General features: G+C 66.0%; 56 protein-coding genes (2 of these 56 only partly in view). 10 read left to right on the plus strand and 46 right to left on the minus strand.

The window, feature by feature from the left end:
* Positions 1-22, plus strand: partial view of a serine/threonine-protein kinase gene (locus ArtHe_RS08725; protein WP_248319617.1) — the 3' portion only. The gene continues 923 nt to the left of window position 1, outside the view; 22 of the gene's 945 nt are visible here — the last part of the coding sequence; its start codon lies beyond the left edge, outside the window; its stop codon occupies positions 20-22.
* Between the two features lie 6 nt (positions 23-28).
* On the opposite strand, the gene ArtHe_RS08730 is transcribed toward ArtHe_RS08725, so the two are convergent.
* The 9 genes from ArtHe_RS08730 to ArtHe_RS08770 form a co-directional block, all read right to left on the minus strand.
* Positions 29-226, minus strand: coding sequence for a hypothetical protein (locus tag ArtHe_RS08730; protein ID WP_248319618.1), 198 nt, complete (start codon positions 224-226; stop codon positions 29-31).
* Between the two features lie 171 nt (positions 227-397).
* Positions 398-1,303, minus strand: coding sequence for an ABC transporter ATP-binding protein (locus ArtHe_RS08735; RefSeq protein ID WP_248319619.1), 906 nt, complete (start codon positions 1,301-1,303; stop codon positions 398-400).
* Complete coding sequence (locus tag ArtHe_RS08740) at positions 1,293-2,066, minus strand: ABC transporter permease (protein WP_066295415.1); 774 nt, start codon at positions 2,064-2,066, stop codon at positions 1,293-1,295. Before ArtHe_RS08740 ends, ArtHe_RS08735 begins: the two co-directional genes overlap by 11 nt.
* The gene (locus ArtHe_RS08745) at positions 2,063-2,851 is read right to left on the minus strand and encodes an ABC transporter permease (protein ID WP_248316438.1); all 789 of its coding nucleotides are present in this window, start codon (positions 2,849-2,851) and stop codon (positions 2,063-2,065) included. Before ArtHe_RS08745 ends, ArtHe_RS08740 begins: the two co-directional genes overlap by 4 nt.
* Positions 2,852-2,884: 33 nt before the next feature.
* The gene (locus ArtHe_RS08750; RefSeq protein ID WP_248316439.1) at positions 2,885-3,871 is read right to left on the minus strand and encodes an ABC transporter substrate-binding protein; all 987 of its coding nucleotides are present in this window, start codon (positions 3,869-3,871) and stop codon (positions 2,885-2,887) included.
* A gap of 224 nt (positions 3,872-4,095) precedes the next feature.
* A complete protein-coding gene (locus ArtHe_RS08755; protein WP_248316441.1) occupies positions 4,096-5,502 on the minus strand; it encodes an MFS transporter in 1,407 nt (468 codons plus the stop codon).
* Between the two features lie 102 nt (positions 5,503-5,604).
* Complete coding sequence (locus ArtHe_RS08760) at positions 5,605-8,745, minus strand: SMC family ATPase (RefSeq protein ID WP_248316442.1); 3,141 nt, start codon at positions 8,743-8,745, stop codon at positions 5,605-5,607.
* Positions 8,742-9,908 carry an exonuclease SbcCD subunit D gene (locus ArtHe_RS08765; RefSeq protein WP_248316443.1) on the minus strand — a complete coding sequence of 389 codons (1,167 nt, stop codon included), beginning with the start codon at positions 9,906-9,908 and terminating at the stop codon, positions 8,742-8,744. The genes ArtHe_RS08760 and ArtHe_RS08765 overlap by 4 nt, the downstream gene beginning before the upstream one ends.
* Before the next feature lie 92 nt (positions 9,909-10,000).
* Positions 10,001-11,065: an aquaporin gene (locus ArtHe_RS08770; protein ID WP_248316445.1), complete on the minus strand. Its 1,065-nt coding sequence runs from the start codon at positions 11,063-11,065 to the stop codon at positions 10,001-10,003.
* A 192-nt stretch (positions 11,066-11,257) separates the two neighbouring features.
* Here ArtHe_RS08770 and ArtHe_RS08775 point away from each other — a divergent pair, with 192 nt between their 5' ends.
* On the plus strand, positions 11,258-12,352 hold the full coding sequence (locus tag ArtHe_RS08775) for an ADP-ribosylglycohydrolase family protein (protein ID WP_349238345.1): 1,095 nt from the start codon (positions 11,258-11,260) through the stop codon (positions 12,350-12,352).
* A 42-nt stretch (positions 12,353-12,394) separates the two neighbouring features.
* Here the strand turns inward: ArtHe_RS08775 and ArtHe_RS08780 are convergent, their stop codons facing one another.
* The 8 genes from ArtHe_RS08780 to clpS all read right to left on the minus strand — a co-directional run bounded on the left by ArtHe_RS08780 (position 12,395) and on the right by clpS (position 18,430).
* The gene (locus ArtHe_RS08780) at positions 12,395-13,399 is read right to left on the minus strand and encodes an exonuclease domain-containing protein (protein ID WP_066295431.1); all 1,005 of its coding nucleotides are present in this window, start codon (positions 13,397-13,399) and stop codon (positions 12,395-12,397) included.
* A gap of 1 nt (position 13,400) precedes the next feature.
* Entirely contained in the window at positions 13,401-14,087 is a 687-nt protein-coding gene (locus ArtHe_RS08785) for a DedA family protein (RefSeq protein WP_066295433.1), read from the minus strand.
* Between the two features lie 101 nt (positions 14,088-14,188).
* The gene (rdgB, locus tag ArtHe_RS08790) at positions 14,189-14,833 is read right to left on the minus strand and encodes an RdgB/HAM1 family non-canonical purine NTP pyrophosphatase (protein WP_248316446.1); all 645 of its coding nucleotides are present in this window, start codon (positions 14,831-14,833) and stop codon (positions 14,189-14,191) included.
* Positions 14,830-15,597, minus strand: coding sequence for a ribonuclease PH (rph, locus tag ArtHe_RS08795; RefSeq protein ID WP_281352974.1), 768 nt, complete (start codon positions 15,595-15,597; stop codon positions 14,830-14,832). The genes rdgB and rph overlap by 4 nt, the downstream gene beginning before the upstream one ends.
* A gap of 47 nt (positions 15,598-15,644) precedes the next feature.
* Positions 15,645-16,490, minus strand: a complete 846-nt coding sequence (locus tag ArtHe_RS08800) for an MBL fold metallo-hydrolase (protein ID WP_248316447.1) — start codon at positions 16,488-16,490, stop codon at positions 15,645-15,647.
* Entirely contained in the window at positions 16,487-17,461 is a 975-nt protein-coding gene (gene murI, locus ArtHe_RS08805) for a glutamate racemase (RefSeq protein ID WP_248316448.1), read from the minus strand. The genes ArtHe_RS08800 and murI overlap by 4 nt, the downstream gene beginning before the upstream one ends.
* Positions 17,462-17,526: 65 nt before the next feature.
* Positions 17,527-18,090, minus strand: a complete 564-nt coding sequence (locus ArtHe_RS08810) for a DUF2017 domain-containing protein (protein WP_248316450.1) — start codon at positions 18,088-18,090, stop codon at positions 17,527-17,529.
* Positions 18,091-18,121: 31 nt separating this feature from the next.
* Positions 18,122-18,430 carry an ATP-dependent Clp protease adapter ClpS gene (clpS, locus tag ArtHe_RS08815; RefSeq protein ID WP_066295441.1) on the minus strand — a complete coding sequence of 103 codons (309 nt, stop codon included), beginning with the start codon at positions 18,428-18,430 and terminating at the stop codon, positions 18,122-18,124.
* A 100-nt stretch (positions 18,431-18,530) separates the two neighbouring features.
* Between clpS and ArtHe_RS08820 the strand changes: the two genes are divergently transcribed.
* Together ArtHe_RS08820 and ArtHe_RS08825 are read left to right on the plus strand one after the other, a co-directional pair.
* A complete protein-coding gene (locus tag ArtHe_RS08820; protein ID WP_248316452.1) occupies positions 18,531-19,865 on the plus strand; it encodes a nicotinate phosphoribosyltransferase in 1,335 nt (444 codons plus the stop codon).
* Complete coding sequence (locus ArtHe_RS08825) at positions 19,862-20,479, plus strand: nicotinamidase (protein WP_066295442.1); 618 nt, start codon at positions 19,862-19,864, stop codon at positions 20,477-20,479. Before ArtHe_RS08820 ends, ArtHe_RS08825 begins: the two co-directional genes overlap by 4 nt.
* 128 nt (positions 20,480-20,607) lie before the next feature.
* Here the strand turns inward: ArtHe_RS08825 and ArtHe_RS08830 are convergent, their stop codons facing one another.
* From ArtHe_RS08830 to ArtHe_RS08860, 7 genes are all read right to left on the minus strand, one after another.
* The gene (locus tag ArtHe_RS08830; protein WP_248316454.1) at positions 20,608-22,398 is read right to left on the minus strand and encodes a DEAD/DEAH box helicase; all 1,791 of its coding nucleotides are present in this window, start codon (positions 22,396-22,398) and stop codon (positions 20,608-20,610) included.
* The gene (locus tag ArtHe_RS08835) at positions 22,395-23,810 is read right to left on the minus strand and encodes an MFS transporter (protein WP_248316455.1); all 1,416 of its coding nucleotides are present in this window, start codon (positions 23,808-23,810) and stop codon (positions 22,395-22,397) included. The genes ArtHe_RS08830 and ArtHe_RS08835 overlap by 4 nt, the downstream gene beginning before the upstream one ends.
* Before the next feature lie 69 nt (positions 23,811-23,879).
* On the minus strand, positions 23,880-24,182 hold the full coding sequence (locus tag ArtHe_RS08840) for a DUF3039 domain-containing protein (RefSeq protein WP_174522102.1): 303 nt from the start codon (positions 24,180-24,182) through the stop codon (positions 23,880-23,882).
* 29 nt (positions 24,183-24,211) lie between these two features.
* On the minus strand, positions 24,212-25,786 hold the full coding sequence (locus ArtHe_RS08845) for a transporter (RefSeq protein ID WP_248316456.1): 1,575 nt from the start codon (positions 25,784-25,786) through the stop codon (positions 24,212-24,214).
* On the minus strand, positions 25,768-26,637 hold the full coding sequence (locus ArtHe_RS08850) for an ABC transporter ATP-binding protein (RefSeq protein WP_248316457.1): 870 nt from the start codon (positions 26,635-26,637) through the stop codon (positions 25,768-25,770). Before ArtHe_RS08850 ends, ArtHe_RS08845 begins: the two co-directional genes overlap by 19 nt.
* 172 nt (positions 26,638-26,809) lie before the next feature.
* Entirely contained in the window at positions 26,810-27,748 is a 939-nt protein-coding gene (locus ArtHe_RS08855) for a tetratricopeptide repeat protein (protein WP_248316459.1), read from the minus strand.
* 54 nt (positions 27,749-27,802) lie between these two features.
* Positions 27,803-29,518: a hypothetical protein gene (locus ArtHe_RS08860; protein ID WP_248316460.1), complete on the minus strand. Its 1,716-nt coding sequence runs from the start codon at positions 29,516-29,518 to the stop codon at positions 27,803-27,805.
* A gap of 268 nt (positions 29,519-29,786) precedes the next feature.
* Between ArtHe_RS08860 and ArtHe_RS08865 the strand changes: the two genes are divergently transcribed.
* Entirely contained in the window at positions 29,787-31,097 is a 1,311-nt protein-coding gene (locus tag ArtHe_RS08865; protein WP_248316461.1) for an AI-2E family transporter, read from the plus strand.
* Between the two features lie 13 nt (positions 31,098-31,110).
* On the opposite strand, the gene ArtHe_RS08870 is transcribed toward ArtHe_RS08865, so the two are convergent.
* Entirely contained in the window at positions 31,111-31,470 is a 360-nt protein-coding gene (locus tag ArtHe_RS08870; protein WP_248316462.1) for a hypothetical protein, read from the minus strand.
* Positions 31,471-31,509: 39 nt separating this feature from the next.
* On the opposite strand from ArtHe_RS08870, the gene nucS reads away from it, so the two are divergent.
* Positions 31,510-32,205, plus strand: coding sequence for an endonuclease NucS (gene nucS / locus ArtHe_RS08875; RefSeq protein WP_066295454.1), 696 nt, complete (start codon positions 31,510-31,512; stop codon positions 32,203-32,205).
* 343 nt (positions 32,206-32,548) lie between these two features.
* Entirely contained in the window at positions 32,549-32,752 is a 204-nt protein-coding gene (locus tag ArtHe_RS08880) for a cold-shock protein (protein ID WP_066295455.1), read from the plus strand.
* 159 nt (positions 32,753-32,911) lie between these two features.
* On the opposite strand, the gene murA is transcribed toward ArtHe_RS08880, so the two are convergent.
* From murA to ArtHe_RS08950, 14 genes are all read right to left on the minus strand, one after another.
* Complete coding sequence (gene murA, locus ArtHe_RS08885) at positions 32,912-34,177, minus strand: UDP-N-acetylglucosamine 1-carboxyvinyltransferase (RefSeq protein WP_066295457.1); 1,266 nt, start codon at positions 34,175-34,177, stop codon at positions 32,912-32,914.
* Between the two features lie 106 nt (positions 34,178-34,283).
* A complete protein-coding gene (locus ArtHe_RS08890; RefSeq protein ID WP_066295458.1) occupies positions 34,284-34,712 on the minus strand; it encodes a DUF2550 domain-containing protein in 429 nt (142 codons plus the stop codon).
* A gap of 9 nt (positions 34,713-34,721) precedes the next feature.
* The gene (locus ArtHe_RS08895) at positions 34,722-35,015 is read right to left on the minus strand and encodes a F0F1 ATP synthase subunit epsilon (RefSeq protein WP_066295459.1); all 294 of its coding nucleotides are present in this window, start codon (positions 35,013-35,015) and stop codon (positions 34,722-34,724) included.
* Between the two features lie 5 nt (positions 35,016-35,020).
* Positions 35,021-36,484: a F0F1 ATP synthase subunit beta gene (atpD, locus tag ArtHe_RS08900; protein ID WP_066295463.1), complete on the minus strand. Its 1,464-nt coding sequence runs from the start codon at positions 36,482-36,484 to the stop codon at positions 35,021-35,023.
* A 76-nt stretch (positions 36,485-36,560) separates the two neighbouring features.
* On the minus strand, positions 36,561-37,454 hold the full coding sequence (locus ArtHe_RS08905) for a F0F1 ATP synthase subunit gamma (protein WP_066295465.1): 894 nt from the start codon (positions 37,452-37,454) through the stop codon (positions 36,561-36,563).
* Positions 37,455-37,551: 97 nt separating this feature from the next.
* Positions 37,552-39,189, minus strand: coding sequence for a F0F1 ATP synthase subunit alpha (gene atpA, locus ArtHe_RS08910; protein WP_066295466.1), 1,638 nt, complete (start codon positions 39,187-39,189; stop codon positions 37,552-37,554).
* A 102-nt stretch (positions 39,190-39,291) separates the two neighbouring features.
* Positions 39,292-40,107: a F0F1 ATP synthase subunit delta gene (locus ArtHe_RS08915; protein WP_248316463.1), complete on the minus strand. Its 816-nt coding sequence runs from the start codon at positions 40,105-40,107 to the stop codon at positions 39,292-39,294.
* Positions 40,107-40,655, minus strand: coding sequence for a F0F1 ATP synthase subunit B (locus tag ArtHe_RS08920; RefSeq protein WP_248316465.1), 549 nt, complete (start codon positions 40,653-40,655; stop codon positions 40,107-40,109). Before ArtHe_RS08920 ends, ArtHe_RS08915 begins: the two co-directional genes overlap by 1 nt.
* A gap of 45 nt (positions 40,656-40,700) precedes the next feature.
* On the minus strand, positions 40,701-40,916 hold the full coding sequence (gene atpE / locus ArtHe_RS08925; RefSeq protein ID WP_191807777.1) for an ATP synthase F0 subunit C: 216 nt from the start codon (positions 40,914-40,916) through the stop codon (positions 40,701-40,703).
* Positions 40,917-40,988: 72 nt separating this feature from the next.
* A complete protein-coding gene (gene atpB, locus ArtHe_RS08930; protein ID WP_248316467.1) occupies positions 40,989-41,795 on the minus strand; it encodes a F0F1 ATP synthase subunit A in 807 nt (268 codons plus the stop codon).
* 93 nt (positions 41,796-41,888) lie between these two features.
* Complete coding sequence (locus ArtHe_RS08935) at positions 41,889-42,167, minus strand: AtpZ/AtpI family protein (protein WP_248316468.1); 279 nt, start codon at positions 42,165-42,167, stop codon at positions 41,889-41,891.
* The gene (locus ArtHe_RS08940) at positions 42,157-42,648 is read right to left on the minus strand and encodes a hypothetical protein (protein WP_248316469.1); all 492 of its coding nucleotides are present in this window, start codon (positions 42,646-42,648) and stop codon (positions 42,157-42,159) included. The genes ArtHe_RS08935 and ArtHe_RS08940 overlap by 11 nt, the downstream gene beginning before the upstream one ends.
* Positions 42,649-42,774: 126 nt before the next feature.
* Positions 42,775-43,779: a UDP-phosphate glycosyltransferase gene (locus ArtHe_RS08945; protein WP_248316471.1), complete on the minus strand. Its 1,005-nt coding sequence runs from the start codon at positions 43,777-43,779 to the stop codon at positions 42,775-42,777.
* Positions 43,779-45,722, minus strand: a complete 1,944-nt coding sequence (locus ArtHe_RS08950; RefSeq protein ID WP_248316473.1) for a nucleoside-diphosphate sugar epimerase/dehydratase — start codon at positions 45,720-45,722, stop codon at positions 43,779-43,781. Before ArtHe_RS08950 ends, ArtHe_RS08945 begins: the two co-directional genes overlap by 1 nt.
* 179 nt (positions 45,723-45,901) lie before the next feature.
* On the opposite strand from ArtHe_RS08950, the gene ArtHe_RS08955 reads away from it, so the two are divergent.
* Genes ArtHe_RS08955 through ArtHe_RS08965 form a run of 3 tightly spaced genes read left to right on the plus strand, consistent with a single transcriptional unit; the run spans position 45,902 to position 48,784 of the window.
* On the plus strand, positions 45,902-46,801 hold the full coding sequence (locus tag ArtHe_RS08955) for a glycosyltransferase (RefSeq protein WP_066295480.1): 900 nt from the start codon (positions 45,902-45,904) through the stop codon (positions 46,799-46,801).
* Between the two features lies 1 nt (position 46,802).
* On the plus strand, positions 46,803-47,810 hold the full coding sequence (locus tag ArtHe_RS08960) for a glycosyltransferase (protein ID WP_248316474.1): 1,008 nt from the start codon (positions 46,803-46,805) through the stop codon (positions 47,808-47,810).
* On the plus strand, positions 47,807-48,784 hold the full coding sequence (locus ArtHe_RS08965) for an NAD-dependent epimerase/dehydratase family protein (RefSeq protein WP_248316475.1): 978 nt from the start codon (positions 47,807-47,809) through the stop codon (positions 48,782-48,784). The genes ArtHe_RS08960 and ArtHe_RS08965 overlap by 4 nt, the downstream gene beginning before the upstream one ends.
* Here the strand turns inward: ArtHe_RS08965 and ArtHe_RS08970 are convergent.
* The 7 genes from ArtHe_RS08970 to ArtHe_RS09000 all read right to left on the minus strand — a co-directional run.
* Positions 48,781-49,503 carry an L-threonylcarbamoyladenylate synthase gene (locus tag ArtHe_RS08970; protein ID WP_248316476.1) on the minus strand — a complete coding sequence of 241 codons (723 nt, stop codon included), beginning with the start codon at positions 49,501-49,503 and terminating at the stop codon, positions 48,781-48,783. The genes ArtHe_RS08965 and ArtHe_RS08970 overlap by 4 nt on opposite strands.
* Before the next feature lie 22 nt (positions 49,504-49,525).
* Entirely contained in the window at positions 49,526-50,392 is an 867-nt protein-coding gene (prmC, locus tag ArtHe_RS08975; protein WP_248316478.1) for a peptide chain release factor N(5)-glutamine methyltransferase, read from the minus strand.
* Between the two features lie 8 nt (positions 50,393-50,400).
* A complete protein-coding gene (gene prfA, locus ArtHe_RS08980; RefSeq protein WP_066295485.1) occupies positions 50,401-51,480 on the minus strand; it encodes a peptide chain release factor 1 in 1,080 nt (359 codons plus the stop codon).
* A 168-nt stretch (positions 51,481-51,648) separates the two neighbouring features.
* A complete protein-coding gene (gene rho, locus ArtHe_RS08985) occupies positions 51,649-53,856 on the minus strand; it encodes a transcription termination factor Rho (RefSeq protein WP_248316479.1) in 2,208 nt (735 codons plus the stop codon).
* 420 nt (positions 53,857-54,276) lie between these two features.
* The gene (gene thrB / locus ArtHe_RS08990; RefSeq protein WP_248316480.1) at positions 54,277-55,266 is read right to left on the minus strand and encodes a homoserine kinase; all 990 of its coding nucleotides are present in this window, start codon (positions 55,264-55,266) and stop codon (positions 54,277-54,279) included.
* A gap of 15 nt (positions 55,267-55,281) precedes the next feature.
* Positions 55,282-56,406, minus strand: coding sequence for a threonine synthase (thrC, locus tag ArtHe_RS08995; protein WP_248316481.1), 1,125 nt, complete (start codon positions 56,404-56,406; stop codon positions 55,282-55,284).
* A 4-nt stretch (positions 56,407-56,410) separates the two neighbouring features.
* On the minus strand, positions 56,411-56,754 hold the end of the coding sequence (locus ArtHe_RS09000; RefSeq protein WP_066295489.1) for a homoserine dehydrogenase. 955 nt of this gene lie beyond the right edge of the window; the window shows 344 of its 1,299 coding nt (coding positions 956-1,299); the start codon falls outside the window, past its right edge — the gene reads right to left on this strand; the stop codon is at positions 56,411-56,413.

Consider the following 56,754-nt stretch of genomic DNA (forward strand, 5'->3'; position numbering starts at 1 on the left):
CCACGCACCCAGCCTGGGTTAGGCAGTGTCAGGACCCGCCGTCCCCGGCGGCGTCAGTGTCCTCTTCCGGTTCAAAGTTCGAGGCTTCGTCGCCGCTTCCAGCCGCAACGCCGTCGTCCGACGCCGGGATAGTACCTTCCGGCCCAGCTCCGCCCTTCGCGTCCGAGCGCTCCTCCGGTTCCTGCCCGTCCTGCTCCCGGGGCTGGTGCTTGCCTGATTCAGCCATGACTGTCTCCCTTTGGCTGGTACCTCGGCCGCGCTGCCTGCCGTGACCGCTGACTTCCGATACTAGGCCACCATCCTTTAACTGGACAGGGACCTGGCTTCCCCGCCGAAGCGGTGGAAGCCAGGTCCCTGTAAAGTTCCGGACGGCTGTCCGGAGGCGTTTCCCGGCCCGCTAGGAAGCGTTCACTTCCCCGGCCGAAGACAGTCCGTTCCCCGCATCTGCGGCGTGCGGCACCGTGACCCGCGGGTCCACGGGCGCCGCCGTGGCTGCACCCTTGTTCTTTTTCGCGATCTGGATCTGCTCGTACACATGGTTGCGCAGTTCCACGAAACGCGGCAGCGAACGCGTGGTGAGCTGGTCGCGCTTTTCGGGCAGATCGATGATGATGTCTTCCTGGACGACGGTAGGTGAGCTGGACAGCACCACCACCCGCTCCCCCAGATAGACGGACTCGTCAATGTCGTGCGTGACGAAGAGGATGGTGACGCCCAGCTTCTCCCACACGTCACGGACCAGGTCCTCGAGGTCGGCCCGGGTCTGCGCGTCGACGGCGGCGAACGGCTCATCCATCAGCAGCACCTTGGGCTGGTAGGCGACGGCGCGGGCGATGGCCACACGCTGCTGCATACCGCCGGAAAGCTGCCAGGGGTAGCTGGTGGGCACGTGGGACAGGCCCACGGCCTCCAGCGCGTTGTCCACCAGCTGGTTCCGCTCGGCCTTGGCAATTCCGGCGTTCTTCAGGGGAAGCTCGACGTTGCCCCGGACCGTCATCCAGGGAAACAGGCTGCGCCCGTATTCCTGGAAGACCACTGCCATGTCCTTTGGCGGTTCGGTGACCTTCTTACCGGCCAGGACAACTTCGCCCGAGGTCGGCGCCATCAGGCCGGCGATGATCTTCAGCAGAGTCGTCTTGCCGCTGCCGGAGGGGCCCACCAGGCAGACCAGTTCCCCCGGACGCAGGTCGAAGGTCAGGTTCCGGACGGCTTCGATTTCGCCGGCGTCAACCTTGTAGATCTTCTGGATGCCCCGGACCGAAAGCAGCGGCTGGCCCTGGCCATCCGTGGGGTTACTCTGCATGTTCTACCTCTCTCAAACCGTGGTACCAGCCGAGAATGCGGCGTTCGGCCCACTGGAACATAAATGACATGGCCACACCGATCAGCCCAAGGACCACGATGCCGCTCCACATCTCCGGGATAGCGAAGGAGCGCTGGAACTGGACGATGGTGAAGCCGAGACCTTCGGAAGATGCGAACATCTCCGAAATCACCATCAGGATCAGACCGATGGACAGGCACTGCCGCACACCCGCCATGATCTGCGGGCTGGCGCTGGGCAGGACCAGGTAGCGCAGCCGGGCGACTCCGCTGATCCGGAACGTGCGGGCGGAATCGCTGAGCACGCCGTCGACCGCGCGGACGCCTTCGATGGTGTTCAGCAGCACCGGCCAGATGCAGCCCGAGACGATAACCGCGATCTTCATCTGGTCATTGACGCCGATGAGCAGCATCAGGACCGGAATAAGCACCGGCGGCGGAATGGCCCGGAAGAACTCCAGGACCGGTTCCAGCAGGTTCCGGAGCCAGCGCGTGGTGCCGACCAGGATGCCGAGCCCCGTGCCCAGGACGATTGCCAGCAGGATGCCGATGACCAGCCTGGTGAGGCTGGGCAGCACGTCCTCGACCAGCCGCTCCCCCGTCCAGACCGTAACGAGCTTGTCCACCAGCATGCCGGGCTTGGGGACAAAGAAGTTGGTGCTTCCCAGCGTGCTGATCCACCAGATGAAAATCAGCAGCGCTGGCAGTGCGACCAGGTAGCCGGCTTTCTTGAGCGTGTTCATACAACGACCTCCCCGCGGACCGAGCTGTGCCAGGACAGGGTGCGGCGTTCAATGAAGCGCATGCCCATGTTGATCAGGATGCCCAGCACGCCGGTGGTCAGCACGAGCGCGTACATCTGGGAAATCGCACCGCCGGACTGGGCGTTGGCGATCTCCTTGCCCAGCCCCGGAGAACCGATGATCAGGCTGGCGGTGATCGCCAGGATCAGGGCCACGGCTGCGGCCAGCCGGATGCCGGTCATCAGGTACGGAAGCGTGGTGGGCCACACGACGTACCGGATCCGGGCCAGCGGGCCCAGACCGAAGCTCTTGGCCGTGTTGCTGGCAACCGGGTCGACGTCCGCCACCCCGTACAGGACCTGGATCAGGACCTGCCAGAAGGACGCGTAGATCACCAGCAGAAGAGTCGATTCGAGCCTGAGTCCGAAGAGCAGCACTGCCAGCGGAATCAGGGCGACCGAAGGAATCGGCCGCAGGAACTCGATCGTGGAGTTGGTGGCCTTCCGCAGGAAGTCGCTGGAGCCGATCACCAGTCCCAGTACGATTGCTGCGGCAGTGGCGATGAGCAGGCCCAGGAACCAGCCTGTCATGGTATCCAGGACCGCGGTCCAGAAAGCTCCCAGGCCCAGATTGCTGAAAAAGACTCCCAGGACTTCACTGGCGGGCGGAAGGAAACGGGGATTGACCACGCCCAGCCGGGGAATCAGTTCCCAGGTCAGCAGGAATCCGAGGATTCCCGCCAAACCCAGCAACGGCCCCGTGGGGAGTCGTTTGGAGGTGTTCATAAGGTCTCGATCTGTCGAGGACGAAGTCCGGTGTTAGTCCTGTGCGGGCAGCATGGCGGCCAGGTCCGGCGCCTTGGAAAGCGTTCCGTAGCTTGCGGCAGCCTCGCCCAGGACGGTCAGGCCGTCACGGTCAAACTCTGCCCGGAAGGTCGGCAGGATCATCTTGGCGCGCATCTCCTCGTCGATCTTGGTGTAGGTGCCGACGATGTCGCGGACAGCGTCCGGATTCTCCTGCGCGTAGTCCAGTGACTTCTTCATTGCAGCCGTGAACTTTTCGACGAGTTCCGGGTTTTCCTGGGCGTACTGGCTTGAGGTGAAGTAGCCGGAGATGTCCAGGTTCTCGTGGGTCTCGGCGAAGTTGTAGGCAATCACACGGGCGCCGTTATCCACCGACTGGGTCAGGAACGGGTCCAGGATCCAGGCTGCGTCGACCTGGCCGCCTTCAATTGCGGCCGGAGCATCGGGGAAGGGGATCTCCACGAACTTGATGCTCTCCTGGTCGCCGCCGGCGTTCTCGACGACCTTGCGGATAGTGGTGTCACCGATGTTGGAGAGGTTGTTGACCGAGACGGTCTTGCCGGAGAGGTCCGCTGCAGTCTGGATGTCGGAGCCGGCCGGAACAACGACGGCGCCGAAGTCGGAGGAGGTGTCACCGGTGGTTGAGTTGCCGTTCGACACGAACTCCAGGTTCAGGCCCTTGTCATTGGCAACCATTACCGACACCACGTTGCCGAAGGCAAACTGGAAGTCGCCGCTGACGACGCCGGGAACAGCTGCTGCGCCGCCGGTGGTGGTCTGGATGTCGAGGTCGATCCCTTCCGCTTCGAAGAAACCCTGCTCCTTGCCAAGCCAGATAGGTGCGGTGTCGACGATCGGGATAACACCAACGGACAGCGCGGTCAGCCCGGCGGAGGCCTCAGCCTCCCCGGTGCTCTCGTCACCGGAAAGGGAACCGCCGCCACAGGCGCTGAGAGCGAGAGCCACCGTGGCAGCGAGGATGACGGGGACAGTACGTTTCACGAAAAGAGCTCCTTGTGCGTGGGGGACCCCGGTTGGACGGAGACGGGGCCGAGAACATCCTGCGGCAGCGAGTGTTCGCATGCTGAACAAGAGTTCTACAGGTAGACGCTATGAAATACGTCACTCTTCGTCAAGGAAAAAACGTGATTGGAGCCACATTCGATACCCGCACGTAATGTATCCGGACCGCCCGCAAAGAATGCGCGCAATGATGCGGAGCTCGGTTAGGCTGGAGGCTTTTTTAGCCCGTGCACCGCGGCGGCCGAGGCAACACCCAGGATCAGCAGGGCTCCGGCGGCCCCGGCGCTTACCCAGAAGGCTGCGGTGTGTCCGAACTCCTGTGCAAGCGGACCCGCGAGCCCGGAACCGAGCGCGCTCCCGGCGACCGTCCCGCTGGCGAGGAGGGTCATCACCGTACCCATCAGGTTCGGGGGTGCCAGTTGGGCGCCGATGCCGAAGATGCTGACCATGGTCGGTCCCACCGGGATGCCAAGGATGAAAAGGACCACGAGCATCTGCGGAATTCCGGCGGGCAGAAGCAGCAGCAGGGAGGCACCGGTCATGGCCAGTGCGGAGAGGGCCCAGCGCGCGGACTGGCTCAGCCGTTCCGGCCAGAAAGCAACCGACAGTGCTGCCACCGCGGAGCTGATGCCCATCACTGCGTAGAGCAGCCCCGCCGCATCGGAGATGCCGAAGGTGCCGCCAAAGGCGGTGAGGCTTGCCTGCGTGGCCCCAAAGAATGTCCCCATGGCCACCATTCCCAGGATCGGAAGGGCCAGCAGTGCCCACGTGCGCCAGACGCCGGCGGCTGACGGGCGCTCCGCGCCGGCGGCGCGGGCCTTCGCCCGGCCCCGGTTCGGACGCCGCCTTCCGGCAGGAGCCACCGTCTCGGCGGAGCGGTGCAGGGCAAAGGCCGCGACCATGGTTCCGGAGATCACCGCGGCCAGCGCCAGCGGAAGCCACGGCGCCACCGCCGCCGCAAGCAGGCCCACCAGGGCCGGGCCAAGGACAAAGCTCAGTTCATCCGCCATGCTCTCGTAGGACAGCGCCGTGCCGAGTTCCCGGCCGCTGCGGTCCCTGGCGGTCATGGCCATCCAGCGCACGCGCGCCAGCGGGCCTACCTGGGCCCCGGTGGCTCCCATGGCAAAGGCTGCTGCGAGCACAGCAGCCAGGGACCCGCCCGCAGGCAGCTGCGCTGCGGTAAAGAGGACGGCGAGGATCATCAGCGGGTTCACGACGGCGGCGCCAAGCAGCAGCGGACGCTGGCCGATGCGGTCCGCCAGGTATCCGAGCAGGGGACCTCCCACTGCTGAGCCCAGGCCTACAGCCCCGGCGGCGAACCCGCCCTGGGCATAGGAGCCGGTGATGCTGGTCACGAGGGTCAGCGCGCCGATCGTCAGCATCGCCAGGGGCAGCCGGGCAAGGAAGGCGACCGGGAAGAATGCTCTACCCGCGATGTCGAAGATCCGCGCGTAGCGGTTCCTGGGCTGCTGCTGCGGGGAAGGGGAAGCTGTGCCGGCCTCCGGGACTGGCTGCGCAGGCGGCACAGCGGACCGGGCACCGGGCCCGGCGGTTTGAGGCCCGGCGGGAGGCGATGGGGGCTGTTCAGGCTGCAGGGGATCTCGGGTCATTTTTCTGGCTCTGTTCACGCAAAACTGCGCATCGTCCCTCCTCCCGATGCGCCCGACCCGGTTACACCGTGATTCTACTACTCTCCCCTGTTCTTCCGCTGGTCAGGCCGGCAATGCTTCCGCGGCCCGGAACCGGATGCTGGACCCGTTGCGGCCCCGGGTAATCTGCAGCTGAGCACCAATGCGCTGCTTCATCTCCGCCACATGGCTGACCAGGCCCACCACTCTGCCTCCGTCTCGGAGCCCTTCCAAGGCATCCATCACCTGTTCCAGCGCTTCGTCGTCCAGGCTGCCGAACCCTTCATCGACAAAGAGCGTCTCCATGCTGGTGCCGCCCGATTCCTGCTGTACGACGTCGGCCAGCCCCAGTGCCAGCGCCAGCGATGCCATAAACGATTCCCCTCCGGAAAGGGTGGAAGTATCCCTGCGGACCCCGGTCCAGGCATCAATCACGTGCAGCCCGAGCCCGGCCTTGCGGTTTCCGGAACGGGAATCGTCGTGCACCAGCGAATACCGTCCAGCGGTCATTGCCGCCAGCCGTTCCGTTGCTGCGGCGGCGACCTGTTCCAGGCGGGCAGCCAGCACATAGGTACTCAGCGCCATGCGGTAATTGTTCTCACCGTTGCCCCGCGCGGTATCGGTCACCGATTGCAGCAGTTCAAACCGGCTGCGCAGGGGACGCATCGCTTCGGCTGCAGAGGCAAGCTCCCCGGCCAGTTCCTGGAGCGTTGCCGCGGACCCCTCCAGGAGGCCGACCTGGATGCCTCCGTCGGCGACAGCCTGGCGCGCGGAGTCTGCCGCCTCGGCGGCCTCGGCAATGTCCTCCTCATCCGGCATGGGCGCCGGTGCGCCGCCGTCGTCCTGCGCAGCTGCCGCGTCCTCGCTTTCGCGCCGCATGGCAAGGCGTGCTGTGTCGGCGTCGAGGGTATCGAGGGTGCTGCGGATCTGCTCTGCCTCGTGCGTCGGAAGCAGGGCGTTCCGGGCTTCATCCGCGTTGAGGAACCCGGTTCCTTCAAGGGCTTCGTCCAGCGCCTGCCGGCTGGTGGCCTGCGAATTCTCCGCGTAGGCAACGGCCTGCAGGGCCGAGCGCGCAGAGCCGCACAGCCTGCGGAGCGTGCGGAGCGAGGCGACCCGGTCCTGTAGCGTCGCCTCCCCCTTGCGCAGGTCCGCGCTGCGGCTGCGCAGTGCGGCGATGTCCTCGGCCGCCGAGCGGACCCGGGCCTCCGCCAGGGCTGCCTCCTGCAGCAGCTTGGACTCCGCTCCGCCCAGGCTTTCGATCTCCTCTTCCAGCGTCTGCAGGCGCGCCTCGGCTGCAGCCAGTTCCGCGGCGGCTGCTTCGGCCCGGTGCAGCTCGGCCGCCGCTGCTCCGCGTGCCCGCAGCGCGTCCTCGGAATCGGCGTCGCCGCCCTGTGACTGCAGTGCTGCGGCGGCGGCGGTGTCCGCTTCGGCTGCTGCCCTGGCTTCCTCCCACAGTTTTTCCGCCGCCTCGCTGCTGGCCCGGGCCGCAGTTTCCTCTTCCCGCGCCACAAACTTCCCGTTTTCGGGAAGCGGCGCGGGGTCTGGATGTTCGCAGCTGCCGCAGACGGGGCAGGCCTCCCCTGCCGCCAGCGAAGCCGCAAGTTCGGCAGCTGCCTGGTCGAGCCTGAGCTGCAGCAGGTCCTGCCAGCGACCGCGCCGGTCCTGGTACTCCTGCCGGGCGGCGGCAGCAGCTTCTGCTGAAACGGCTGCCGCTGCCTGGGCCTTGGCGTATCCGGCAATAACAGCCATCAGGTGGTCGGCCTGGTCCATCCGGTCCCGGGCGGATGCCGCTCCGGCAGCCGTGCTCCGCAGGTCCGGCAAGGCCCTACGCAGGCTGGACTGTTCAGTGCGCAGCTGGGCTGCGGCCGCGTGCCGCTGGGCAGCTTCTGCCCGGAGCTCACCTTCGAGGGCACGGTCCTTGTCCACCCCGCGCTCAAGGCCGGCGAGGCGCTCCGCGTCTGCCAGAGCCCCTTCGGCAGCGCCCAGCTCCGACGCCGTGGCTGTCTCCAAGCCATCCAGCTCCTGGGCACCGGGCCAGGTGCCGGCGACCGGCTCCCGGCAGCTGGCCGGCACCAGTGGCGCCATGCCTGCCGTGCCGGCGGCCTCGGCCAGTGCGGCCAGCGCGGAACCGGCATCCGCAGCTGCCTTCTCCACACTGCGCCCGGCGGAATCGCAGGCGGCCAGGTAACCGGCCAGGCCTTCAGCGCGCGCATGCGCTGCCAGGGCTCCGCGCAGCGGAACGCTGGCAGCCTGGCGGATCGAGAGCTCCCGCTCATCCGTTTCCAGCTGCAGCAGCGCCAGGCCCCGGGCCCGGCGCGATTGGAGCCGGTGCAGGCTGGCCTCAGCCTGGGACAGTTCGTTCCGCCGCTGTTCCTGTCCCGTGCGGAAGGCCGCGAGCCGGTCCGCCACTGCCGTTCGGATGGCCTCGAGCCAGGCAGCCGGGTCGCCGTCCGGCTCTGCGGAAAACGCCGCCCCGGACGCGTCGCCGGCACTCTGCTCTCCGGCACCGGGCAGGACCGCGTCTTCGTCCGCCAGGAGCCGCAGGGACCGGGACGCTTCGCTGCGCACCTGGGCCAGGATCAGATCCGTGGCGGATTGTGCCGCCGCCAGTTCCGACTGTGCAGCGGCCGTCTGGTCCCTGAGCTGCCGTTCAATCTCCTCAAAACGCCAGGTGCCAAACAGGCGCTGGAGCAGCTCGGCGCGCGAGGTGGCGTCGGCGCGCAGGAAGGCCGCGAAGTCACCCTGGGGCAGCATGACCACGCGGGTGAACTGTTCGCAGCTCATGCCCAGGAGGTCCTGGATTTCTGCTGCTGCTTCGTCGTTGCGGGTGGTTTTCTGCACCCATTCGCCGTGGACCAGTTCACGCAGCAGCGTGCGGGCCTGCTCCGTCACGGTCCCGGTGGCGCTTCCGGCCCGTTTGGCCGGACGCTCCCACTGCGGGCTGCGCACCACTTCGAAGCGCCGCGGCCCGGCACTGAAGTCCAGCACTACTTCGGGTGCTGTTCCGGGAGCAGCATGGTCGCTGCGGAGCTTCCGGGCAGCCTGCCGGGCGCCCGGGACGGAACCGTAGAGCGCGAAGCAGACCGCGTCCAGCACGCTGGTTTTCCCAGCACCGGTGGGGCCGTTCAGCAGGAACAGGCCCTGTGCCCCCAGCTCGTCGAAGTCGACAATCTGGCGCTCGGCGAAGGGGCCGAACGCCTGCATTTCCAGCCGGTGAATCCTCATTTGGCCACCTCCGCCGCGTTGACCTTCTCCAGGACTTCCACAAAGAGGTCTCTCTCCTCCGGGGCCGCTTCGCGGGAACGAACGTGATCCAGGAACCCGCAGCAGATATCCAGGTCATCGGTGGCCCGGGCCAGGCGCCGGCTGTAGCTCTCGTTAACGCCCCGGGTCCCCGAAGCAGGTTCGAACGCCAGCACAAGAGTCCCCGGGAACCGGGACCGGATGCGTTCCATGGCCTTGGCCGGACGGTCGTTGTCTGTCAATGTGACCTGGCACCAGGCGTCTTCCGAGGCGTTCAGGGCAGGGTCGGCCAGCAGCCCGTCCAGGGTTCCGCGGAGCACTTCGAGGCGTTTGGGGGCGTCCCAGGGCACGGGCGTGACGCTGACCAGGCCAGCGGATCCGATCTCAACCAGCAGCCCGCCCTTGGACTGGCGGGCCTCGGAGAATGAATATGGCAGCGGTGATCCGCTGTACCAGACGTTGGGGGCAAGCTCCTGCCGGCCGTGAAGGTGGCCCAGGGCAGCGTAGGTGAACCCGGTAAAGAGGTCCAGCGGGACCGCGCCGACACCGCCCACGGAGAGGTCCCGTTCGCTGTCCGAGGTGATCCCGCCGCTGGCGAAGGTATGGGCCATCACCAGGGGATGGACGGGCGTGCCCTCCGCTTCCCGGCGGGCGGTGTCCGCCCGGATCCGGCGGAGCGCCTCGCCCAGGACTCCGGCGTGGCTGGGTTGGATGTCCGCGCCGAGTTCGGGTGCCGCCAGCCGGGGCTCCAGATAGGGAATGCCGTAGACGGCCACGGTGGCCGGGCCGTCCTGCAGCAGCACCGGTGAGGTGATCGATTCGATTCCGGTGCGAAGGTGTACGCCGCCCTGCTCGAAGATCCGTCCGCCGAATCCCAGGCGGGCCGCTGAGTCGTGGTTGCCGCTGGTCAGGATGACGCGGGCGCCGGCTGCGGTGATGCCTGCCAGTGCCTCGTCCAGGAGCCGGACCACGTCGACCCCGGGAAGGGCGCGGTCGTACACGTCACCGGAGATCAGGACAGCGTCTACCCGGGAGCTCCGGACAGTCTCCAGCAGCTGGCTGAGGAACGCCCGCTGGGCTTCCAGCATGCCGACGCCGTGGAAGGAACGGCCTAGGTGCCAGTCTGAGGTGTGCAGGATTCGCATACCTTCAAACTACCGTCCAACGGTGACACCTCCGTTCCGCGGGGCGTGCCTGCGGAACGGAGGTGTCACTCGGAACGTAGGGTGTGCCGCCGCTATGGCCGCTTGGGTTCGGTGGTTCCGCCGGGGGCGTCCCCGTCTGCCGGACCTTCTGTGCTTTCGCTCTCAGGCTTGGCCGAGGCAGGCTTGGTTCCCGAGGCCGGGGCCGATTCTTCCTGGTCGAAGAATCCCCGGGCATCCTCCCGCTCCTGCGTACGGGCATCCTCAGCCCGCGTTCGCGCTCCGGTGTCCGGAGCGCCGGCAGCAACCGCGCCGGATGCAACAGTCGTGTCTGCGGCGGGTTCGTCAGCTGCCTCAACCTCGTCGAGGTACTCCTCCTCGGAGATTTCCGCTGCCGTGCTGCCGGCAAGATCCAGGCTGCGGTAGATCAGGCCGGTGATGGCAGCACCGAGCAGGGGTGCCAGCCAGAACAGCCAGAGCTGGCCCACGGCCCAGTTTTCGGCGAAGATCGCCGTCGCCGTCGAACGCGCGGGGTTAATGGATCCGCCCGTGATGGGAACCAGGAAGGTGAGCAGTGCGGCGTAGGTGACGCCGACGGCGAAGGCACCGGCAGCTGCGGAAAGCCGGCTTCCGGAACCCAGGAAGACGGCAGTGAGCAGCGCCGCGGCAATAACCTCGGTCAGCAGGGCACCGGCCAGCGGGAACTGGGTGGCGGAGTTTTCAGCAAAGCCGTTGGCAACGGCGGAGAAGAAGGGCTGCGTCTCGGGGATCTGGGGATGTCCGGTCATGGACACCCAGAGAATCACCGCAGCGAGGACCGCTCCGACCACCTGGGCCACGATGTAGGGAAGAACCGACTTCCAGTCCGTCCGTCCCGCCATGGCGCTGGCCACCGTGATGGTGGGAATGAAGTGGCCGCCGGAAATGTAGCCGAAGGCGACCATTGCCGCGGCAAGGACCAGACCGAAGGCCAGGGGCGCGGACAGGCCGCCGGTGGGGTTGAAGAAGGCGACGCCCAGGCCCACCAACACCACCAGGAAGGAGCCGGCCGCTTCGGCAACGCTGCGCCCAAGGAGCCCATACCCGCGAAGGTGCGTCAGGGATACGCTCTCGGTTTGTGTCCCAGCCCGGGCGGCTGGGAAGTGTGGCTCTGCAGTCATGGAGGAGGTGTTCCTAACGGTTGGAGACATGTGATTGCCGCGGACGGCAGGTGGCACCCGGCCGGAACGGGCCGGCGGCGTGCAAACCACCCAAGACTTCCATCGCTACCTGAGAGTCTGCTGGGTGCGCACTGAGCATACACTCGCGGACTTCCGGGCGGCAGTGACCCGGGGGCCACCTATGCTTGAGATGTGAAAGAATCCCCCGAATCAAGCCCTGGTTCCAAGGCTGAAGAGTCCGTAGACGCCGCTCATTTCCGGAACAAAGTCCACGGCTGCCTGCTCGGCGGAGCCCTCGGGGACGCCCTCGGCTACGCGGTGGAATTCGACTCGCTGGAGGGCATCAGGGACCGTTTCGGCGACACCGGGCTGACGGGCTTCAGCCAGCTGGCCGCTCCGGCTCCTGTTTCAGACGACACGCAGATGACCCTCTACACCGTGGACGGTCTAGTCGATGTGCTGCAGTGGGCCAACGATGGTGTGGGCGCCGATGAGACAGCCTGCCTGTGGCTCGCCTACCTGCGCTGGATGAAGACGCAGGGGCTGCAGCTTCCGGGCAATGCTCCCTACCAGTCCGACCGCTGGATCGACGGCCAGGAGGTCCTCCGCCACCGCCGGGACCCCGCCAATGGCTGCATCTCTGCCCTGATGACCGGAGAGATGGGAACCCGGTTCCGCCCGCTCAACCCGGATTCCAAGGAGAGCGGGGCCGTCACCCGCTCGGCACCTTTTGGCCTGCTGCCCTACGTCGCCGATGATGTCCTCTACCGGTTCAGCGCCGACGGCGCGGCGCTCACCCACGGACACGCTTCTGCCCTCCACAGTGCTGCTGTCTTCAGCACCCTCATCCATGACCTGCTGCCCGAAGGTGCCACTCTGCAGGCTGCGGCGGAACAGGCGGTGGAGCGCGCCGCTGCCGGCGATGTTCCGGAACTGACCGGCAGGCTCAGGGCCGCCGTCGCCCTCGCCGCTGAGCAGGACGTTGCGGCCGAACGCATGACCGAGGTTCTCGGTGAGGGCTGGGTCGCTGAAGAGGCGCTGGCCATCGGACTCTTCGCGGCCCTGTCCGCACGGCGTGCAGGCACACCGGAGGCGCAGTTCCGGAAGGCGATGGCGGTGGCCGTGAACCACGACGGCGACAGCGATGCGACAGCGTCGGTTGCCGGAAACATCCTCGGCGCACTGTACGGCCGGGAAGCCCTGCCCCAGGAATGGATCCAGGCCATCGATGCTGCCGACACCGTGGAAAAAATGGCCCAGGCGCTGATCCGCGTCACTGTGGGCTGACTCCGTACCGGCTGGCCGGGGCTGCTGGCTCCCGGGAACCGGCTACTGGCTGCCGAGCGGCCAGGTCCCGCCGATCATCTGCAGGAATTCGGCCTCGGAGAGCACTTCGATCCGCTGGCCGCGTTCGTGCAGGTCCAGCACCCGGCGGGCCTTGCCGGTCACCCGGCCGTTACGCAGGTCCCCCGCTTCGAACCCGTCGCCAACCACCAGCACCGTCGTCGAGCGGGTCACGGCACTGGCGGGGCGTGCCCCCAGTTCCGCTGCGCGGTCCTTCGCCTGCTGGCGCGGCATCCCCAGGTTGCCGGTAAACACCACGGTCTGGCCGAAGAGCGGGTGCCCCGGCTGGGCGGCTGGATTCGGTGGCGGATTGACCCCTTCGGACGGCCAGCTGTTCCAGCTCCCGGCAGTCTTCGCGGTTCCGGTCCCTCGTTCCAGCGCATCCCTCGTCGCCTTGGAGAGCGGGTCGATGCCGGGGCGGTAGGCCGGGGCATGGTTCGGCAACATGTTCTGGAGGGCGAAAAACTCCGCCAGCTCCGTGGCACCGGAGCGGCGGATAACGTCAATCATGATCCCGGCGCAGGCCCGTGCATCAGCGGTCGCGTCGTGGTGGTTTTCCAGCGGTACGCCGGCGGCCTCTGCCACGAAAGGCAGGGAGTGGGAGGGCAGCGAATAGGTCCGCCGGGAGAGCATAACGGTGCAGGCATAGTCATAGGCCGGACCGGGCAGCCCGGAGACTTCCAGAGCCGAGCGGATGACCCCCAGGTCGAAGGCCGCATTGTGCGCCACGAGCAGGTCCTGCCCGATGAACGCGCCGATTTCCGGGAACAGCTCACCGAACCGCGGCTTGCCCGCAACCATCGCGTCCTCGATGCCGTGGATGCCGGTGTTGCGCCGGTCAAAGAAGTCGTGGCCTTCCGGCGGCCGCATCAGCCAGGACGCTTCCTCGACGATCCTGCCGTCCCGGACCTTGCTCAGTCCCACCGAGCAGGGAGAACCCCGGAAACCGTTCGCCGTTTCAAAGTCGATGGAGGTGAAATCCACGCCCACGTCAGGACTCGTCGGCCGTGCGCTGGGCCTTCCTCCGGCGGTAGGAACGGATTTTCACTGTGATGTACCAGATGGCGGCCACCAGGACGGCAACGATCACGATCTTCTGGAAGACCCCGGCGTACTCTTCGACGATGTGCCAGCTCTCGCCGAGGAAGTAACCGGCGAACACAAAGATGCTGTTCCAGATCAGGCTGCCGGCCGTGGTCAGGGCCATGAACTTTAGCACCGGCATTCTCTCGATGCCGGCCGGGATGGAGATGAGGGACCGGAAGATCGGGATCATCCGGCCGAAGAACACGGCCTTGTACCCATGCCGGTCGAACCAGGCCTCAACCTTGTCCACGTCCTCGATATCAACCAGCGGGACCTTGGCGACGATGGCGCGCATCCGGTCCCGGCCCAGCCAGGCACCCAGCCCATACAGGGCCAGTGCACCGACCATGGAACCCAGGGTGGTCCAGATCAGGGCCGCCACGATCGAGAAGTTGCCCTGGCTGGCGGCGAAGCCGGCGAGGGGAAGGATAACTTCGCTGGGGAGTGGCGGAAAAAGGTTTTCCAGCGCGATGGCCAAGCCGGCACCAGGGGCGCCGATGGCCTCCATGATGTCCACGGCCCACTGGGCGACCCCTCCCAGGGCCGATCCGGAACTGGAGGGGTCAACTGAGGCGCTGATCAGGATACTCATATCGGAACCAATTGTGCCCTACTCCCCTGCCGGGCAAGAACGCGGCGGCGCGCCCCGGGTGCGGCCACCCGCAGATCACACCGCCGCGTCCGTGGCGCGAATCACTTTTCAGGGAGGGGCTGGCCTTCCAGAACCCGGACAATCGACGGCAGCAGTTCGCGGAACGCCTGACCGCGGTGGCTGATGGCGTTTTTCTCCGCATTGGTCAATTCAGCACAGCTCCGCTCCTCACCCAGCGGCTGCAGGACCGGGTCGTAGCCAAACCCGCCGGCTCCGCGCGGGGAAGCCAGCAGGGTGCCGCGCAGCTCGCCGCGCTCCACTGTCTCTCCCGCCCCGGGAACCGCCAGCGCGGCCGCACAGATAAAAGCCGCACCGCGGTGCTCAGGGCCAATATCCGCCAGCTGGGCCAGCAGCAGCTCCAGATTGGCGGCGTCGTCACCGTGGGCGCCTGCCCAGCGGGCGGAGAAAATCCCAGGCGCTCCACCTAGGACATCCACGGCCAGCCCGGAATCGTCCGCGATGGCCGGCAGCCCGGTCGCCTCGGCCACGGCCCGGGCCTTCAGCAGCGAGTTGGCTTCGAACGTCACACCCGTCTCCGGCACGTCTGGAGCTCCGGCGGCCGCAGCGTCGATCACCTGGGTGTCGACGTCGAGGCCTGCAATCCGGCCACGCAGCAGTTCGCGCAGCTCCCGCAGTTTTCCCTCGTTCCGGGTGGCGAGCACCAGCCGGGGTTCGACGGCGCTCACTGGCCTTCGAGGGTACGCCGCTGGATTTCGGCGAGCTGGGAGGTGCCGTGCAGGGCGAGGTCAAGCAGGGCATCGAGTTCAGCGCGGTCGAAGGGTGCGCCTTCTGCGGTGCCCTGGACTTCCACGAATTTGCCGCTGCCGGTCACCACAACGTTCATGTCGGTTTCGGCGCGGACGTCTTCAACGTAGGGCAGGTCCAGCATGGGGACACCGTCGATGATGCCGACGCTGACTGCGGCCACCGTGTCCAGCAGTGGCTGGGAGCTGCGGGCAATCAGTTTGTTGTCCTTGGCCCAGGTAAGTGCGTCTGCCAGCGCCACATAGGCTCCGGTGATTGCCGCGGTGCGGGTGCCGCCGTCGGCCTGCAGGACATCGCAGTCCAGCACGATGGTGTTTTCGCCGAGCGCCTTGGTGTCGATGATCGAACGCAGTGAGCGGCCGATCAGGCGGGAGATTTCGTGGGTCCGCCCGCCGAGCTTGCCCTTGACCGACTCGCGGGCGTTGCGGGTGTTTGTGGCCCGGGGCAGCATCGCGTATTCAGCCGTGACCCAGCCCTTGCCTTCGCCCTTCAGCCAGCGCGGCACCCCGGCGGTCAGGGACGCGGTGCAGAGCACCTTGGTGCCGCCGAATTCGATCAGCGCCGATCCTTCGGCCTGGGTGGACCAGCCGCGCGTAATGGTGATGCTGCGGAGCTCGTCGGGGGCGCGGCCGTCGGCACGCAGCGGGGCTGCTGCGGACAGGGAGGAATTCGGGGCTGTAGTCATGTGCCCAGTCTATCGCCGCACCAGGGGCGCCCCGGCGTAGCCGGTTTTCAGAGCGGCTGGGCCCGTTCAGCGGCCAGCGGCGGCGTGAAGGCGGATCCAACGTCGTAGGACACACCGGCGACGGCGACGGCGAGGTCGCCCTCGTAGGTTTCGCGGGCTTCCATCACGGCAGTGCGAACATCGTTCCAGACCGGAAGATGGGTCAGCAGCAGGCGCCGGGCGCGGGCAGCGGTTGCGGCTGCGCCGGCGCGCTTGCCGGTCAGGTGCACGCCCTTGATGGCGTCGTCGCGGCCTTCCTGGAAGGCCGCTTCGCACAGGAACACGTCGCTGTCCCGGGCAGCTTCCTCCAGTCCGGGGCAGCTGTCCGTGTCCCCGGAGTACGCCAGCGAGCGGGTGACTTCGGTTCCGTCCTCCGTTTTCACGGTGGCTTCCACCCGCAGGGCGTAGGCCTCGTCAGCCGGGTGGCTGACCGGGTACGGAGTCACGGTGAAGGGTCCTATCTGCACCGGTTCCCCGGCCGTCCAGGTGTGGAACTCGAAGTCTTCGTGCATCCCGGGATCGGGGTCGAGGCCGTAGGCCACCGCGATCCGGTCCGCTGTGGCGGAAGGCCCGAACACCTTGACCCGGTCCCGGTTCCAGCCGGTCGGGTCCCAGTGAACGGCGACGTGCAGCCCGCACAGGTCCATGAAATGGTCCGGATGCAGGTGGGTGATCAGCACCGCGTCGATGTCGCGGAGATCCATATAGCGCTGCAGGGTGCCCAGCGAGCCGTTGCCCAGGTCCAGCAGGATGCGCCAGGTGCGTTCGCCGTCGTCTGCGGTCACCAGGTAACAGGACGCCGGGGACGCCGGGCCGGGAAAGGAGCCGGAGCAGCCCACGATTGTCAGTTTCATCGCGTTCCGTTCCGCAGGGTGCCGGGCGCTGTGCGTTTCCGGGCCTGTTGACGCGCTGCGGCAATCATTTCCGGCGTAATCCGGGCCAGGACGCCGGTGGGATACCGGGCGGCCACGGAATCGGCATGCTCGACGCGCAGGACTTCGGGTCCGAGGAAACGCCGGGCAAGGAGTTCAAACGAAGCTGCGTCGCCGGTGGCCACGAAGCGGTGGTTTGGCGGCGTCGCCGATTTCCGCGCCAGACCGTGTGTGAGCAGGGACCGGTAGACGTCTTTGGCGGTTTCCTCGGCACTGGACACCAGGGTGACGCCGTCGCCCATCACATAGGAGATGACGCCGGTCAGCAGCGGGTAGTGCGTGCAGCCCAGGACCAGTGTGTCGACGCCGCGTTCCTTCAGCGGGGCCAGGTACTCCTCAGCCACCTCAAGCAGTTCCGGACCCGCGGTGACTCCGGCTTCGACGTACTCCACGAAGGCGGGGCAGGCAACGGAGGACACTTCCAGGTGCGGCGCAGCGGCGAAGGTGTCGTCGTAGGCCCGGGAGCCCACGGTGGCCGCGGTGCCGATGACGCCGATGCGCCCGGTGCGGGTGGCTGCGACCGCCCGGCGCACAGCCGGCTGGATCACCTCGATCACAGGGATGCCGTAGCGGCCGGTGTAGCGTTCGCGGGCGTCGCGGAGGACGGCGGCGGATGCGGAGTTGCAGGCAATGACCAGCAGCTTCACTCCGGCGTCCACCAGCTCGTCCATCACACCCAGCGCGAAGGCGCGGACGTCGGCGATGGGCAGCGGACCGTAGGGGCCGTTCGCGGTGTCCCCGACGTACAGGATGGATTCATTCGGCAGCTGGTCAATGACCGCACGGGCCACGGTGAGGCCGCCGACGCCGGAGTCGAAAATGCCGATCGGCGCGTCAGTGGTCTTCGGCAGGGCGTCCAGCAGCTGCGGGCTGCCCGGGTGGTCAGAGCTCATGATGTATCGACAATAGTCCCCGGCTGCGGCCGGGCGCACCAGGAGGCCCGTGGCCTTTGTCACACTCAGTCGCCGGGCAGGGTGTCCAGCAGTGCCTTCATCAGGGTTTCCTGCAGCCAGGTGGCGAAGTTGTAGACCAGGGCCAGGTAATCGTCGACGTCCTGTGCGTCGGAGGGCTCCGTAATGGAGTGCAGCGCCTCGGCGTCCTCATCCGTGGCCAGCCCCAGCCTCGTCCCGAGCACCAGCCGGACGTCGTTCAGCGCCCGCGCAAAGTGCCTGGCCTGCTCGGCATCCAGGTGCAGCGGACTTGATTCCAGCGCCATGGATGCGGCCCGCAGGGCGCCGATCTTCCCCTCCCGCAGCGACCGCTCGGTCAGCCGGCGGAACTCCAGGGCGTCGTCGTCGCTGCCCTGGACACCGTCCGGCAGCAGCCGCAGCAGCGCCGGATCCCCAGGCACTTCGGCGCTGCTGTCCAAGCCGACCAGCGCGGCGAGCGGGTCTTCGTGCGACGGGGTTTCGGGCTCAAGCATGCCGGCCACGTCGGCGAACAGGCCGCGGAGCAGGTCCCGCTCCCCCGGCTCCAGCGTGGCGGTGATGCCCTTGCGGGTGAGCTTGAATCCGGTTGTCAAAAGGCAAATCTCCTATGAATTGGCTGCCCTGCTAGGGCTGGTCGGCTTTCTGGAACGTGGCCCAGAGACCATAGGAGTGCAGCGCCAGCGTGTGGCGTTCGGCTTCCTCCCGTGAGCCTGTGGCGACGACTGATTTGCCGTCATGGTGCACCTGCAGCATCAGCTTGTTGGCTTTGGCTTCCGAGTACCCGAAATAGCTCTGGAAAACGTAGCTCACGTAGCTCATCAGATTCACCGGATCGTTCCAGACAAGCACCACCCACGGGACATCGCTGAAGGTCAGTTCCTCGGTCCGGGAATCAGTTTCTGTCCCGGTACCCGGGAGGGTGGCAACGCTCATGGTGCCAATTGTAGTTTGGTGCCGGCGCGCAGGTGCGACGCCGGCAACCCGGGGAGACTTCCGACGCGGCCGGGCCGGGCGGCGGGTTAGAGTTTTGGGTGTGAACAGTCCCATCGCGTGGCAGCACCCCAACACTGCCCTGTACACCGACCATTACGAGCTGACGATGCTCCAGGCCGCGCTCCACGCCGGCACCGCCGGCCGGCGGTCGGTCTTCGAAGCCTTTGCCCGCAAGCTTCCCGACGGCCGCCGCTACGGCATCGTTGCCGGAACCGGCCGGCTGCTGGAGGCGCTGCCCCGCTTCCGTTTCGAGGAGCCCCAGCTGGAGTTCCTGGGGTCAACCGGCGTCGTCGATGACCAAACGCTCGCCTGGCTGGCGGACTTCCGGTTTACCGGCAGCATCCACGGCTATGCCGAGGGCGAGGCCTACTTCCCCGGTTCCCCGATCCTGCAGGTGGAAGCCAGCTTCGGTGAAGCCTGCATCCTGGAAACCCTGATCCTCTCGATCCTGAACCACGACAGCGCCATTGCCTCCGCCGCCTCACGGATGAGCCGCGCGGCCCGCGGACGGCCGTGCATTGAGATGGGCTCCCGCCGCACGCATGAGGAAGCCGCCGTCGCCGCTGCCCGCGCCGCGGTGATCGCCGGATTCGACAGCAGTTCCAACCTGGAAGCAGGCCGCCGCTACGGACTGAAGACGGTTGGCACTGCCGCGCATTCCTTCACCCTGCTGCACGACTCCGAGGTTGCTGCCTTTGAAGCCCAGACGGCTTCCCTGGGGCTGGGCACCTCGCTGCTGGTGGATACGTACGACGTCGAGCAGGGCGTCCGTAACGCCGTCGCCGTGGCGGGAAACAAGCTGGGAGGTGTCCGGCTGGATTCCGGCGACCTGGTCACCCAGGCCCAGTGGGTCCGTGAGCTCCTGGATGACCTGGGCAATACCTCGACCCGGATCATGGTGACTTCGGACCTGGATGAATACGCCATTGCTGCGCTGGCTTCCGCACCGGTGGATGCCTACGGAGTGGGTACCTCCCTGGTGACCGGCTCCGGCGCACCCACGGCGGGCCTGGTCTACAAGCTCGTCAGCCGTGAAGGTACGGACGGCAACTTCGTCTCCGTGGCCAAGGCGGCCAAAAACAAGGCTTCCCTGGGCGGACGCAAGTTTGCCCTGCGCCGGCTGGATTCCCGCGGACGTGCCGTCGCGGAGGTCGTGGGCGTCGACACCAAACCTGCCGATGACGGCAATGACCGCGAACTGCTGACCACGTTCGTTTCCGCCGGTACTATCCAAGAGAGCTGGACCGGCCCCGCCGCCGTCGTCCGTGCCCGGCAGCGCCACGACGCTTCGCTCGCGGAACTGCCGCCTTCCGCTCACCGGCTGCAGCGCGGGGAGCCCGTAATCCCGACCGAATTTGAGGAGGAAACCCGATGACCCGTGCACTGATAGTGGTTGACGTCCAAAACGATTTCTGCGAAGGCGGCAGCCTCTCCGTTCCCGGCGGAACCGACGCCGCCGGGGAAATCAGCGACTACATCGAGTCCTCCCGTGACCGGTACAGCGCGGTCGTCGCCACCCAGGACTGGCACATCGAACCGGGCAGCCACTTCTCCGACAATCCGGACTTCCGCGATTCCTGGCCGGTGCACTGTGTGGCAGGAACCCATGGTGCGGCGCTGAACCCGGACCTGGACACGGAATTCGTTGATGCCTACTTCCGCAAGGGCCAGTATGAGGCCGCCTACTCCGGCTTCGAAGGCGTCCTCGCCCCGGACGTGGAAGTGCCGCTGGGTGAACCCGACGCCGAGCCGATCCGCGACGCGGACTCGGTCAGCCTCGATGACTGGCTGCGGGACAACGGCATCGATGAAGTCGTGATCGTGGGCCTGGCAACCGATTACTGTGTCAAGGCAACCGCGCTCGACGCTATCGCCGCGGGCTACGACACTGCCGTCATCCCCGACCTGTGCCGCGGCCTGGACCGCGTGGACGTGCGTGCCGCGCTCGACGAGCTCGAGGACGCCGGCGTGGAACTCCTGGACCTGTAACACCTGGAGCGCCAAACCCAGGAACGCAAACCCCAGGAAAAGAGTGCCCGTTTGAGGATTCAAACGGGCACTCTTTGCATTGGGATTGTCTTGGGGACGCAGTGAGGACAGGGATGCACTGCGGAGCGCTATTTGCGGCCGATGAACCAGTCCTGGAGCTTTTCCAGCCGCTTCTGCAGCTGCTCTTCGTTGGCCTGGGCGACAGCCGGGCCGCCGCAGATCCGGCGCAGTTCGCTGTGCACCATACCGTGCGGCATACCGGAGCGGGCCGACCAGGCGGAAACATTTTTCGCCAGCTGGCCGCGCAGTTCGGTGAGCTGGCGGTGGTCGACCACTGAGGGCAGCTCCTCCGGCACGGTTTCCTCAGGCTTGCGCCGGCCGCGCCGCGACAGCTGTTCATGCTGGCGCTGGCGCAGCAGCGTGGTCACCTGGTCCGGGTCCAGCAGGCCGGGAATACCGAGGAAGTCCTGCTCCTCCTCGCTGCCCAGCTCGCCGCCGGTGCCGAACTCGCCGCCGTCGAACAGCACGCGGTCGAAGGATGCCTGGGACTCGAGGGCCTCGAACTTCTGCTTCTGCAGCTCACCGGAGGCTTTCTCCTCCCGGTTCGCGGCCTCCATCAGCGAGTCGTCGAGCCCAAAGCCCTCTTCCTCCAGATGGTTCTCCGGCCGGTCCAGGGCGTGGTCGCGGGCGACTTCCATCTCGTTCGCAAGGATCATCAGGGTGGGCACGGACGGCAGGAACACTGACGCCGTTTCGCCGCGCTTGCGGGCTCGCACGAAGCGTCCCACCGCCTGGGCAAAAAACAGGGGCGTCGCCGTCGACGTGGCATAAACACCGACGGCGAGGCGCGGCACGTCGACGCCTTCGGACACCATACGGACCGCCACCAGCCAGCGCTGGGTTCCGGCAGAAAACTCGTCGATCTTGTCTGAGGCCTTGGCGTCGTCGGACAGAATCACGGTGGGAGACTCCCCGGTGATCTTCTTCAGCTGGCCGGCATAGGCACGGGCATCTTCGTGGTCCGTGGCAATGACCATCGCCCCGGCGTCGGGAACCGTCCGCCGGACTTCGCTGAGCCTCCGGTCCGCTGCCGCCAGCACAGCCGGGATCCATTCCCCGGCCGGGTTGAGGGCTGTACGCCAGGCATGGGCAGTGATGTCCTTGGTGACTGCCGCTTCGCCAAGCGACGCCGCCATTTCCTCACCGGCGCTGGTCCGCCAGCGCATCTGCCCGGAGTACGCCATGAACATCACCGGCCGGACCACATGGTCCTTCAGGGCCTGGCCGTAGCCGTAGGTGTAGTCGGCCTTGGAGCGCCGGATCCCGGCGCCGTCCTCCTGGTACTCCACGAACGGAATGGGCGCCGTGTCAGAGCGGAACGGGGTTCCGGTCAGCGAGAGCCGCTTGGTGGCGGGCTCAAAAGCTTCCCGGATGCCGTCGCCCCATGACAGGGCGTCGCCGCCGTGGTGGATCTCGTCCAGGATCACCAGTGTGCGGGCAGCTTCGGTCTTGGCCCGGTGCAGCATCGGTTTACTGGCTACCTGGGCATAGGTGACCGCAACGCCGATGAACCCGTGGCCGTGCCGGCCGTCCGCGTTCTTGAAATTGGGGTCGAGGGCCAGGCCCACCCGGGCGGCCGCATCGGCCCACTGCCGTTTGAGGTGGTCGGTGGGCGCAACGACGGTGATCCGGTTGACGATGCCGCGGTCCACGAGCTCCGTAGCCACCCGCAGGGCGAAGGTCGTTTTACCGGCACCGGGGGTAGCGACGGCAAGGAAATCGCTGTCATTTTTGGCGAAGTACTTTTCCAGTGCTTCGGCCTGCCATTGCCGCAGCTTCGGAGCCGTCCCCCAGGCCGCGCGTTCAGGGTAGGCAGGGGGCAGGGCTGTTCCGCCGCCGAAAAGGGTATCGGGACTCACGCTTGGGAAGGCACCTTTCCGGTACTTGGTCGAACAATTGCACTGCGGATCCCGGCTGCCGTACCAATGACGGCGAAAACAGCCAGGAACAGCCACATCACGGCGAAGGACGTTCCTTCCTGGGACGTCCCGGGCTGGGCGAGGACGGCGAATAGTGCGCCGCCCACAGTGGTTCCTGCCACGGCACCCACCTGGTCGGACAGCTGCAGGGACGCCGAGTTCCTGCCGCGGTCGGCCGCTGAGGAGGCGTCCAGGACCATCACCGAGGTGCTGGACAGGGCCGCTCCCATCGCTACTCCGGCCAATGACCAGACGATAACCAGCAGCCAGAACGGAGCCTGGGCTCCGGCCAGCAGGCCGGTGCCGCCCACCGCGAGGGCAAGGAGGCCGGATCCGCCGGCCAGCAGCAGGTAACGCCGCCGGGTGATCCTCGCCTGCACGAAGGCTCCAATGGCCCAGCCTACCGCGCCGACCGTCAGCGCGATTCCGGCCGTGGCCGGGCTCACGCCGTAAACGGCCAGGAGCATCACGGGCATAAAGGCTTCGGCGGCAACGAACGCCGCGTTGATCAATCCGCGTGTCGCAATCACCGAGGGGAGCCCGCGCCGCAGCCACAGCGTGCCCGCCGGAAGCAGCGCCACCAGCGCGGCCGCGGCGGCAGCGATTCCGGCCGCGGTGACGGCAAGGGCAGCCACGGATCCGGTTGATGCTGCCGCGTTTCCGGCCCACTGCGCGGCGAAGACTCCGGCGGCAAGGAAGATCCCCCACAGCCCGCGCCGCCGGCCCAGGGCCCGGTCGAGGGCAGGGTTGTCCGGTGCCCCGAGATGCCTCACGCGCGGCCAGACCAGTGCCGCGGCCACCAGCACGATGGGAATCGCGACGGCGAAGACCCAGCGCCAGCTTAGGTACTGCGCCAGCAGGCCGGCTGCCAGCGGCCCGATCATGGAGGGAAGAATCCACGCCGCGGAAACCCAGCCAAAGACCACCGGCTGCAGCTTCGAGGGATATACCTCGCCGATGATCACATACAGCGCCACCACCATGGCACCGCTGCCCAGTCCGGACACCGCCCGGCCCGCAGTGACCTGCCAGAACTCGCCGGCCAGGGAGGACATAACCAGCCCCGCGACCAGCAGCGCCATACCCGCCACCAGCGGGCGGCGCGGCCCCTCGGCGTCGCATCTGGAGCCGGCCAGGACAGAACCCAGCAGGGACGCGGTGAGGAACATGGAGAACGCCAGGCCGTAACCGGTTCCGGCGCCCAGCTCCTCGGCGACCACAGGCATCGCCGTCGTAACGGCCATGGCTTCGAAGGCCGCGCACGTCACGATCGCGATCACGCCCAGGGTCAGCGGACGGTACGCAGCGGACATGGCGCCCGCAGGCCGGCCCTCGGGCAGGGGATCACTCATGGAGGCATCGGGGCTTACTGCCGTCTCACAGGTTCGACGGCGACGAAGGGCTTTCGGGGCAGGCTGCGGCTACTTGTCGCCGGAGTCCTTACCCGGACGAAGACCTTCGTAGATTTCCTTGCATTCCGGGCAGACCGGGAACTTTTTGGGATCGCGTCCCGGGGTCCAGACCTTGCCGCAGAGGGCGATCACGGGTTCACCCGAAAGGGCGGATTCCATGATCTTTTCCTTGCGGACGTAGTGCGAGAACCGTTCGGCGTCTCCGGGTTCAACGAGTTCACGCTGCTCTTCGCGCTCAATGACGGCGGTGGAAGAACCGCTGTCCGCCCGGCGCATTGGATCGGATTCGAAGGGATCAGGAGGCAGAGTCATGCAACCCATCTTAGTACCCGGGCCGCCGGCTACTTGTTGACCGAAACAGCCAAAAGCACTTCCGGACCCCGCCGGTCCAGCCAGCGTCCGCCGGTCCGGATTCCCATCACCAGCACGAAGGATCCGTAGGCGATTCCCACGGCCAGCGTGACCCAGCCCCAGACGGAGCCGGCGCCCAGCACAAAGGCGAGGGCCGGTGCCAGCAGCGGCAGGGCGAGGACCAGCTGAGCCAGCAGCCACAGTCCCTGTGCGATCATGGTGCGTCCCGTCGAGCCGGGCGGGGTCTTGAAGGCGCTCTCCCCCGGCAGCGGAACGTTGTAGGTGTAGCGGGCAGAGAACACGCTGGAGAGGCCAAGCCCGCTTAGCAGCAGCCCGATGGACAGTCCCAGCAGCGCCGGAATGGCCGCTGGCTGGCCGATGACCACGGGAGGCAGCACCGCCGCGAGGATGGTTGCGGGAAGCGCGAACACGGCACAGGCGATGTCCCGGCCGGCCCGGTCCGCTGCCCCGGTGACTCCGGCCGAGACATGCAGCGCGAAGGCGGTGTTGTCATAGGAGATATCCGCTGAAATGCCGAAGGCCAGGAGGAAGGCCACCAGCGGACCCAGCAGCAGAACAAGTGACGGAAGCTCACCGCCGGTTCTGACGGCGAAGATCAGCACAACCGCCAGGACCGGAACAATAATCAGTGAAATGCTGTAACGCGGGTCCCGCAACCAGTACGTCAGCGCCCGGGCTGCCACGGCGCCGGTGGGGGTTGCCGGGAACCGGCCAAACAGTCCCAGCTTGCCGGCGCCCCTGCGGGTGGCGGAGTTGTGTGCCGGTGTGACCAGGGCACGCTGCAGCAGCGCCTGCCACGCCCAGGCTGCCGCAGCCAGGAACAGGACCGAAATGGCGAAACGCGCGGCCGCAGTTCCGGGGCTGCCCAGGGCGATGTCGCCCGCAACGGCCCAGCTGCTGCCCAGCGGGGTCCAGGCCAGGATCTCCGCGAGGCGGCCCAGGAAATCCCCGGAATCGGATAGGGCCGTCGCCAGGGTTCCAATCAGAGGCCCCACGAGCATCAGGGGGATGATGATGACCATTCCGGCCACGTCCTTGAACCGCCGTGAACTCGCCAGCGAGGTCGTCGCGGCGACGGCAAGCCGTGCCAGCACCACGCAGGTCAGCACAGCAACAGCCGCGGCGGGGATGCCGGCGAGCACCGCGGCGGGGTGCTGCCACCAGGACGCGGCCTGTACCAGGGCAGCGAGCAGGGTTACGGTTCCGGGAATACCGATCAGGGATCCGAGCGCGAGCCCGATAATCATCTGCCGCATGGGTATGGCGAAGGTGACAAAACGGGCCGGGTCCAGGGTCATATCCACGCCGGTGGCTATCACGGGAATGATCATCCATCCGAGTACGGCCGCGGACCCGCCCAGGATCACGACAGTGCGTGCCAGCTCAGGATCGGTGAAGTTCAGGAAGAACAGGCCGCCCATCAGCAGCGTCAGCATTCCTAAACCGTAAAGCGCGCCGAAAATGATGCCGACCAGCTGCCACGGGCTCCTGCGCAGGGAGTTGCGCAGCAGGAGCAGTTTGAGCCTTAGGAGGTGCGCAACCATGCCAGGCCTTCCGAGGTGCTGCGTCCGCCCACCAGCTGGACGAAGGTTTCTTCCAGGCTGTGCCCGGCACGCACCTCGTCCACGGTTCCTGCAGCAAGGACGTTTCCACCCGCCACGACGGCAACGTGGTCGCACATCCGCTGGACCAGGTCCATAACGTGGCTGGACACGATCACGGTTCCGCCGGAGGAAACATAGCTCGACAGAATGTCCCGGATGTTGGCGGCTGAGACAGGGTCCACCGCCTCGAACGGTTCGTCCAGGACCAGCAGCCGGGGAGCATGGATGAGGGCGGAGGCCAGGGAAATCTTCTTGGTCATGCCCGCGGAGTAATCCACGACCAGGGTCCCGGCGTCGGCGGTCAGATCCAGTGCGGCAAGCAGGTCAGCGACCCGCGCGGCCACGGTTTCCCGGTCCATGCCCCGCAGCAGGCCGGCATAGGTGACCAGCTGTTCACCGGTCAGGCGGTCGAAGAGCCGTACACCGTCCGGCAGGACCCCCATAATGCGCTTGGCTTCGAGCGGGCGGGCCCAAACATCCACACCGTGCACCCAGACCTGGCCGTAGTCGGGCCGCATCAGGCCGGTCGCCATGGACAGCGCCGTGGTCTTACCGGCCCCGTTGGGCCCGACCAGTCCGTAGAAGGACCCCGCGGGTACGTCGAGGTTGATCCCGTTCACGGCGATTTTTTCGCCGAACCGCTTAGCCAGGCCGCGGATGGCCAGGGCCGGGGCCTGAGCCGGGGCGCCGCCGGGACTGTTCGGGGCAGCGCCTGGCTCCGCTGCGGCAGCCTGCGCCGGGAAGGTATCCGGCCCGTTCTGGGGGGTTGGACGCTCGGGTGTCTCGCTCATAGCTGTAACGCTAGCAACTCTGACCCCGCGTGCCCTCCGCCTTGTGAACTAAATCCCTGGCCGCCGCGGCGCGCAGAACCCGGCCGTGGGGACTAGCCGCGTTCCAGAACCCGGCCGGCGCGGGCCTGACCCGGCTGCCGTGTGGGAGGCGGGTTGGTGCGGGAGGCGGGCGTTAGAAGAGTGCGCGGGCCAAAGCGGAACGGGCTTTGGTGACCCGGGGGTCCGAGCTGCCGGCAATTTCGAAGAGGTCCAGCAGCCGCAGCCGGACCCGTTCCTTGTCATCGCCCGCCGTGCGCGCGATGAGCCGGATCAGCCGGTTAAACGCATCTTCGACGTGTCCGCCGGACATGTCCAGGTCCGCGACCTGCAGTTGGGCGTCCACATTGTCGGGCTGCTCCGCGGCTGCCGTGCGGACGGCATCGGCGTCGACGCCCCTGAGCCGCTGCATCAGCTCCACCTGCACCAGGCCGGCCTTTGCCTCCGCGTCCGCGGGCTGTTCAGCGAGTGCCTGCCGGTAGGCGGCAGCGGCGGCGTCGTAATCCCCCGCAACGATCGCATCGTAGGCTTCCTGGTGCAGCGGGGGCAGGGGCGCTTCCTCCTGGGCTTCACCGGCCCCGTCAGCCAGGGAGCCGTTGACCCCGTTGGCCTCTGCGACCTGCATCAGTTCGGTCAGGAGAGCCCGGATCTGCTCGGCCGGGACGGCCCGGTCAAAGAGAGGAACGGGCTGGCCCTTCACAACGGCAGCGACAGTCGGAACCGACACTGCCTGGAAGGCCTGGGCAATCTGGGGAAAAGCATCGGCGTCCACGTTCGCCACCAGCAGTTTTCCACCGCGGGCCGCTGCTTCCTGTTCCAGGACCGCGGTCACCTCGGCGGATTCCGGGCTCCGGGCCGAGTACATATTCACGATCACCGGGACGGTGGCTGAGAGCTGCACAACCTGGGGGAAGGACTGCTCGGTCACTTCGATCACATATGCGGCGCCTTCACCGGCACCCGAAGCCGCCGCGGGCGGCGGAGCGCTGGCCTTGGCTTTGAGGCCGGAGAGGTCCACGGCCCCCCGGAGGTTCATGGACGGTGACGGCGCGGAACGGTGGTTCGGTGTGCTCATGGCCTCAACCCTAGTACGGTCACGCCGCCCCGGGGCAAGTGCGCGGCGGATGACTTATTTGAGGGTGGCCGAGAGCAGTTCCTGCGCTGCGCCGACTACCTCTGCCTGGTCCGCACTTCCGGCCGGCGGGACGTAGAGCATCACGGCTTCGCCGTGGGTCACATCGATTCCGGCCTCGGTGTTCTTTTCGCCGGTGAGGGTCTCGTAGATGGTGCCCTCAAGGTTGATCGAGTCCCCCGCCTCACGCGGCACGCTCGAGTAACTGTGGGACATGTATCCGAACACGATCGCCCCGCCGTCGGCCGTCCGCAGCGCACGCGTATCCGAAGGAACCGGTGTGTGCTTGAAGGTAATGGCGGCAAACTCGTTGTCGGGGTTGGCCGTGACATTCGCCTGGAACGTGGTGACCGCTTCCGCAAAGCTGTTCGCGGCGAAGGCATCCTTGTTGGCGCCGTCGGGGTTGGTCAGAGCATCAGCCAGTGCGTCCACAGCCAACTGCGGTGACATAGCCAGGCCCTCGGAGGAATCCGCTGCAACAGCAGCGACACCGGTACCGTTGGCCGGCGGCTGCGGGAACGTCGTGCCCGGCAGCATCTGGATCGCGGAGACCAGCTTGTAGTTCTCCCGCGGGGAGGCCTGAACCAGCAGCAGAGCCTGCGGCACGGTGTTGTCCTGCCCCTGTGTCACGGCCACGACGGTCCGGGGAAATTCCGTTCCCGAGGAAACCATGTCCGTCAGGAGCGGCGACGCTGCGACGGCGGCGGGCGCCTTGGTGTCCGGGGCCTTGGCAGCTGCGGCGTAGTTCGCTTCGCGCAGGGACAGGGCGGTGGAAGCAGCGCGGTCCTTGAGCAGGGAAGCGTCCCGGGCTGCGTCGGCTTTCTGCACCGTTCCCGCCACGGACCCCAGGATCCGCGTCAGCTGGCTGTCCAGGACCACGGGGGTGGAATCCTCACCGGACTCCGCGGCGGTGGCCGGGGAGACGGCGGGAACCAGTGCCAGTGCCAGTCCGCCGGCCAGCGCTGCGGCGAGCACTCCGTTCATGCCCTGGCGCACGGTGGCTGCACCCGGCGTGCTGAACTTCGCTGCTCCGGCGTTTTCGCTGCGTCCTGCGACGGTCTTCTGTGCGGCTGTGTCCGATTGGCGGACGGCCCGGCGGCTTCCGGGAGCCGGGGGCGTACCCCCGCCGGTGCGGGCAATGAAGGCCAGGGCCAGGCCCAGCACAGCTGCCAGTGCCCCCGCAATGATCAGCGGAACAGCAAGGGGGGTGCCTTCGTCATTCGCCCAGCTGACGGAGATGTCCGTGGGCGCCGGTGCGGTTCCATCAGAGGCAATCAGGACCGACCAGTCGCCCTCGGCGGGTTCGGTCCAGGAGTAGGAAAGCTCTCCCTGTCCGCTTTCCTCGCTGACCCACAGGTCCGAACCCGCCGGATTCGGAACAGTGGCCTCGCCCTCAGAGGTGTCAGCGGCCAAGGAATCCTCAGCGCCGGTGCTGACGCGTGTCACGGCCGCATCGCCGACCCAGGCATCAACGTCGGATGCCCGTCCGACGGCCAGGAAAACGCCTTCTTCTGAGCGGATGGTGATTTCTGCGCCCTCCGCGTGGGAGGCCAGCAGACCCGCGTCGAGTACTGCCACCGGGGCTGCGCCCGAGTCAGCAGGCGCCTGCGCCGTCACGGTCTCCGGAGGTGCCCAGAAGGTACGCTGGCCGATTCCGACCAGCATCATCAGCACTCCGAGCACGATCAGCGGAACTGCAATTTTGTTTCGCACAACTTACCTATCGTCGGTCACGGTCCTCCGCGCGCCTGTAGGCAGCGGTGACGGGACTGGTGTGCCCCATGGATACCGTCATGGCGGTTGGTTTATAACCCTATGGTAACGAAATCCGTTTAAAGAACACATTTCGTTGTTCAGCTCCTAGTCAGCCTACGGCAGCGGGCCGCCGCGCTTCCCCGGCCCATGACTGATAATCTGGCGCCGCAGCACAGACGCATAATCCCATCGAACCAGTCACCGAATGCAGGGAGAAACGACGCCGATGAGCGAGGACGAGCGGGACATACCGGTCGACGAACCACTCCCCGCCCCCGGCGGAGACGCCCGCAGCCGTCCCGGCCCGGTGCGGGCAGCAGGCTCCCGGCTCAGGCAGATCCTGTCCCATGTGCCCGGGGCACGGCCGCGCCCCCGCTTCGATGTTCCTCCGGAGGACGGGGAGCCCGGAGCCGGGCAGGTGGCCGTGGACGAAGACGCTGACCTTTCCGATGAACGACGCCGGTTCGGTGACGCCCCGGTGCCGGCCACCGGAGGACGCGGCCCGGAGGGCCGTCCCATCCGGTTCGGCTTTATGTTCACTGTCGGCGTCGGCTTCGCGCTGCTGCTGTTCTTCATCTTTACCAATGTCGGTGAGCTGCTGGTCTGGATCGGTGCGGCGCTCTTCATCGCCCTGGGCCTGGACCCGGTAGTCCGCTGGCTCAGCGCCCGCGGAGTCCCCCGCCCGGCCGGAATCGCCATCACCGTTCTGATCGTGGCCGGTGCCGTGGCTGGCTTCTTCGCCACCCTGATCCCCACGATCGTCAGCCAGACCACGGAGATCGTCAACGCTGCGCCCGGTTACGTGGACCGGTTCCTTTCCTCGGATTTCTTCGTGTCCGTGGAACGCCAGTTCCAGATCCGGGAACGCGTTGATGAGGAAGTCCAGAAGTTCTTCTCTAACGCCGACGCCGTTGGCGGTATTTTCGGCGGGGTGCTGAGCGTCGGCTCGGTGATCGCCAACGGACTTTTTGGTGCCCTGATCATCCTGGTTCTGACCCTGTATTTCCTGGCCTCGCTGCCGTCGATGAAGAAGTGGGCCTACCGGCTGGCACCGCGCAGCCGGCGCCGCCGGGTGGAAGCCCTCTCGGAGGAAATCACCGGAAGCGTCGGCAACTACGTGATTGGACAGGGTTTCGTGGCCCTCCTGGACGCGCTGTACGCCTTTGTGATCATGACCATCACCGGGGTCCCCTTCTCAGTTCTGCTGGCCTTCGTCGTCGCGCTGCTGGCCTTCATTCCCCTGGTCGGCCCGCCGATCGCCCTGGTCCTGGTCTCCCTGGTGGCCCTGACCGCCAGCTGGCAGACCGCCGTTGTGTTCGCCATTCTCTACATGGCCTACCTGCAGTTCGAGGCCTACTTTGTCTCCCCCAGGGTTATGCAGCGCGCAGTTGCGGTCCCGGGCGCGGTGGCAGTGATTGCCGTTATTGCCGGTGGAACCCTGCTGGGGGTGCTCGGTGCCCTGATCGCCATTCCGACGGCCGCTGCGATCCTGCTGCTGATGAAGGAAGTCGTGATAGCCCAGCAGGACCGGCGCTAGGCGCCCGGCGGGATTAGCGCCGGCGGCCGGAACCCGGACGGGTCTGCCAGCAGCGGGCGTGCCAATGCCGGCGGTCCTCCACCGCTGTCTGCCTTCCCAAAAGGGAATCCTCCTGCCACACCACCAGGTGTTCGATCCCCGACGGGATCACCTGCCCGCACCCGGGGCAGCGGTAGTCCTTGGCCGCGTTCCGGGCCGTGATCCGGCGCACCGACCACTCGCCGTCGGCGGCGCTTTCCCGCTCGGGCAGCCCAACCCGTGCCCGGTCCAGGTCGATGTCCGGTGCGGGGGCCGCCCATTTGCGGCGTGCGTTACGCCCTGCGCCCGCCGCTGAGACGGGCGGCCGGCGCCTTGGCTGGTTGGAACGGGGCATAAAACCATCTTGCCGCAGCGGAGCCGGTAAAGTGCAACTGTGCGTTTAGTGATAGCCCGCTGCTCTGTTGACTACATCGGCCGCCTCCGTGCCCATCTGCCCCTGGCTACCCGCCTTCTTATGGTGAAGGCGGACGGCTCCGTCCTGATCCATTCCGACGGCGGTTCCTACAAACCGCTGAACTGGATGAGTCCGCCGGCGACCCTGCGGATCACCGAACCGGGGGCCGACGACGCCGAGGCCGGCGTCGTCGAAGTCTGGAACGTCCAAAGCGCCAAAACCGATGACAAGCTGGTGATCAGTGTTTATGAGCACCTCTCCGACGTTGCCCATGATCTGGGAACGGACCCCGGGCTGATCAAGGACGGTGTGGAGGCGGACCTCCAGCGGCTGCTCGCAGAGCAGATCACGAAGCTTGGCGAAGGCTTCACGCTGATCCGCCGGGAGTACATGACGGCCATCGGTCCGGTGGACATCCTGGCCCGCGACGCCTCCGGTGCCACTGTGGCGGTGGAACTGAAGCGCCGCGGCGACATAGACGGTGTGGAGCAGCTGACCCGGTACCTGGAACTGCTCAACCGTGATCCGCTGCTGGCCCCGGTGCGCGGCGTTTTCGCTGCCCAGCAAATCAAGCCCCAGGCGAAGGTCCTGGCAGCCGACCGCGGCATTGACTGCCTCACCCTGGACTACGACGAAATGCGCGGCGTGGACGACAGCGCCTCGCGTTTGTTCTAACAGTCCCTTCCTGCCGGAGCCGGCACTATCCCGGCGATTGGGCGGGGGGCTTTAGCAGCGTCGAAGGAGCCCAAATATCGGCCGAATACCGGCCGGCATCCGTGTATATAAAGGGCCGAAAGATTCTGCTAACTTTTTCGCCGAATCCGTTGACGGTTGTTTAGGCGTATGTCACGCTATAGGCAGTCTTTGTGTAGGTGTATTTTCATGCTCGCAAGACGGTTGCGAGCGTGAAGCTCCTGTAGGAACTGCCGTCCGGCAGGGAACCTGGACTTCCCGCTTCGGTAACAACCACAGGCACGCGGTGTGCCGGTTCAGTTCCAGCAATAAAGGAGACAGGCAAATGGCACAGGGAACCGTAAAATGGTTTAACGCCGAAAAGGGTTTCGGCTTCATTACTCCGGATGATTCCGATGGGGACGTTTTCGTCCACTACTCGGAAATCCAGTCCAACGGCTTCAAGACCCTCGATGAAAACCAGCGCGTTGAATTCGAGATCGGCCAGGGCGCCAAGGGCCCCCAGGCCACCGGCGTCACCGCCGTCTAGTTTTTTCGCATAACAAAGGCGGGGACCGTTTGGTCCCCGCCTTTGTTATGCCGTCTGAGCGGGCGGATTCCCGGCAGCGGATTTTCCGGACCCGGATTCCGGGCTGCGGTTTCCGGACTGCGGTTTCCGGGGTTAAGGACTCCCCCAGTCCCCCGGATGCTAGCTCCGGCGGCGCATCACGTTGGCACCGAGGCCGCGCAGGCTCTCCATAAAACGCTCATAGCCGCGGTCGATGTGGTCGACACCGCGGACTTCGGTTGTTCCTTCCGCTGCCAGTCCCGCAATCACCAGCGCGGCGCCGGCCCGGATATCGTTCGCTTCGACGGGAGCACCGGAGAGCCTCGGAACCCCCTGGATCAGGGCATGGTGTCCGTCAAGCCGGACCACTGCTCCCAGCCGGGCCAGCTCCGAGGTGAATCCCCAGCGGGCTTCAAAAACGTTCTCTGTCACCATCCCGGATCCATTGGACACCGCATTGAGCGCCACCACGAAGGGCTGCAGGTCGGTGGGAAAGCCGGGATACGGCAGCGTGGACACGTTGATCGGTTCCGGGCGGGAGGGGCCCTTCACGGTAAATCCGTCCTCAGCGAGCTCGACGGCGCAGCCGGCCTGGACCAGCTTGTCCAGGACAACGGTCAGAGCCCCCGGATCCGCGCGGCGCACTTCGATGCTGCCGCCGGTGATGGCCGCGGCGAACGCCCAGGTACCGGCAACGATCCGGTCCGGCACCACCCGGTGTTCCACGGGGGCCAGCCGCTCAACGCCCTCAATCTGCAGCGTGTTGGTCCCCACACCGGTGATTCTGGCGCCCATGGAGTTGAGCATCTCGGCGATGTCGGTGATTTCCGGTTCCCGTGCGGCGTTGTCGATCACAGTGACGCCGCGGGCCAGCGTGGCAGCCATCATGATGTTTTCCGTCGCCCCCACCGAGGGGAAATCGAGGATGTGCCGGGCGCCCTGCAGCCCCTGCGGAACGGACGCCACCAGATAACCGTGATCGATGGTGATGGTGGTGCCCATGGCCTCAAGCCCGGCACGGTGCATATCGAGCCCGCGTGAGCCGATGGCGTCACCGCCCGGGAGGGCAACCTCGGCACGCCGGCACCGGGCTACCAGCGGACCCAGTACCGAGATGGACGCGCGCATGGCGCGGACCAGGTCATAGTCGGCCTGATGCCCCAAAACAGCGGGAACGTCGATGCGCACCTCGGCGGCATCGGCGTCGTAGTCCACTGTGCAGCCCAGCCGCCGGAGCAGTTCCGCCATAATCCAGACGTCCTGGATGTTCGGAACGTTGGTGATCGTGGAGCGGCCTTCAGCCAGCAGCGTTGCCGCCATCAGTTTGAGAACACTGTTCTTCGCCCCGGGGACTGTCACCGACCCGTTGAGCGTGCAGGGACCGGTGGCAACAATGACGTCTTCCATCCCTCCATACTAGGACGGGGCCGTCCACGCCTGTGCACACAGAGCGGATACGCAGAAGGCGCAGGGAACAATTTCCCTGCGCCTTCGTGCGTTCCGGATCCGGCGGCTAGCGCCAGGTGCCGATACCGATCACCGGTCCGGCCTCCAGCCAGGAGGACAGGCCCGTGTAGACGTCGTACTTCATCGCGATGAGCAGTTCACGCCCTTCATACTCGAGCGTCACCACCAGCGCACCCGGCTGGATCCGGGCCCGCTCAGCCTCGGTGGGCTGACGCCACCCCTTGATCTCCAGGGAGCTTCGGAGGAAGCGGTACGGCGGGCGCGGACTCAGCGAGAGCAGCCGAAGCCACTCCAGATGGGTGTCCGTATAACGGCAAACCCCCATCCGCCACCCGCCGGGCGGGAGGCAAATGGAGGCGTCAAAGGTACCCAGGGTACGCCGCAGCTGTGTGCGGCGTACCCAGAAAAGTGCCGTTGCCAGGACCAGCAGTGCGAAGAGCGCTGCCAGTGCAAGGAACACGTAGGTACTGTCCATTGGTTAGGGTCAGCGGGTCCCAGCGTTGGCTGCGTCGTTCAACTGCGCGTTATCCGCGACAATGACCACGCGGTTGCTGTCAACGGAGAAGAAACCGCCGTCGACCCCAACCGTGATCCGGCTGCCGGAAACCGGCTCGATGGCCAGCTCGCCTTCGGCCAGGATCGCCAGCACCGGAGAGTGGCCGGGAAGGATCCCGATTTCGCCGTCCGCGGTGCGTGCCTTGACCATCTTCGCCGCACCGGACCACACAAAGTGGTCTGCCGCGACAATTTCGACTTCGAGTTCAGCAGTTTCAGCCATGGGGCTTACTTCCCGGTCTGCTCTTGGATCTTCGCCCACTGACGCTCGACGTCATCCATGCCGCCGACGTTGAAGAACGCCTGCTCGGCGATGTGGTCAACGTCGCCGTCGCAGATGGCCTTGAAGCCTTCGATGGTGTCCTTGATGGAAACCGTCGAGCCTTCGACGCCGGTGAACTGCTTGGCGGTGTAGGTGTTCTGCGACAGGAACTGCTGGATGCGGCGTGCACGGGCGACGACGATCTTGTCTTCTTCGCCGAGCTCGTCAATGCCGAGGATGGCGATGATGTCCTGCAGTTCCTTGTTCTTCTGGAGGATCTGCTTGACGCGGACAGCCGTATCGTAGTGCAGCTGGCCGACGTACTGCGGGTCGAGGATACGCGACGTTGAGGTCAGCGGATCCACGGCCGGGTACAGGCCACGGGATGCGATTTCACGGGAAAGTTCCGTGGTGGCATCCAGGTGCGCGAACGTGGTGGCCGGGGCCGGGTCGGTGTAGTCATCAGCCGGAACGTAGATGGCCTGCATCGACGTAATGGAGTGACCCTTGGTCGAGGTGATGCGCTCCTGCAGGAGGCCCATCTCATCGGCAAGGTTCGGCTGGTAACCCACGGCGGACGGCATACGGCCCAGCAGGGTCGACACCTCGGAACCGGCCTGGGTGAAGCGGAAGATGTTGTCGATGAAGAGCAGCACGTCCTGGTTCTGCACATCGCGGAAGTACTCCGCCATGGTCAGTGCGGACAGCGCCACGCGCAGACGCGTTCCCGGCGGCTCATCCATCTGGCCGAACACAAGGGCCGTGTCCTTGAGGACGTTGGCTTCTTCCATTTCGACCCAGAGGTCGTTGCCCTCACGGGTACGCTCGCCAACACCGGCGAAGACGGAAGTACCACCGAAGTTGCGGGCAACACGGGTGATCATTTCCTGGATCAGAACGGTCTTGCCAACACCGGCACCGCCGAACAGGCCGATCTTTCCGCCCTTGATGTACGGGGTCAGAAGGTCGATGACCTTGATGCCGGTCTCCAGCATTTCGGTCGAGCCCTCAAGGTCCGCGAAGTTCGGGGCCTTGCGGTGGATCGGCCAGCGCTCGGTGATTTCCAGCTGGTCCTCAGCAACATCGAGGGGCTCGCCCAGGACGTTGAAGATGTGGCCCTTGACGCCGTCGCCGACAGGCACGGAGATCGGAGCACCGGTGTCGGTAACAGCAGCACCGCGGACCAGGCCGTCGGTGGCCTGCAGGGAGATAGCGCGCACGAGGTTGTCGCCAAGGTGCTGCGAGGTCTCGAACGTGATGGTCTTCGTCTCACCGTTGAGCGTCAGCTCGGTGGTGAGCGCGTTGTAGATGGTGGGGATTGCGTCCGCCGGGAATTCGACGTCGACAACCGGGCCAATGACACGGGCGATACGGCCTGTGGCGCCCGGTGCTACGGAGGTTGCTCCGTGCTCGGCAGTTTGGGCAGTCATCTCTCTCACTTCACTCAGTTAGATGGCGTGTGGGCTAAGTATTTACTGGTGGAACTCTGGGTCCGTGACCTGCGGGTTAGGAGGCGCTGAGCGCGTCCGCACCTGCCACAATCTCGGAGAGTTCCTGGGTGATTTCGGCCTGACGGGCGTTATTACGAAGTCGCGTGTACTTCTTAATAAGGTCGGAGGCGTTATCCCCTGCGGACTTCATGGCACGCTGGCGGGCTGCGAGCTCGGAAGCGGCGGCCTGGAGCATTGCTGCGAAGATGCGCGACTCGATGTAGCGCGGCAGCAGGGCATCAAGGACCTTCTCCGGCTCCGGCTCGTATTCGTAGAGGGGCAGGAGTTCCGTGTCGGTTCCTGCTTCTTCTTCGACTACTTCCAGCGGCAGGAGCCGGATGACTCCGGGTTCCTGGACAACCATGGACTTGAAGCGCGTGAATACGATGTGGATTTCGTCCACGCCGCCGTCTTCGTAGGCCGTATTGAAGTCATCGAGTAGTGCCTTGCCGATTTCCCGGGCGGTCTCGAACTCGGGCGCATCCGTACCGCCGGTCCACACACGCTCGTAAGCGCGGTCGCGGAAGTCGTGGTACGCCTGGGCCTTGCGGCCCACCAGGTAGGTCTTGATTTCCTTGCCCTCTTCGCGGAGCAATTCATTCAGTGATTCGCTCTGCTTGAGGACGCCTGCGGAGTACGACCCGGCAAGACCACGGTCGGAAGTCATGATGACCACTGCCGCCCGGCGGATCTGCTCCGGCTCGGTCGTCAGCGGGTGATCGATCTCCGACTGGGACGCCACAGCAGAAACGGCACGGGTGATCGCGTTGGAATAAGGCAGCGCCGCGGCTACGCGGGTGCGGGCCTTTCCAATGCGAGAGGCAGCAATCAGCTCCATCGCCTTGAAGATCTTCTGCATCGACGTGGTCGAGGCGATCTTCTGGCGGTAGACCCGAATTTGGGCTCCCATACTTTTCCTTTCGGTTCCTAGCGTTTTGAACTAGGGGCTAAGGCAAGGGGCAGGGGTTCCGCGGCCGGAGTGAACCGGCCGCGGAACCTGGAAGCCGCTAGCGCTTCTGCTTGACGATCTTTTCCTGGTCGACTGCATCCCCGTCCAGAGCAGCAGCTTCTTCGTGCCCGGCGGCAACCATGCGGTTGTCACCTTCGCCGAAGAAACCCTGCTTGAAGTCGGTGATAAGGGTCTTGAGTTCGTCCACCGTGGAATCTTCGAGCTTGTTGGTCTCAGCCAGAACGGTGAGGACCTTCGAAGAGTGGCGGACGTGGTCAAGGAACTCGGCTTCGAAACGGCGGACATCTTCCACCGGCACGTCGTCGAGGAAACCGTTGGTGCCGGCCCAGATAGACACAACCTGGTCTTCGACCGGGAACGGTGCGTACTGGCCCTGCTTCAGCAGTTCCATCAGGCGCGCACCACGGGTCAGCTGCTGGCGGGAAGCCGCATCCAGATCCGAGGCGAACATGGCGAATGCCTGCATGTCGCGGTACTGGGCCAGTTCCAGCTTCAACGTACCGGAGACCTTCTTCATGGCCTTCTGCTGGGCGGCACCGCCAACGCGGGACACCGAGATACCGACGTCCACGGCGGGGCGCTGGTTGGCATTGAAGAGGTCCGACTGCAGGAAGATCTGGCCGTCGGTGATGGAAATGACGTTGGTCGGGATGTAAGCCGAGACGTCATTTGCCTTGGTTTCGATGATCGGGAGTCCGGTCATCGAACCTGCGCCGAGCTCGTCGGAGAGCTTTGCGCAACGCTCCAGCAGGCGGGAGTGCAAGTAGAAAACGTCGCCGGGGTAGGCTTCGCGTCCCGGCGGGCGCCGCAGCAGCAGCGACACGGCGCGGTAGGCTTCAGCCTGCTTCGACAGATCATCAAAGATGATCAGAACGTGCTTGCCGCCGTACATCCAGTGCTGGCCGATAGCCGAGCCGGCGTACGGTGCCAGGTACTTGAAGCCTGCGGGGTCGGATGCCGGGGAGGCCACGATCGTGGTGTACTCCATGGCGCCGGCGTCTTCGAGGGTCCGCTTGATCTCAGCGATCGTGGACGCCTTCTGGCCGATGGCAACGTAGATGCAGCGCACCTGCTTGTTGGTGTCGCCCGAGGCCCAGTTGGCCCGCTGGTTCAGGATGGTGTCGACGGCGAGGGCAGTCTTGCCCGTCTTGCGGTCACCAATGATCAGCTGGCGCTGGCCGCGGCCGATCGGGATCATCGCGTCGATGGCCTTCAGGCCGGTCTGAAGCGGTTCGTGGACCGACTTACGCTGGGTAACACCCGGCGCCTGGAGTTCCAGTGCGCGGCGGGCTTCAGCCTGGATCGGACCCATGTCATCCATGGGCTCGCCCAGGGGATCAACTACGCGGCCCAGGAAGGCATCCCCAACGGGGACGGACAGGACTTCACCGGTGCGGTGAACTTCCTGGCCTTCTTCGATGCCGCCAAAATCGCCAAGCACAACGACGCCGATTTCACGGGTGTCGAGGTTCTGGGCCAGGCCCAGCGTGCCGTCCTCAAACCGAAGCAGCTCGTTCGCCATCACGGAGGGCAGGCCCTCCACACGGGCAATGCCGTCGCTGGCGGTGGTTACGCGGCCAACTTCAACGCGCTCTGCGTTTCCGGGTTCGTAGGACGCCGCAAATTCATTCAACGCATTACGGACGTCGTCGGCGTTGATGGTCAATTCGGCCATCTGCAGTCCCTGCTCTCCTATGTTGTGATCATCGCTTCGTGCCGATGACCTTCGATTGGTTCTCAAATGTTTCTCATGGCCCGCTTCAGCCACGAAGGGTGGCTAAACCGCGAGCTTCCGGCGCAGTTCCGACAACCGGGTCACCACGGTGGAATCGACGACTTCATCGCCCACCGTAACCCGGATACCACCGACGATCGAGGGGTCAACAGTTGCGTTGATCTTCAGCTCGCGGCGGTACAGGCTGTTCAAAGACGCCTGCAGCCGGGCGCGCTGCCCTTCTGTCATGGGGACGCTGGTGCGCACTTCCGCGATCCACCGCTGCTGCCGTCCGGCAACCAGTTCCAGGAACCGGGTCACCAGGGCAGTGGGGCGAAGACCGCGGGGAGCGGTAACAGCCTGCCGGATCAATACCTGTGCTGCCTCGGACGCACCGGGCACCAGCTTTAGTGCCAGCGTGGTCCGCGCCTCCGCAGTGGACTGCGGATTGGACAGTGCACGCTGCACTTCGTGGTTGGATGCCACGGTCTCGTTGAAGCTGAAGAGGTCGCTCTCCAGTTTCTCGAGGCCGGAAAGGCCCGGCCCCTTGTTTTCTGCGACCGCGGAGACAACCGTTGCAGCCAGGGTTTCCAGAGCGTCCCCGAGGTCGCGCGGTGCGCGCCAGCGGGATTCAACCAAAGAAGCAACAATCTGCTCAGCGTCGGCCGAAACCTTGCCGCCGACCAGTTTGGAGACCAAGGCTGCCTTCTCTTGTCCTTCACGAGCCGGATCAGTCAGGGCCCGAAGCAGGCCGGTCTGGCCGTCCAGCAGGCCCAGGATTCCAAAGAGTTCCTCAGCCAGGCCCAGGGTTGCGTGCGGAAGACGTGCTTCCAGCTGACCTTGGGCTGCTGCCAGTGACTCGCTCGATATACCTGCCATTACTGAACCGCACCTGCGTTCTGCGAGGTTTCCAGCTCATCCAGGAAACGGTCGACAACGCGCGCCGAGCGTGCATCGTCCGCGAGGGACTCGCCGACGATCTTGCCGGCCAGCTCGGTTGCCAGGGCGCCGACTTCGCTGCGGAGCGAGACAACTGCTGCCTGGCGCTCTGCTTCGATGGTGACCTGGGACTGTTCCAGAATGCGTGCTGACTCGGCAGCAGCCTTGGCCTTCAGGTCGGCGAGAATCTGAGCGCCTTCAGAGCGCGCTTCCTCACGGATCCGGTTGGCTTCGGTGCGTGCATCAATCAGCTGCTGCTTGTACTCGTCCAGGGCTGCACTGGCTTCCGCCTGTGCTGCCTCGGCCTTGGCAAGTCCGCCTTCAATGGCCTCGGTACGTTCTGCAAACGTCTTCTCGAACATCGGGACGACGAACTTGACGACGATGAACATCAGCACGGCGAAGCCAAGCAGTGTTACCAGGATTTCCCAGATGTTTGGGACCAGAGGATTAGCGCCTTCAGCGGCGAGGATAAGTCCCTCGTTCATTTCTCATCCGTCCTATCTACTTGGTGGGGGAAATACGCGCTGAAGTTAGAGAACGAACGCGAAAACCAGACCAAGGATGGCGAGGGCTTCGGTCAGGGCCAGGCCCAGGAAGGCGATCGGCTGCAGCACGCGCTGAGCCTCGGGCTGGCGTGCAACACCGTTGATGTAAGCAGCGAAGACCAGACCCACGCCAATGGCGCCGCCGATGGCGGAGAGGCCGTAGCCGACGAGGTTGATGTTGCCGTTGATTTCACCAATCATTTTGGCTTGTTCCTTTCAAGATGCCCGCAGGCAGGTTGTTGGTTCAGGGGGTTCCCCTGGGAAGGGGAGGCTTTAGTGTTCCGCAGCTGCGATGGAGCCTTGGATATAGATCGCGGTCAGCAGGGTAAAGACATAGGCCTGCAGGACCTGGATCAAAACTTCGAACAGGAACATGGCGACGCCGCCTACCAGGGTCAGCACGCCGAGGGGCTTGAGCAGTCCTTCAGCTTCCAGCAGCAGGAACTCGGTGCCGGCCGCAGAGAGCATGATGATGAGGTGGCCGGAGAGCATGGTCGCGAAGAGTCGCAGGCTGTGCGTGATGGGCCGGACCAGGAAGGTGGAGATGATTTCGATCAGGACAACCAGCGGCAGGATCGCGATCGGAACACCGGAAGGAACGGTCGCGTACTTGAAGTACTTGAGGCCGTGCTTCTTGATGCCCAGGATGATCCAGGTGAAGTAGACGATCGCCGCAAGGGCATACGCCGTACCAACGTGCGAGGTGGTCGGCAGCTGCGCCAGCGGAATGCTGCCCCACAGGTTGTTGATCAGGATGAAGAAGAAGAGCGAGAACAGCAGCGGAGTGTAAGGACGGAAGTCCTTTTCACCGATGATGTCGCGGCCGATCGAATTGCGGACGAAGTTGTAGCTCGCCTCACCCAGGAACTGCAGCCGGCCCGGGACCATCTGGCCCTTGCGTGCTGCGACTATGAAGAACCATCCGATAATGAGGACCGAGATGAGGATAAGCAGCATCTGCTTCCCAAACCCGTCTCCGTACGGTGCGCCCCAGGGAAGGATCTCAGGGAGGTGCATGTCTTCGAGGGTGGGAGGAACAAAACCCTCATCATTGGCGGCGGGAAGCGCAAGCGCGATCAACGCGTTTCCTCTCTGCTGTGTCCATCGTTGGGCATTTCATTGGCGGGCACATGGCTCATGCACCCGTGTACTAAGTTTTGTGACATGACGTCTCTAACCCTCATCCGGCCGTTTTCCACCCTTGGGCGGTAGTGGCTTGGTGGAAGTGAGCCCGTGGGCGGCAGCTGTGTAATAACCGCTGACACCGCCCAGGGCGATACCTGCAAATAGAATCCAGCGGGTGCCCAGAAGACTGTCCAGCCCCCAGCCTATCAAACCCAGGGCAAGGATTCCGGACAAGACATATTGGAGGACTGCAACCGGCTTTTTGATGGGCGCTTCAAATGCGGCGGGAACCTGGCCGGGTGATTTTTTCCTGGGTTTAGGACTCACCGGGGATTCCTTTCACCGAATTGTCCGTGCCTGCCGGCGCATCCGAAAAGATAAGTTGGCGGGTGCGCGAGAAGGTAAAGATCTCAGCGGTCTGCCACAGCACCACGGTGCCGATTGAAGTAAAGAAGAACCATTGGCCTTCAAGCCATTCCGGTTTTCCGACCAGCCACAGAATCACCGCGAAGCCGACGACTTTGAGGGCATACGTGACGGCGAACATTCCGATGGCACCGGACGGATTTTTCCGCCCCACAACGTGCCCGACCAGCAAACTGATACCGAAGAACAGGGCGATCAGCGCCCACCCCGCAGCTACGCTGGCTGCTCCGGGGGTTCCGACAGCCAGGAAGGCAGCAGCCGCTGCCACAGCAGCGGGAATTCCTGTCCAGATAAGGCAGGCTTTCAGGATGTCCAGCCACGGCGCCTTCGTCGGGCCGGAAGCACTGATCCGCAAAGCGCGTGCGCCGTCTGCTGGGCTCATGGCTGGAGGATCATCCTTGTGCTTTGTGGGAAACATGGTGTCGTCGCATCACGGATCGCGGCGACGATTGAATTCTACAGCACATAGAACTGCCCCGTGACACGCTCCCCCGCCGCGGCCGGATCCTCAGGTCCGTGTTCGGGCGCGCATCCGCGCAACCAGCCGCGGAGAGGCAAGGTAGAAAGCCGCCACCGCTGCGACAAAAACCGTACCGGCAGCCGTCACTCCCCAACTTGACCCTCCGGTAATGAGCCCGGTGGTCCCTGCCGCGGCAGTGCACAGCGTCACGAGCAGGGCTGACTGCAGGTGGCTCAGCCCGGCATCGGTCAGGCGCTGGTAGACATGCTGGCGGTGGGCTGCATACCAGCGTTCTCCCCGCCAGATCCGGCGGACGAGCGTGGTGAAGGTATCCAGCACGTAGATCAGGATGGGGAAGAGCAGGTACTCGACGTACACCCCGGCCAGAAACGCAGCCACCGCCGTGCCGGCGATGGAAGCGCCCAGCAGGTAGCTGCCGACGTCGCCCATAAAAACCGAACCGCGGCCCAGATTCCAGGGCAGGAACGCAGCGAAGGCCGCTGCGATCACCGCGCCGGCGGCTATCAGCCACACCTGGTCGGACAGCACGCCGCTGACCGCATAGAGAATGCCGACAGCAACTCCGTGCAGACCGGAAATCCCGTTCACGCCGTCCATGAAATTCGCCACGTTGATGTAGCCGGCAATTACCAGCGTTCCCACCGGCACCCACCAGAAGCTTTGGCCCAGGGCCGCTGCCAGCGCTGTCGTGCCGGCGGCGCCAATGAGCAGTTGCAGTCCGAAGCGGACCCGGACTGACAAACCGCGGAAGTCCTCGATCCAGCCCAGCAGCGAAGCTCCGGCAATCACGGCCATCAGGACCAGCAGCAGGGAACGGTCCACAGCCACATAGCCCGTCAGCAGGGCTGCTGCCAGGCCCGCCAGGACCCCTGCGGCGATGGTGGCGCCCACCCCGCGGATGACCACCTTGGTATGCGAGGAGCGTTCATTGGGCACGTCCACAACGCCCAGCCGGCGCAGCAGCGGAATGAACGCAAAAGGCAGCAGGAGGCTGACAAGGAATGCGGCCGCAACAGGCACGGCGAGCTGCATCAGCCGGTCCGCCGATCCTCGTGCCCGGTGGCCGCAGGGCCCTTGTGCAGATCAGCCAGGCGGAGGGCAGCTGTATCCGGCAGCGGGAAAAGCGCGGCTGCCGGAGCGCCGGTAGCCATTGCCTGCCCGCTGTCCGGGAACTCACCGGGGGCAAAGCCACAGCGGCGCAGCCAGTCTTCGGCATCGAGGTCCTGCGGCGCCAGGACAGCCACGGAGGTATGGGAAATTTTTGGGTGCAGCGGACGGGAGTCGTCCTCCCCGCTGCCGACCAGGATTTCGTGCAGCTTCTCGCCCTTCCGAAGCCCGGTGAACACGATCTCGATGTCCTTCCCAGACATGGCGATCATGCGCCGTGCGACGTCCAGGATCTTCACCGGCTCACCCATGTCCAGGATCAGGACCTCTCCCCCGCGGCCGATCGCGCCGGCCTGGATGACCAGCTGGCACGCTTCCGGGATGGTCATAAAGAACCGGGTGACCTCTGGGTCCGTGACGGTCACCGGGCCGCCCTGGCGGATCTGTTCCGTGAACAGCGGCAGCATGGAACCGCGGCTGCCAATCACGTTGCCGAACCGCACCGAGACAAACCGCCGCCCGCTGTGCCCGGCCATCCAGGCGGTGAGCTTCTCAGCCACCCGTTTGGAGTGTCCCAGGACGGTGGTGGGGTTGGCTGCCTTGTCCGTGGAGATGTTCACGAAGTGGCTGACGCCGGCTTTCTCCGCCGAGCGCAGCACATTCGCGGTGCCCAGCACGTTCGTCTTCCAGGCTTCGAGCGGGTACTGCTCCAGCAGTGAGACGTGCTTGAGGGCGGCGGCATGGAACACCACGTCCGGGCGCCGCGTGGCGAACACTTCATCCAGGGCACGCGCGTCGCGGATGTCCGCGAGCACAGTGTCCTTGCCGTTGAGCAGGCCCTGGCCTGTGATGGAGAGCTGGGTGAGCTGCAGCCCGGTCTCGTCCCGGTCCACCATGATCAGCTCTTCGGGTTCGAAGGCAGTGATCTGGCGGCAGAGCTCAGAGCCGATTGACCCTCCTGCGCCGGTGACCAGCACTTTCTTGCCGGTAAGGTATCCGGCAACCTCGTCGACGTGGATGTCCACCGGGCGGCGGCCGATCAGGTCCTCGACGGCGACTTCCCGGAAATCGGTCAGTCCGGCCCCGGAACCCTTCGCCAGCATGTCCCGCAGCGGCGGCAGAACCATCACCCGCAGGTCCAGTCCCTCTGCGCTGTCCGACACCTGGCGCACCTGCGCGGCGTCGACGTCGGCAATTGCGATGATCAGGACCGTCGCCCGGGTGCGCTGCACCAGTTCCCTCAGGTCTGAGAGTTTCCCGACCACGGGCACAGTACCCAGGCGGAGGTGCTTCTTGGCGGGATCATCGTCGATCAGGCCGACCGGGAAATACGGGGAATCGGGGTCGTTCATCATCCGGGTCACCAGCGAGTTGCCCAGGAAGCCGGCGCCGTAGATCAGGGTCCGCTGGGCTTCGTCACCCGGGCGGGTCTTGCTCTCGACGTACATGCGCTTCAGGTACCGGATGGCTGCCATAAACAGGCAGGCGAACGGGAAGGCAAGCACCCCGGTGCTGCGGGGAATATCGATGGCCAGGCCGAAGAGGGCACTGACCAGGACCAGGATCGCCGAAACCACGATGGTGACGACGGCGAGCAGCCGCATCTCATGGAAACTGCCGAAGCTGTAGCGGCCGCGGTACAGGGCAAAGGAGTAGCCCACCACCAGCTGCGTCACAACGGCGACGGCGCAGAACACGGCCAGCCCGGCGACGTTGATCTGCTCCACAGTGAGTTCGTAGCGCAGAATCAGTGCCAGACCGATGGCCACCACCCATGCCATTGAATCCAGCACGTATTGGGACCAGAGCCAGAGCGCCGGCTTCTCGTCCCGCGCCGGGGTGGTTGTGTCCCTGCTTGAATCGTTCATAGTCCTCAACGGGTTCTCACCCGGTTCGTGTCTAGGCTGTAAGCGGTCCTCCCATGCTGACGCACGGGAGTGCGGTGAATCCGGTGTAATAGACTGGAATCTACTCAGCATACTAACTGCACGCCCCATCTCGTCCGGCAACGCCCGTGCATCCGGGGCGGAGCTTGGAAAGGAACACCTTGCCGGATTCAGTGGCCGTGGCAGCTGTGACGTTTGACCGCCCGGATGACGTCAAGACACTGCTGGGGGCGCTCTCGGCACAGACGGCCGCCGTCTCCTCCGTGGCATTGGTGGACTCGGGAAAGAGCCCGGTCCGTGACATCGCGGAAGCTTCTGCGGCAAACGTCACGTATGTCCGCTCCGAAACGAACCTTGGCGGCGCCGGCGGTTTTTCGCTGGCTATCCTCACGGCCATGGCCTCAGGAGCCGACTGGATCTGGATCATGGACGACGACGCTCATCCGGAGGACCCCGAGTGCCTCCAGGCCCTGATCGACGGCGCCAAGGAACGGAACCTCGATGTGATCCTTCCGCTGGTGGTTGCTCCCGGCCGGCCGGACACGCTCTCCTTCCACTTCCGGGTGGACGGGCGCCTCACCCATAACCGTGCCGAGGTTGCCAAGGCCGGATTCCTCCCCGGGGTGGGCCATTTCTTCAACGGTGCACTGATCCGCCGCGATGTGTTCTTCCGGGTAGGCCTGCCTGACCTGCGCCTGTTCATCCGCGGTGATGAGACTGATTTCATGATCCGCCTGCGCAAGGCCGGGATCCCGTTCGGGACACTGACCTCCGTGGCCCTGAGCCACCCGGCGGCGTGGTCCGAGGTCAACGAAATCCTCGGCGGACGCCTGCACGTGCTGGTTCCGGACACGGAATTCAAGCGGTTCTACTTCTTCCGCAACCGCGGACATCTGATGTGGAAACACAAGCGTCTGCGTTCACTGGCAGCAGACGCCGTCGGCTATCCCATCCACTTCGCCCGGACGCGGGACCTGCGCGGGTTCCGGGCATGGCTGCGCGCCTACGCGGGCGGCGCCCGGGGCACCCTGTTTGGCCCGCCGTCGGACCTGGGCTTTTAGCGTGAGCGGATCCGGCGCGGCCATCGAGGGCCTGGCCCTGGTGGTAGTCACCTTCAACCGGTCCGGCTACCTGCGGGGACTGCTGGAGTCGGTTGCTGCCCTGGACCCGGCTCCGGAACGGGTGATCGTGGTGGACAATGCCAGCACCGATGACACCGCCGCGGTCCTGGCGGAGCTGCAGCCCGCGTTTCCGGTTCCGCTGAGTGTTGTGCGGCTCGCCGAAAATACCGGCGGTTCCGGAGGCTTCGCAGCAGGCGTTTCGGCGGCCCTGAACGCCGGTGCGCAGTGGCTGTGGCTGATGGACGACGACGTCGAGGTCCTCCCGGGAGCCCTCGGCGCCCTGGCCAAGTGGACCGGGAACTACGACTGCATCCATGGCCGCCGGCTCGATGACGCCGGCAACCCGTTTTTCTGGCAGCACCGGTTCCTCCCCGGTTTGGGCATCCATGTTCCGGTCCGCGGCAACGTCTTCGCCGACCGCCCGGTTTTCGCAACCAACGTCGGCTGCTTCGAAGGGATGCTGGTCAGCGCCGGCGTGGTCCGGGACATCGGTCTCCCCGATTCCCGTTTCTTCATCAACGGCGACGATGAAATCTACGGCTGGCTGGCGTCCCTCCACCACCGCGTGGTCTACGTCAACGAGTTCGTGCTCCGGAAGGTCCGTCCGCAGAAGCAGATCGACCTGGGAATCCGGCACCTGAACGACTCGAGTGACCTCAGCAGGTTCTGCGCCATGCGTAACCGGGGGCACACCGCCGGGTACCTGCGTGCCCATGGCCGGTTCAATCCGGTGGGCTTCGCTGCCGGGACGGCGCTGACCGCAGCCAAGGAAATACTGCGGCTCATCGCCGTCGAGCGGAACCTTCGCGGGGCCGGCAGCCTCTGGCGGGGCTGGCGGGAATCCCGCCGCATCCTGCATGACCGCAGCTGGAAACCGATGCCCCCGCTCGGAACCGGCAGCACTTGCGCGAACACGACAGCAGATCCAGCCGACCAGGACACGAAGTGAACAGCACACCCAACCCCACCGGATCTGCCCAGGACGAGGTCTGGGCGGTCCTCGGCGCCAGCGGCTTCATTGGCAGCGCCCTGGCGGCGGCTCTGGACCGCGCCGGAGTTACGGTCCGCCATGTCAAAGCCCCCCGGCTCAGTGCCCGGTCCGCGGACGCTGCCGGCCTTCTGGCCGAGGCCGCGGAACTGGCCGACGATCAGCTGGACCTGGCTGGCGCACTGGCCGGTGCAGACGTCGTCGTCAACGCCGCCGGACTCGCAACTCCTTCGGGCGCGGACTCCCCCGAGCTGCGCGGAGCGAATTCGCTGCTGCCGGTGCTGGTGGCCAACGCGGCCGACGCGGCCGGAGTACGCCGCTTTATCCATCTCAGCAGTGCCGCGGTGCAGGGCCACCGGCCCTTTCTGGACGAGAGTCCCCAGGTGGAACCGTTCTCAGCCTATTCACGCTCCAAGGCCCTCGGCGAGCAGGCGCTGTCCACCCGGGTGCCAGGCCGCTGTTCAGTAGTCACCATCCGGGCAACCTCGGTGCAGGGCCCCGAACGGGAAACAACGGCGAAACTTGTCCGGATCGCGGGCTCTCCGCTGGCCTCGGTGGCCGGCCGCGGTGATGCGCCCAGCCCGGTCAGCTCCGTTGACGCGCTGACCAGCTTCGTGCTGGCTGTCGGCGTGCAGATGAACAGTGTTCCGTCCCTTGTCCTGCAGCCGTGGGAAGGCGCAACGGTCTCCGGTGTGCTCAAGGCTGCCGGCGGCCGGCCGCCGCTGCGGCTGCCTTCCTGGTTCTGCCGCAGCTCGTTGAAGGCCGGATACGCAGTGTCTTCCCTGCTGGGCGAACGCCTCCATGGACCGCTGCGCCGGGTGGAGATGATGTGGTTTGGGCAGCACCAGGAACCGGGCTGGGCCGAAGCCACCGGCAACGTTCCGACGCCCCGCGTTGAGGACGTGCTGCGCGAAGCCCGCCGCCGGCATGGCTAGCGGGCGGACACGTCCTCAGAGCCGGGAACCGGCTCCGCCGCGGCGGACTCTTCCGGTTCCTCGCCGATGCCCAGTACGGACGGCACCACTTCGCGCAGTTTCGCCAGGCTAACAGCACCGGCCCGGACCACACGCAGCGGCGACTGCGTCGCATCCACAATCGTGGAGGGAATCCCGTCGCTGCCTTCCTGCGGCCGGGGTCCGGCTTCCAGATAGACCTCGACGGACTCGGCCAGCTGGGCCTGCGCGCCGGCCGCCGTCTGGGCCGCCGGGCTGCCGGTCCGGTTCGCGGAGGAGACCGCCATCGGCCCGGTAAGGGCCAGCAGGTCCAGGGCGATTTCGTCGTCGGGCATCCGCAGCGCGACCGTGCCCTTGGTATCGCCAAGGTCCCAGGTCAGCGACGGCTGCGCATGGAAGATCAGGGTGAGGCCGCCGGGCCAGAACGCCTCGGCCAGGGCACGGGCCTCGGGGCTGACGTCCACAGCCAGGCCGTCCATGGTCTGCAGGCGGGGCACCAGGACGGGCGGCGGCATGGAACGCCCGCGGCCCTTGGCGGCGAGCAGCGTAGCCACGGCCTGCGGCGAAAATGCGTCAGCAGCAATGCCGTACACCGTGTCGGTGGGCAGGACAATGCACTGCCGGTTGGCTATGGCCTGCTGGGCGCGGGCCAGGCCCGCGCTGCGGGCCTCTGGATCTGTGCAGTCAAAGCTGGTAGTCACGGCACCATTCTTTCATGTTGCATTACCGGCCGCGTGCCGCCGCGGAACGCACGGCGGAGGTGGCGCGCGGGCGGTCATTGAGGTCGTTGTGAGAGGTTACGGCTTCCCAGGCCGGGTCGGCTGCCAATCGCCCGGCGATGGCTTTGGCCTGCACTTCGGCATGCTCCATCACGAAGTATCCCCCAGGGCGCAGCAGCCTGGCTGCTGTGGCGGCCGCGGCGCCGGGCAGTTCCAGCCCGTCCGCTCCCCCGCCGTAAAGCGCCATCGCCGGATCGTGCTCGGCTGCTTCGGGTTCGTTGGGAACCGCTCCGGCCGGAATGTAGGGCGGATTGGAGACGACGACGTCGAAGGTTCCGTCGTGCCCGGGAAGCGCCGTGCGCAGATCACCTTCCAGGACAGTGACACCCAGCGGGTCAAGGTTTTTCCGGGCCCAGGCGAGGGCCAGGGGGCTCAGTTCCACAGCATAAACGTCCGAACCGGGAACCTCGGACGCGATGGAGCCCGCCAGCGCACCGGAACCGGTGCCAAGATCCACCACCTTTGCACCCCCCGGAACCAGCTGCGCCCGGTCGATGGCCAGCTGCGCCACGGTTTCGGTCTCCGGCCGCGGGACGAAGACGCCCGGCCCAACCGCCAGCTCCAGCCGGCGGAAGTGCGCCTTGCCGGTGAGATGCTGCAGCGGGATCCGCCGGGCACGTTCGGCCACCAGCCCGGCCAGCCCCTCAGGCGCCGCGGCGTCGGTGAAGGCCAGCGCCCGCACCCGGCCCACCGACTCGCCGAGCAGGTGGGCCGCCAGCAGTTCAGCGTCGACACGCGGGCTCGGCACTCCGGCGGCGGACAGTTCCGCCGCCGCAGCGCGCAGTGCCTGGTCAAGGGAGAGGGCCGGCATGGGTGGAACTATGCCTCGTCGCCGATGGCGTCCAGGCGGGCCTGCTCATCCATTTCGATGGCGGCCTGAACCACGGCTTCGAGATCGCCGTTCATCACGGTATCCAGGTTGTAGGCCTTGTAACCCGTGCGGTGGTCAACAATCCGGTTTTCCGGGTAGTTGTAGGTGCGGATGCGTTCGGACCGGTCCATGGTGCGGATCTGGGACTTGCGGATATCCGAATTCGCGGCGTCGATTTCCGCCTGCTGGTGCGCCAGGATACGGGAGCGCAGCACGCGCATCGCCGCTTCACGGTTCTGCAGCTGGGACTTCTCGTTCTGCATCGCGACCACGATCCCGGTCGGAAGGTGGGTGATCCGGACAGCGGAGTCCGTGGTGTTCACGGACTGGCCGCCGGGGCCTGAGGACCGGTACACGTCGATCTTCAGATCGTTCTGGCTGATTTCGACTTCTTCGGGCTCGTCAACTTCCGGCAGGACCAGCACGCCCGCAGCAGAGGTGTGGATCCGGCCCTGGGACTCGGTGACCGGGACACGCTGCACCCGGTGCACGCCGCCTTCGTACTTGAGGCGGGCGTAGACGCCCTCGGCGGGATCGTTGGAGGAACCCTTGATGGCCATGGACACGTCCTTGTAGCCGCCGAGGTCGGATTCCGTGGCCGAAATAATCTCGGTGCGCCAGCCGCGCGTCTCCGCGTAGCGGGTGTACATACGCAGCAGGTCGCCGGCGAACAGGGCTGCCTCGTCGCCGCCCTCGCCGCCCTTGACCTCGATGATGACGTCGCGGCCGTCGTTGGGGTCCCGCGGGATCAGCAGCCGGCGCAGCTTTTCCTGAGCCTCGGCCAGCTGGTCCTTCAGCACCGGAACCTCAGCAGCGAATTCGGGATCTTCGCCTGCCATCTCCTGCGCTGCGGCGAGGTCGTCCTCCAGTCCGTGCCAGGTGTTGTAGGCGTCGACGATCCGGCTTAGCTCGGCGTAGCGGCGGCCCAGGCGGCGGGCCAGGCCCTGGTCGGCGTGCACTGCAGGATCCGAAAGCCGCATCTGGAGTTCAGCGTGCTCATCCAGCAGTCCCTGTATGGACTCAAACATTGTTTTCCATTCTTTCTTCGCACCGTGGGGTCCGCCTGCGGATGGGGAACCCGTTGCTGTCTTGAACCATTCTCGCCCGGAGGAACACCTGCCGGTTAACCGCCAAGCCGCCCAGGCCCCTTAACCCTCCGAAGAGGGTCAAGGGGCATGAGCGGCCAGGTAAGGCAGCTAATCGTTCTTGCTGCCCAGGGTGGTCTTCTGCACCTGCATCAGGAACTCGACGTTGGACTGCGTTTCCTTGATCTTGCCGGTGAGCAGTTCCAGCGCCTGCTGGGTGTCCAGCCCGGAGAGGACGCGGCGCAGGCGCCACATGATCTTGACCTCTTCAGGTGAGAGCAGGTTCTCTTCGCGGCGCGTTCCGGAGGCGTTGACATCAACAGCCGGGAAGATGCGCTTGTCCGCGAGGTTGCGGGACAGGCGCAGTTCCATGTTGCCGGTGCCCTTGAACTCTTCGAAGATGACCTCGTCCATTTTGGAGCCGGTCTCGACGAGCGCGGTGGCCAGAATGGTCAGCGAGCCGCCGTTTTCGATGTTGCGGGCTGCACCGAAGAAACGCTTCGGCGGGTACAGGGCCGAGGAATCGACACCACCGGAGAGGATACGGCCCGACGCCGGAGCGGCCAGGTTGTAGGCACGGCCCAGGCGGGTCATGGAGTCCAGGAGAACAACGACGTCGTTACCCATTTCCACGAGGCGCTTGGCCCGCTCGATGGCGAGTTCAGCGACCGTGGTGTGGTCATCGGCCGGGCGGTCGAAGGTCGAGGCAATAACTTCGCCCTTGACCGTCCGCTGCATGTCGGTGACTTCTTCGGGGCGTTCGTCCACGAGGACCATCATCAGGTGGACTTCGGGGTTGTTGATGGAGATCGCGTTGGCAATCGCCTGCAGGATCAGCGTCTTACCTGCCTTCGGCGGGGAGACGATCAGGCCGCGCTGGCCCTTGCCGATCGGGGCCACGAGGTCGATCACGCGGGGACCGATAACCTTCGGCGAGGTCTCCAGGCGCAGGCGCTCCGACGGGTAGAGCGGAACCAGCTTGTTGAACTCGACCCGGTCCTTGTTGTCCTCAGCCGGCTTGCCGTTGACCGAGGTCAGGCGGACCAGCGCATTGAACTTCTGGCGCTGGCTGCTGCCCTGGTTCTCGCCCTCGCGCGGAGCGCGGATGGCGCCGACGACTGCGTCGCCCTTGCGAAGGTTGTACTTCTTGACCTGGGCCAGGGAGACGTACACGTCGTTCGGACCCGGGAGGTAACCGGAGGTGCGCACGAATGCGTAGTTCTCCAGGACGTCCAGGATACCGGCGACGGGCAGCAGGACATCGTCCTCGGTGACCTCGACGTCGTCGACGTCGGGGCTCCGGTCGCGGTTGCGGCGGCGCTCGTTGCGGTCGCGGAACCGGTCATTGCGGTCGCCCCGCTCGTTGCGGTCGTTCCGGTTGCGGTTGCGGCGGTTGCGCCCGCTGCGGCTGTTGTCATCGCCGTCAGAATCGCGGTTGCCGTCATTCCGGTTGCTGTCGCGGTCGCTGCGGTTGCCTTCGCTGCGGTTGCTGTCGCGGTCACCGCGGTTGCCCTCGCTGCGGTTGCTGTCGCGGTCACCGCGGTTGCCCTCGCTGCGGTTGCCGTCACGGTCACCGCGGTTGCCTTCGCCGCGGTTGCTGTCGCGGTCGCCGCGGTCGTTGCGGTTGCGGCTGCGGCCCTGGCGCTCGGAACGGTCTTCCTCGCGGGAGCCTTCCTGCTTTTCGGCAGGCTTCTCCGATGCCCTGTCCGGGACGGATTCCTGGCCGTTGGCCTCGGCGGCGGTGTCGTCGCTGGTGTTTTCACCGTCATTGCGGCGGTTGCGGCGGTTGCGGCCGCGCTCGCGCTGACCTTCTTCCCGGCCGTTTTCCGCGGCCGGTGCAGCAGCTGCCGGAGCATCAGCCTGCGGGGCTTCTGCGGCGTCGCTGCCGGCAGGAGTAACCACGCCGTCGCTCGCGGCGCGGCGGTTGCGGTTGCGGGTACGGGCCGGACGCTCGGTGGCCTGTTCGCTTTCGGCGGAGCCCTGGGCGTTCTCTGCCTTGGCGGCCGGAGCTGCTTCGGCCGGGGCGGAAGCCTTGGCCGAACGCTCTGAGCCAGCCTTTTCGCCCTGCGGGGCGTCGGACTTGGAACCGCGGACCGGACGGTCTGCGACCGAGCCGCCACGCTGGTGGTTGGAGATGGCCGTAACCAGGTCTCCCTTGCGCATGCGCGAACCTCCGGTAATGCCCAGCTGGCCGGCCAGCGCCTGCAGCTGTGCAAGCTTCAGGCCGGCGAGCCCGGAGCTCTTGGAAGTTGCTTCACCGTTGGAAGCGGCGGATGCTGATGAGTCCACACCTGCAGTCAGGTCGGTGGTATCTGTCACGAAGGATCCTTCCCCCTCGTCGGGCGGTCCGGCGCAGTGCCGGCCGCGTTGAATGGCCCTGGAACCGTTGATTGGACATACGGTTCAGGGTTCACCTGCTGCAGGAAGTGTCCCGGCAACGGTGAATCTGCTGACGCCTTGTTTGGAGAGTCCACGGGAGTTTCGGCAGCTGCGCTGTCGGAAAACGCGGGGATCGTTTTGATCATTGACTGACCGTTTCTTGGCAGTCTCCGGAAGGCTACACCGATGCTTGTGTTTCCGCGGGCTGGCGACGCCCCGCCGTCCGAATCGTTATGATCGATGCACAACTACCAGCTTCAGGGCTGATATTTCTGCAAAACGGTCCACAATCCGGGTCTGGGAAGAAGCCTCGGTGGTCCACAGAACGGACGACCTGCCGGTGGAAGCACAATACGGTTATTACCGCTGGTGCACTACCACTCTAGCACCATCTCGGTCTACGCCAAGCCGCAGCACACGCCAATTCTCCAGCGCCTGCGCGGCGAGGTGCCGGCCAATCAGGGCCTCCGCAGCGGCCGCCTGATCAGCACCCGCAGCCAGGACCATCACAGTGGGCCCCGCCCCGGAGACGACGGCGGCGAAACCCGCCGCACGCAGCGTCCGGATGAGGGTGGCGCTGGGCTGCATCGCAGGGGCCCGGTAGGACTGATGCAGGAAATCCTCGGTCCCGGCAAGCAGCAGCGACGGGTCTGTGGTCATGGCGTGCATCAGCAGCGCGGCGCGGCCGGAGTTGGCGGCCGCATCCCGGTGCGGAACGTTCTCCGGCAGCAGCCCCCGCGCGCTTTCCGTGGAAAGCTCGGTGGCTGGTATTGCCACAACCGGCACGACGCCGGGATGGACCTGGGCGGTGACGGACCGGTACCGGCCCTCGTCCTCCCACGACACCGCGAGGCCGCCGCTGAGCGCGGGAGCCACGTTGTCCGGATGGCCCTCCAGCACGGAACAGGCGTGCAGCAGCCCCGCCTGGTCCAACTGCGCGGCTGCGGGCAGCAGCGCGTTGCCTGCCAGCACTGCGGACACGATGGCCGACGCCGAGGACCCGAGGCCGCGGCCATGGGGTATCACGTTTTCGCAGACCAGCTCGAAGCCGCCAATGCCGTATCCGGCGTTCCGGACGGTGTCCGCAATAGTCCGCGCCACCAGGTGCGTTCCGTCGGTCGGCAGCGTGTCTGCTCCCTCGCCGCTGATCCGCACGCTGACACCGTCCGATTCGACGGTGCGGACCCGCACTGTGTCGAACAGGCCAACCGCCATGCCCAAACTGTCGAAGCCCGGCCCCAGGTTCGCACTCGTCGCCGGTACGCGGACAGTAATGTCCTGGCCGGAGGCAACCTGCACAGCAGATGCTGTGTCCCGCGCGTCCCGGCTTACCTGGTGTACCTGTTTCACCTGCATCGGCTCCGCTTAGCCCGCTGCCGCAGGAGCGGCCGCTTCGAGCCCCAGCGCTGCGGCGACGCTAACGACGTCGAACTCCACCTTGGTCGGTTCAACGTCGGAGCCGTCGGCGGTCCGAAGCGCCCACTGGGGGTCCTTCAGTCCGTGGCCGGTAACGGTGATCACGATCTTCTTGCCCGCCGGGGCTTCGCCGGCGGCGTGCTTCTTCAGCAGGCCGGCAACGCCGGCAGCGGAGGCCGGCTCCACGAAGACACCCTCGCGGGACGACAGCCAGCGGTGGGCTTCAAGGATTTCGGTGTCCGTCACCGCTTCGATCAGTCCGCCGGACTCGTCGCGGGCGGCGATGGCCTGCTCCCAGGACGCGGGGTTGCCGATCCGGATGGCGGTGGCGATGGTGTCCGGTTCCGTCACCGGGTGGCCCTTGACCAGCGGCGAGGCGCCCTCTGCCTGGAAGCCCCACATCACCGGGGTCTTGGTGGCCACGGGGGCCAGCTCCGTCCCGGCGTTGTTGGTCCAGGGCTGCGCGTATTCCTGATAGCCGCGCCAGTAGGCGGTGATGTTTCCGGCGTTGCCGACAGGCAGCAGGTGGTAGTCGGGAGCGTCGCCGAGGAAGTCCACCACCTCGAAGGACGCGGTCTTCTGACCCTCGATGCGTGCGGGGTTCACGGAGTTGACCAGGAACACCGGGTACGCTTCGGCAAGTTTGCGGGCGACGTCGAGGCAGTTGTCGAAGTTGCCGTTGACCTGCAGCAGCTGCGCGCCGTGGGCAATCGCCTGGCTGAGTTTGCCCATGGAGATCTTGCCGTCCGGAACCAGCACGGCACAGGTGATCCCGGCCTGGGTGGCGTAGGCAGCAGCGGAAGCGCTGGTGTTGCCGGTGGAGGCGCAGACAACGGCCTTCGCTCCGGCTTCCACCGCGGCCGTCATGGCCATGGTCATCCCGCGGTCCTTGAAGGAGCCGGTGGGGTTCATGCCTTCGACCTTGAGGTAGACCTCGTTGCCGGTCAGCTCCGAAAGGGCCTTTGCAAAAACCAGCGGCGTTCCGCCCTCACCGAGGGTGATGACCTCGGTGTTTTCGGTTACCGGCAGACGGTCGGCGTATTCGCGGATAACGCCGCGCCATTGATGAGCCACGGTTCTAGACCCCTTCTACCCGCAGGACGGATGTGACGGAATTGATAACGTCCAGGCCCTTGATGGCCTCGACGGTGGCCGCAAGCGCGGCCTCGGGTGCCCGGTGCGTGACGAAGCGCAGTTCGGCGGACGCTCCGGCGGCATCGGTATGGCTTTTCTGCCGCATCGTTTCGATGGAGACGCCGTGCTCGGCGAAGACCCGTGCCACGGCGGCCAGCACACCGGTTGCGTCAGCGACGTCCAGTCCGATGCTGTAGCTGGTGGTGACTTTCTCCAGTGGAAGGGCCGGAACGTGCCCGGACGCGGCCTCCACGCCCATGTGGCCGCCCAGCACCAGGCGGCGGGCGA

Source organism: Arthrobacter sp. Helios, from assembly GCF_023167125.1.
GTDB classification, from domain to species: Bacteria; Actinomycetota; Actinomycetes; order Actinomycetales; family Micrococcaceae; genus Arthrobacter_B; species Arthrobacter_B luteolus.

Excerpts from the sequence above, each read along its gene's own strand:
- ArtHe_RS08730 (WP_248319618.1), bottom strand. The coding sequence starts at position 226 with ATGGCTGAATCAGGCAAGCACCAGCCCCGGGAGCAGGACGGGCAGGAA.
- ArtHe_RS08735 (WP_248319619.1), bottom strand. The coding sequence starts at position 1,303 with ATGCAGAGTAACCCCACGGATGGCCAGGGCCAGCCGCTGCTTTCGGTC.
- ArtHe_RS08740 (WP_066295415.1), bottom strand. The coding sequence starts at position 2,066 with ATGAACACGCTCAAGAAAGCCGGCTACCTGGTCGCACTGCCAGCGCTG.
- ArtHe_RS08745 (WP_248316438.1), bottom strand. The coding sequence starts at position 2,851 with ATGAACACCTCCAAACGACTCCCCACGGGGCCGTTGCTGGGTTTGGCG.
- ArtHe_RS08755 (WP_248316441.1), bottom strand. The coding sequence starts at position 5,502 with ATGACCCGAGATCCCCTGCAGCCTGAACAGCCCCCATCGCCTCCCGCC.
- ArtHe_RS08760 (WP_248316442.1), bottom strand. The coding sequence starts at position 8,745 with ATGAGGATTCACCGGCTGGAAATGCAGGCGTTCGGCCCCTTCGCCGAG.
- ArtHe_RS08765 (WP_248316443.1), bottom strand. The coding sequence starts at position 9,908 with ATGCGAATCCTGCACACCTCAGACTGGCACCTAGGCCGTTCCTTCCAC.
- ArtHe_RS08770 (WP_248316445.1), bottom strand. The coding sequence starts at position 11,065 with ATGACTGCAGAGCCACACTTCCCAGCCGCCCGGGCTGGGACACAAACC.
- ArtHe_RS08785 (WP_066295433.1), bottom strand. The coding sequence starts at position 14,087 with ATGAGTATCCTGATCAGCGCCTCAGTTGACCCCTCCAGTTCCGGATCG.
- rph (WP_281352974.1), bottom strand. The coding sequence starts at position 15,597 with ATGACTACAGCCCCGAATTCCTCCCTGTCCGCAGCAGCCCCGCTGCGT.
- ArtHe_RS08800 (WP_248316447.1), bottom strand. The coding sequence starts at position 16,490 with ATGAAACTGACAATCGTGGGCTGCTCCGGCTCCTTTCCCGGCCCGGCG.
- murI (WP_248316448.1), bottom strand. The coding sequence starts at position 17,461 with ATGAGCTCTGACCACCCGGGCAGCCCGCAGCTGCTGGACGCCCTGCCG.
- clpS (WP_066295441.1), bottom strand. The coding sequence starts at position 18,430 with ATGAGCGTTGCCACCCTCCCGGGTACCGGGACAGAAACTGATTCCCGG.
- ArtHe_RS08825 (WP_066295442.1), top strand. The coding sequence starts at position 19,862 with ATGACCCGTGCACTGATAGTGGTTGACGTCCAAAACGATTTCTGCGAA.
- ArtHe_RS08835 (WP_248316455.1), bottom strand. The coding sequence starts at position 23,810 with ATGAGTGATCCCCTGCCCGAGGGCCGGCCTGCGGGCGCCATGTCCGCT.
- ArtHe_RS08840 (WP_174522102.1), bottom strand. The coding sequence starts at position 24,182 with ATGACTCTGCCTCCTGATCCCTTCGAATCCGATCCAATGCGCCGGGCG.
- ArtHe_RS08845 (WP_248316456.1), bottom strand. The coding sequence starts at position 25,786 with ATGGTTGCGCACCTCCTAAGGCTCAAACTGCTCCTGCTGCGCAACTCC.
- ArtHe_RS08850 (WP_248316457.1), bottom strand. The coding sequence starts at position 26,637 with ATGAGCGAGACACCCGAGCGTCCAACCCCCCAGAACGGGCCGGATACC.
- ArtHe_RS08855 (WP_248316459.1), bottom strand. The coding sequence starts at position 27,748 with ATGAGCACACCGAACCACCGTTCCGCGCCGTCACCGTCCATGAACCTC.
- ArtHe_RS08865 (WP_248316461.1), top strand. The coding sequence starts at position 29,787 with ATGAGCGAGGACGAGCGGGACATACCGGTCGACGAACCACTCCCCGCC.
- ArtHe_RS08870 (WP_248316462.1), bottom strand. The coding sequence starts at position 31,470 with ATGCCCCGTTCCAACCAGCCAAGGCGCCGGCCGCCCGTCTCAGCGGCG.
- ArtHe_RS08880 (WP_066295455.1), top strand. The coding sequence starts at position 32,549 with ATGGCACAGGGAACCGTAAAATGGTTTAACGCCGAAAAGGGTTTCGGC.
- murA (WP_066295457.1), bottom strand. The coding sequence starts at position 34,177 with ATGGAAGACGTCATTGTTGCCACCGGTCCCTGCACGCTCAACGGGTCG.
- ArtHe_RS08890 (WP_066295458.1), bottom strand. The coding sequence starts at position 34,712 with ATGGACAGTACCTACGTGTTCCTTGCACTGGCAGCGCTCTTCGCACTG.
- ArtHe_RS08895 (WP_066295459.1), bottom strand. The coding sequence starts at position 35,015 with ATGGCTGAAACTGCTGAACTCGAAGTCGAAATTGTCGCGGCAGACCAC.
- atpD (WP_066295463.1), bottom strand. The coding sequence starts at position 36,484 with ATGACTGCCCAAACTGCCGAGCACGGAGCAACCTCCGTAGCACCGGGC.
- ArtHe_RS08905 (WP_066295465.1), bottom strand. The coding sequence starts at position 37,454 with ATGGGAGCCCAAATTCGGGTCTACCGCCAGAAGATCGCCTCGACCACG.
- atpA (WP_066295466.1), bottom strand. The coding sequence starts at position 39,189 with ATGGCCGAATTGACCATCAACGCCGACGACGTCCGTAATGCGTTGAAT.
- ArtHe_RS08915 (WP_248316463.1), bottom strand. The coding sequence starts at position 40,107 with ATGGCAGGTATATCGAGCGAGTCACTGGCAGCAGCCCAAGGTCAGCTG.
- ArtHe_RS08920 (WP_248316465.1), bottom strand. The coding sequence starts at position 40,655 with ATGAACGAGGGACTTATCCTCGCCGCTGAAGGCGCTAATCCTCTGGTC.
- atpE (WP_191807777.1), bottom strand. The coding sequence starts at position 40,916 with ATGATTGGTGAAATCAACGGCAACATCAACCTCGTCGGCTACGGCCTC.
- ArtHe_RS08940 (WP_248316469.1), bottom strand. The coding sequence starts at position 42,648 with ATGAGCCCAGCAGACGGCGCACGCGCTTTGCGGATCAGTGCTTCCGGC.
- ArtHe_RS08945 (WP_248316471.1), bottom strand. The coding sequence starts at position 43,779 with ATGCAGCTCGCCGTGCCTGTTGCGGCCGCATTCCTTGTCAGCCTCCTG.
- ArtHe_RS08950 (WP_248316473.1), bottom strand. The coding sequence starts at position 45,722 with ATGAACGATTCAAGCAGGGACACAACCACCCCGGCGCGGGACGAGAAG.
- prmC (WP_248316478.1), bottom strand. The coding sequence starts at position 50,392 with ATGCCGGCCCTCTCCCTTGACCAGGCACTGCGCGCTGCGGCGGCGGAA.
- prfA (WP_066295485.1), bottom strand. The coding sequence starts at position 51,480 with ATGTTTGAGTCCATACAGGGACTGCTGGATGAGCACGCTGAACTCCAG.